General features: G+C 61.7%; 35 protein-coding genes, 1 tRNA gene, 1 rRNA gene and 1 pseudogene (1 of these 38 cut by a window edge). 18 read left to right on the forward strand and 20 right to left on the reverse strand.

The window, feature by feature from the left end; all coding sequences use genetic code 11:
• Both sctV and sctW read right to left on the reverse strand, forming a co-directional pair.
• Positions 1-128, reverse strand: the beginning of a protein-coding gene (sctV, locus tag M2394_RS07645; RefSeq protein ID WP_178919250.1) for a type III secretion system export apparatus subunit SctV. 1,966 nt of this gene lie to the left of the window's left edge; the window shows 128 of its 2,094 coding nt (coding positions 1-128); it begins with the start codon at positions 126-128; its stop codon lies off the left edge, out of view.
• The gene (sctW, locus tag M2394_RS07650; RefSeq protein ID WP_178919251.1) at positions 125-1,192 is read right to left on the reverse strand and encodes a type III secretion system gatekeeper subunit SctW; all 1,068 of its coding nucleotides are present in this window, start codon (positions 1,190-1,192) and stop codon (positions 125-127) included. The genes sctV and sctW overlap by 4 nt, the downstream gene beginning before the upstream one ends.
• A gap of 262 nt (positions 1,193-1,454) precedes the next feature.
• Between sctW and M2394_RS07655 the strand changes: the two genes are divergently transcribed.
• From M2394_RS07655 to ggt, 5 genes are all read left to right on the forward strand, one after another.
• Complete coding sequence (locus M2394_RS07655; protein ID WP_178919303.1) at positions 1,455-2,006, forward strand: RNA polymerase sigma factor; 552 nt, start codon at positions 1,455-1,457, stop codon at positions 2,004-2,006.
• Positions 2,007-2,247: 241 nt separating this feature from the next.
• Positions 2,248-2,324 (forward strand) — tRNA-Met (locus tag M2394_RS07660).
• A 122-nt stretch (positions 2,325-2,446) separates the two neighbouring features.
• Positions 2,447-3,280 (forward strand): EamA family transporter, encoded by an 834-nt coding sequence (locus M2394_RS07665; protein ID WP_178919252.1) that lies wholly within the window; start codon positions 2,447-2,449, stop codon positions 3,278-3,280.
• Between the two features lie 131 nt (positions 3,281-3,411).
• Positions 3,412-4,191, forward strand: coding sequence for a PhzF family phenazine biosynthesis protein (locus tag M2394_RS07670; protein ID WP_259172006.1), 780 nt, complete (start codon positions 3,412-3,414; stop codon positions 4,189-4,191).
• A 36-nt stretch (positions 4,192-4,227) separates the two neighbouring features.
• Entirely contained in the window at positions 4,228-6,057 is a 1,830-nt protein-coding gene (gene ggt / locus M2394_RS07675) for a gamma-glutamyltransferase (protein WP_259172007.1), read from the forward strand.
• 87 nt (positions 6,058-6,144) lie between these two features.
• Here ggt and ddlA read toward each other — a convergent pair whose 3' ends face one another.
• Both ddlA and M2394_RS07685 read right to left on the reverse strand, forming a co-directional pair.
• Positions 6,145-7,239 (reverse strand): D-alanine--D-alanine ligase, encoded by a 1,095-nt coding sequence (ddlA, locus tag M2394_RS07680; RefSeq protein ID WP_178919255.1) that lies wholly within the window; start codon positions 7,237-7,239, stop codon positions 6,145-6,147.
• Between the two features lie 44 nt (positions 7,240-7,283).
• Positions 7,284-7,922, reverse strand: coding sequence for a LysE family translocator (locus M2394_RS07685; protein ID WP_178919257.1), 639 nt, complete (start codon positions 7,920-7,922; stop codon positions 7,284-7,286).
• Between the two features lie 138 nt (positions 7,923-8,060).
• Here M2394_RS07685 and M2394_RS07690 point away from each other — a divergent pair, with 138 nt between their 5' ends.
• Entirely contained in the window at positions 8,061-8,870 is an 810-nt protein-coding gene (locus M2394_RS07690; RefSeq protein ID WP_259172008.1) for an AraC family transcriptional regulator, read from the forward strand.
• A 190-nt stretch (positions 8,871-9,060) separates the two neighbouring features.
• Here the strand turns inward: M2394_RS07690 and M2394_RS07695 are convergent, their stop codons facing one another.
• From M2394_RS07695 to M2394_RS07705, 4 genes and pseudogenes are all read right to left on the reverse strand, one after another.
• Positions 9,061-9,636: a flavin reductase family protein gene (locus M2394_RS07695; RefSeq protein WP_259172009.1), complete on the reverse strand. Its 576-nt coding sequence runs from the start codon at positions 9,634-9,636 to the stop codon at positions 9,061-9,063.
• Positions 9,637-9,689: 53 nt separating this feature from the next.
• On the reverse strand, positions 9,690-10,121 hold the full coding sequence (locus M2394_RS30460; RefSeq protein ID WP_371319329.1) for a methyl-accepting chemotaxis protein: 432 nt from the start codon (positions 10,119-10,121) through the stop codon (positions 9,690-9,692).
• Between the two features lie 108 nt (positions 10,122-10,229).
• Positions 10,230-11,006 (reverse strand): annotated as a pseudogene (locus tag M2394_RS30465) (PAS domain-containing protein); the annotation flags it as partial.
• A gap of 105 nt (positions 11,007-11,111) precedes the next feature.
• Positions 11,112-11,444 (reverse strand): DUF2790 domain-containing protein, encoded by a 333-nt coding sequence (locus tag M2394_RS07705; RefSeq protein WP_259172010.1) that lies wholly within the window; start codon positions 11,442-11,444, stop codon positions 11,112-11,114.
• A gap of 225 nt (positions 11,445-11,669) precedes the next feature.
• Here M2394_RS07705 and M2394_RS07710 point away from each other — a divergent pair, with 225 nt between their 5' ends.
• The 3 genes from M2394_RS07710 to M2394_RS07720 all read left to right on the forward strand — a co-directional run bounded on the left by M2394_RS07710 (position 11,670) and on the right by M2394_RS07720 (position 15,383).
• Positions 11,670-12,989, forward strand: coding sequence for an OprD family porin (locus M2394_RS07710; protein ID WP_259172011.1), 1,320 nt, complete (start codon positions 11,670-11,672; stop codon positions 12,987-12,989).
• 340 nt (positions 12,990-13,329) lie between these two features.
• On the forward strand, positions 13,330-14,004 hold the full coding sequence (locus M2394_RS07715; protein ID WP_178919263.1) for a heavy metal response regulator transcription factor: 675 nt from the start codon (positions 13,330-13,332) through the stop codon (positions 14,002-14,004).
• On the forward strand, positions 14,001-15,383 hold the full coding sequence (locus M2394_RS07720; protein ID WP_259172012.1) for a heavy metal sensor histidine kinase: 1,383 nt from the start codon (positions 14,001-14,003) through the stop codon (positions 15,381-15,383). Before M2394_RS07715 ends, M2394_RS07720 begins: the two co-directional genes overlap by 4 nt.
• Before the next feature lie 128 nt (positions 15,384-15,511).
• Here the strand turns inward: M2394_RS07720 and M2394_RS07725 are convergent, their stop codons facing one another.
• The 4 genes from M2394_RS07725 to M2394_RS07740 form a co-directional block, all read right to left on the reverse strand.
• A complete protein-coding gene (locus M2394_RS07725; RefSeq protein WP_259172013.1) occupies positions 15,512-18,649 on the reverse strand; it encodes a CusA/CzcA family heavy metal efflux RND transporter in 3,138 nt (1,045 codons plus the stop codon).
• A gap of 18 nt (positions 18,650-18,667) precedes the next feature.
• The gene (locus M2394_RS07730) at positions 18,668-19,774 is read right to left on the reverse strand and encodes an efflux RND transporter periplasmic adaptor subunit (protein WP_259172014.1); all 1,107 of its coding nucleotides are present in this window, start codon (positions 19,772-19,774) and stop codon (positions 18,668-18,670) included.
• A 16-nt stretch (positions 19,775-19,790) separates the two neighbouring features.
• Positions 19,791-21,011, reverse strand: coding sequence for a TolC family protein (locus M2394_RS07735; RefSeq protein WP_259172015.1), 1,221 nt, complete (start codon positions 21,009-21,011; stop codon positions 19,791-19,793).
• A gap of 99 nt (positions 21,012-21,110) precedes the next feature.
• On the reverse strand, positions 21,111-22,016 hold the full coding sequence (locus M2394_RS07740) for a cation diffusion facilitator family transporter (RefSeq protein WP_178919270.1): 906 nt from the start codon (positions 22,014-22,016) through the stop codon (positions 21,111-21,113).
• A 293-nt stretch (positions 22,017-22,309) separates the two neighbouring features.
• Here M2394_RS07740 and M2394_RS07745 point away from each other — a divergent pair, with 293 nt between their 5' ends.
• Positions 22,310-23,680: a gluconate:H+ symporter gene (locus M2394_RS07745; RefSeq protein ID WP_176995235.1), complete on the forward strand. Its 1,371-nt coding sequence runs from the start codon at positions 22,310-22,312 to the stop codon at positions 23,678-23,680.
• Positions 23,681-23,683: 3 nt separating this feature from the next.
• Here the strand turns inward: M2394_RS07745 and M2394_RS07750 are convergent, their stop codons facing one another.
• Positions 23,684-24,973: an MFS transporter gene (locus M2394_RS07750; protein ID WP_259172016.1), complete on the reverse strand. Its 1,290-nt coding sequence runs from the start codon at positions 24,971-24,973 to the stop codon at positions 23,684-23,686.
• Between the two features lie 186 nt (positions 24,974-25,159).
• On the opposite strand from M2394_RS07750, the gene M2394_RS07755 reads away from it, so the two are divergent.
• The 4 genes from M2394_RS07755 to M2394_RS07770 all read left to right on the forward strand — a co-directional run bounded on the left by M2394_RS07755 (position 25,160) and on the right by M2394_RS07770 (position 30,424).
• Positions 25,160-26,578 (forward strand): short-chain fatty acid transporter, encoded by a 1,419-nt coding sequence (locus M2394_RS07755; RefSeq protein ID WP_259172017.1) that lies wholly within the window; start codon positions 25,160-25,162, stop codon positions 26,576-26,578.
• 196 nt (positions 26,579-26,774) lie between these two features.
• A complete protein-coding gene (gene acpA / locus M2394_RS07760; protein WP_259172018.1) occupies positions 26,775-28,475 on the forward strand; it encodes an acid phosphatase in 1,701 nt (566 codons plus the stop codon).
• A gap of 122 nt (positions 28,476-28,597) precedes the next feature.
• Positions 28,598-29,767 (forward strand): hypothetical protein, encoded by a 1,170-nt coding sequence (locus M2394_RS07765; protein WP_259172019.1) that lies wholly within the window; start codon positions 28,598-28,600, stop codon positions 29,765-29,767.
• 147 nt (positions 29,768-29,914) lie between these two features.
• Positions 29,915-30,424 (forward strand): SET domain-containing protein-lysine N-methyltransferase, encoded by a 510-nt coding sequence (locus M2394_RS07770; RefSeq protein WP_259172020.1) that lies wholly within the window; start codon positions 29,915-29,917, stop codon positions 30,422-30,424.
• Here M2394_RS07770 and can read toward each other — a convergent pair.
• Positions 30,421-31,065: a carbonate dehydratase gene (gene can, locus M2394_RS07775; protein ID WP_003188288.1), complete on the reverse strand. Its 645-nt coding sequence runs from the start codon at positions 31,063-31,065 to the stop codon at positions 30,421-30,423. The two genes, M2394_RS07770 and can, sit on opposite strands and share 4 nt — an antisense overlap.
• Positions 31,066-31,219: 154 nt before the next feature.
• Here can and M2394_RS07780 point away from each other — a divergent pair, with 154 nt between their 5' ends.
• Complete coding sequence (locus M2394_RS07780) at positions 31,220-31,624, forward strand: serine kinase/phosphatase (RefSeq protein ID WP_259172021.1); 405 nt, start codon at positions 31,220-31,222, stop codon at positions 31,622-31,624.
• Positions 31,625-31,769: 145 nt separating this feature from the next.
• On the opposite strand, the gene rimI is transcribed toward M2394_RS07780, so the two are convergent.
• Positions 31,770-32,222 carry a ribosomal protein S18-alanine N-acetyltransferase gene (gene rimI / locus M2394_RS07785; RefSeq protein WP_005784514.1) on the reverse strand — a complete coding sequence of 151 codons (453 nt, stop codon included), beginning with the start codon at positions 32,220-32,222 and terminating at the stop codon, positions 31,770-31,772.
• Complete coding sequence (locus M2394_RS07790; RefSeq protein WP_178919305.1) at positions 32,215-32,961, reverse strand: energy transducer TonB; 747 nt, start codon at positions 32,959-32,961, stop codon at positions 32,215-32,217. The genes rimI and M2394_RS07790 overlap by 8 nt, the downstream gene beginning before the upstream one ends.
• 186 nt (positions 32,962-33,147) lie before the next feature.
• Between M2394_RS07790 and mksB the strand changes: the two genes are divergently transcribed.
• Genes mksB through mksF form a run of 3 tightly spaced genes read left to right on the forward strand, consistent with a single transcriptional unit; the run spans position 33,148 to position 37,959 of the window.
• Positions 33,148-34,425, forward strand: a complete 1,278-nt coding sequence (gene mksB, locus M2394_RS07795) for an Mks condensin complex protein MksB (protein WP_178919285.1) — start codon at positions 33,148-33,150, stop codon at positions 34,423-34,425.
• Positions 34,415-35,122 carry an Mks condensin complex protein MksE gene (mksE, locus tag M2394_RS07800; protein ID WP_135290752.1) on the forward strand — a complete coding sequence of 236 codons (708 nt, stop codon included), beginning with the start codon at positions 34,415-34,417 and terminating at the stop codon, positions 35,120-35,122. Before mksB ends, mksE begins: the two co-directional genes overlap by 11 nt.
• Positions 35,119-37,959 carry an Mks condensin complex protein MksF gene (gene mksF / locus M2394_RS07805; RefSeq protein WP_178919287.1) on the forward strand — a complete coding sequence of 947 codons (2,841 nt, stop codon included), beginning with the start codon at positions 35,119-35,121 and terminating at the stop codon, positions 37,957-37,959. The genes mksE and mksF overlap by 4 nt, the downstream gene beginning before the upstream one ends.
• 152 nt (positions 37,960-38,111) lie before the next feature.
• Here mksF and M2394_RS07810 read toward each other — a convergent pair whose 3' ends face one another.
• The 4 genes from M2394_RS07810 to rrf form a co-directional block, all read right to left on the reverse strand.
• Positions 38,112-40,415, reverse strand: coding sequence for a PqiB family protein (locus tag M2394_RS07810; protein WP_178919289.1), 2,304 nt, complete (start codon positions 40,413-40,415; stop codon positions 38,112-38,114).
• A complete protein-coding gene (locus M2394_RS07815; protein WP_178919291.1) occupies positions 40,408-41,031 on the reverse strand; it encodes a paraquat-inducible protein A in 624 nt (207 codons plus the stop codon). The genes M2394_RS07810 and M2394_RS07815 overlap by 8 nt, the downstream gene beginning before the upstream one ends.
• Complete coding sequence (locus M2394_RS07820; RefSeq protein ID WP_178919293.1) at positions 41,018-41,677, reverse strand: paraquat-inducible protein A; 660 nt, start codon at positions 41,675-41,677, stop codon at positions 41,018-41,020. Before M2394_RS07820 ends, M2394_RS07815 begins: the two co-directional genes overlap by 14 nt.
• Before the next feature lie 157 nt (positions 41,678-41,834).
• Positions 41,835-41,920: ribosomal RNA gene (gene rrf, locus M2394_RS07825) — 5S ribosomal RNA — on the reverse strand; the annotation flags it as partial.

The raw sequence follows: 41,920 nt of genomic DNA on the forward strand, positions 1-41,920 counted from the left end.
TCCACCAGCCATGTGGGCAGCGGCACAATAAAGATAAAAACGATGGCCAAGACCACCACCGCGCCCAACACTTCGGCGCGCTGCGCCACTTTGAGCAACAGGGTGTTAATGACCGATAACACGGTCACGCCAGTGGCCTCGGCTCACCGGCAAAGCGCGTGGGGCCACGGTGGATGCGATCCAGCTCATCCATCACCACCAGAAAGCCCTGCAGGGTCTCTTGACGGGTTCGGCTGTCGGTCCACAAGGCCAAGGGCAGTTGCTGGAACAACGGATAAAGAGCATTGAGGGACACCAGTTGCCGGTCCAACGGCCCACCCCCCAACTCATCCCCCAACCGCAGGACTTCACCCGCCTCAATGCCGCTACCGGCATAACCCAGCAGGCCTTGCAGCAGGGCTACCGCGTCATGCTCAATGCAAAGTCGCTGAGTCAACGCCTGGCAACCCGCCAGCACCCCGCTCAGTTGCCCGCAGCTTTGTAGCCCCTGCAGCAACGTACGCAACATAGGCGTTGGCATGGACGAAACCATGGCCGCGATATCGTCCGCCAGGGCTTTGCGCATCAACTTGAGCCCAACGCCGAAACGCGCCCCCCCATACATGCCCAACAGTGCCTGCATCATCGTGGCCAACGATTGACGCGTAACGACACTCGCGTAATAGAGCGTACGAAGTGCCTGGCGCTCCTTTGGGTCGACGCCGACAGCCTGCAAGGCCGCCGCAATATTCAAGCCGGCCTGGATCTCGCCCTTGAAGCGGACCTCCAGCTTGGTAATGGCGGCACGCGCCAAGGCGGCTTCAGACTTACGCACCTCAGCGTCCGCCCGGGCTGCCACGTGCTTGAGTACAACGAATGCCCGTGCCGGATCGCCCCCCGTCATTTCGAGCAACCTGTCGACACCGGGTTGCTGCAGCAATTGCAGCCTGATTCGCCGTGAAGTGGCCGCCAGGGTCGCCTGGGCTGGGTGCCCCAATTGTTCGTACAACTGCGCAAGCTTCTCGGCAGGGGGCACACGCACGCCCAACGCGCGCTGGTTCAGCGTTCGGCTATGGGCTTCCACTTCCGGATTGAATAGTTGGGTCGTCTCGTCAACCCCCTTCACAGGCGTACGCGCCGTGGCAGGAGGGCTGACAACAGGTAGATCCAAATGCTGGATCGTTCGGACGTCGTTGCTGGATTCGACTTTCATGGACAGGCCAGTACTGAAAGAGTGTACCCCTTCGTGGCAGCCACCCCCCAAACGGTTCCATCGTCATTCACCATTACGCCCCGGTTGAAAAAACCTGCACGAGCCTCGATCGCTTCGTGCAAGCCGTTGCGCAAAACCATCTAAATTCAAGATATTTACATATAAAAATCAAGTAGTTAGTGATTTCTTCCGCTTGGCACAGGCGATGCAAAAGGGGTTCGGTCGACATCCTTTCGACTGTGTCTACCCTGAGGAAAAAATCATGAATATTCCGATTGAAGCTTTAGCGCACCTCGTCGGTAGCTCGCCTCAATTCATGCTTCAACTGACAGACGACCAGCAAAAAAAGCTTCGGCGCTTCATCCAGAAACGCGTGCTCAACCCTGAGGATGCAGACGACCTTCTGCAGCTGACTTACCTGGAAGCCTGGCGTAACCGCGAGCGTTTCAGCGGTAACGCCACCCTCAGCACCTGGATGTGCGGAATTGCGCAAAATTTGATCCGCAACCACTTCCGGCGCCTGTATGCCAAACCCGTGCATTGTGAGTTCGACGAAGCGCTTTGGCATGGGCAGGAGGAAAATAGAAACCTGGACTGGGAGTTTGAAATCAATCGTCGACTGGAGAAAACCCTGATTGCGATTGATCACCTGCCCCTGGAGATGCGCAAAACGCTGTATGCCTCGCTGGAAACCGACGGCAGCTACCAGGACACCGCTGATGTGTTGGACATTCCTATTGGTACCGTTCGCTCACGTCTGTCACGAGCGCGTGAACAGCTCAAGCGCGTCACCCACAACCCGCTGTCTCCGTAAACCTGGCTGATCAGCCACTATTGGGCGGCAAGGATGCCCGCTCAATGGAAGCCCTCCCCCTCGATCGCTCCCGCATCACCTGGCGTCCAGGCACGCACGAACATCTCGACGGTTGAGACCGTCAGCCCCCGCCGCTCGTCGCTTCAAATGATGATTTCGGTTAAACAGTTGAAAGCGTAGATAAAAATTCAAAATAAACGCTTGACGCATTGTCGTTCTACGCGAATAATGCGCGCCACTTGGCTACATAGCTCAGTTGGTTAGAGCATAGCATTCATAATGCTGGGGTCCGGGGTTCAAGTCCCTGTGTAGCCACCAAGTACTAAAAACGGCTTACCGAAAGGTAGGCCGTTTTTTTATGCCTCGAGAAAAGTACTGGGGCATACTCGCAGCGGTCCATCCCCACGCTGCTGGCTTGAGCCCGACAGGAAACCCGATTCATGAGCCTTGATGTGTTCGCCGTCATCATGCTGGGCGCTGTGCTGCATGCCACCTGGAATGCCGTGGTCAAGGGTGGCGGGGACAAGCTGCTGACCACTTGCATGATCACGTCCGTCGCGTCGCTGATGGCCTTGGCGGTGATTCCCTTTCTCCCTTTACCAGCGCGAGAAAGTTGGCCGTTCATTGGGGCGTCGGTGATCTTGCAGGTGCTCTACTTCGTCCTGGTCGCCTCGACCTATCGCATTGCCGACATGAGCCAGACCTACCCGATCATGCGGGGCACCGCGCCGTTGCTGGTGGCCGCGGTGAGTGTATTGCTGCTGGCGGAGCCCTTGTCGGTGGCGGCATGGGCTGGCATTGCCATCATCTCCAGCGGCATCTTGAGCATGGCCGTCGCGCCTTCGGGCGGCCAGCGCAAAGGGCTGGTGTTAGCGCTGGTCAACGCCGGCGTGATCGCCGGCTACACCCTTGTCGACGGCCTGGGCGTACGCAAGTCGGGGGCGCCTGCGGCGTACACGCTGTGGATTTTCCTGCTCACCGGCATCCCCCTCGCGGCCTGGGCACTGGCTGCAAAGCGCACGGTGTTCGGCCAGTACTGTGTGCGCTACTGGCGCCAGGGCGTGATCGGTGGCCTGGGCACCGTGGCGTCCTACGGCCTGGCACTCTGGGCGATGACGGCCGCCCCCATCGCCACCGTTTCGGCCTTGCGGGAAACGTCGATTCTGTTCGGCGTGGTGATCTCGGCCCTGGTGCTCAAGGAGCACCTGACCCGGGTGCGCGTGATTGCAGCCTGCATCATCGCCGCCGGGGCGATGGTATTGCGGCTGGGCTGAGCCCACGCTGGGCGCGCCTCGACAAGCGGCCCTGAAGCAACCTCATGCGCACAAAAAAACACGCCATCTGTACGGCGACGCTCCAGGCCACCGCTGTTAGTGTCCCACCTCCCCCACACGGAGTGCCCCCGATGCAACTGGACATCTACCAAGTCGACGCCTTCAGCCGCCACGCCTTTGGTGGCAACCCGGCAGCCGTCTGCCCGCTCACCGAGTGGCTGCCTAGCGAACAGCTGCAGAACATCGCCGCCGAAAACAATCTTTCGGAAACCGCCTTCTTTGTGCCCCGTGGCGAGGTCTACGAATTGCGCTGGTTCACCCCCGAAGTCGAAGTGGACCTGTGCGGCCACGCCACGCTTGCCGCCGCCTGGGTACTGATCCACAAACTGGCGGATGCACCCGAGGTGTTGCGCTTTGCCACCCGCAGCGGCGAGCTTCGGGTCACGCGCAATGGCGACGAACTGGCAATGGATTTCCCGGCCAAGCAGCCCCAACCGTGTGAACCACCGGCCGGCCTGTTGAGCGCACTGGGGATTGAGAACGCCGACGTCTTCGCCACCGATGACTACATCGTGCTGCTTGACGATGAAGCGCAGGTCGCCGCGTTGACGCCGGATTTTGCCCGCCTCAAGGGTTTGCCCAAACGCGGGGTCGCCGTGACCGCCAAAAGCGCGCGGTTCGATTTCATTTCCCGCTGGTTCGGTCCGAACGTAGGCGTCAATGAAGACCCGGTGACGGGCTCCGCCCACACCTCCCTCGCCCCTTTCTGGGCCGAACGCCTGGGCAAGCAGCAACTCACGGCAGAACAAGGCGGACTGCGCCGTGGTCAACTGCGTTGCGCGCTCCAGGGTGACCGCGTGATCATCTCGGGCCATGCCGTGCTCTACCTGCAAGGCACGATTTACCTGTAAAAAGCAGTACCCCAAGGACAACAGATCATTCTCAAAATGAACGGAGTTCAGCGCGTGTTATCGATTTCCCGCCGGCAGTTGTCGGTCATTGCAGCAGCCCTCACCCTGGTGGCCTGCCATACCCCAGTCAACGAACAGCCACCGGCACCGGAACTGGGTTCGGGCTATCGCACCGACCTCACCACCCGCCATGCCGAGCGCCACATGGCCGCCGCCGCCAACCCGCTGGCGGCTGAAGCCGGGCGCGAGATGTTGCGCCAGGGCGGCTCGGCGATTGACGCCGCCATCGCGATGCAGGCGGTGTTGACCCTGGTGGAGCCGCAGTCGTCCGGTATCGGCGGTGGCGCGTTCATCATGCTGTGGGACGGGAAAAACGTGCACGCCTACGACGGTCGCGAAACCGCGCCAGCCGGGGCGACAGAGCGCTTGTTCCTGAAGGCCGACGGCACGCCCATGGCGTTCCCCGAGGCACAGATCGGCGGGCGCTCGGTGGGCACTCCTGGCGTACTGCGCGCGCTGGAAATGGCGCACAGGAAAACCGGGCACCTGCAATGGTCCAAACTGTTTGAGCCGGCGATTCGCTTGTCGGAACAGGGCTTTGCGATTTCCCCGCGCCTGCACGCGCTGATCGCCGCTGACCGCTACATTCACCAGTCGCCCGACATGGCGGCGTATTTTCTGAACGCCGATGGCACCCCCAAGGCCACCGGTACGCTGCTGAAAAACCCGGCGCTGGCCGCCGTGTTCAAGCGCATTGCCAAAGAGGGGCCGGACGCGCTGTACCACGGGCCGATTGCCGATGAGATCGCGCGCAAGGTCCAGGGCCATCGCAACGCGGGCAGCCTGTCCCAGGCGGACCTCAAGGGCTACACCGCCAAGGAACGCGCACCACTATGTACGGACTACAAACAGTGGAAGGTGTGCGGCATGCCGCCGCCGTCCTCCGGTGGGATCGCAGTCGCGCAAATCCTGGGCACCTTGCAGGCACTGGAAGCCCGCGACCCGCGCTTGGCCATCGCGCCGATGACGCCAGTCAAGAGCCCATCACCTGCCGGCCTTGAACCGACGCCTGAGGCTGTTCATCTGCTGGCAGAGGCCGGTCGACTGGCGTTCGCCGACCGTGGTTTGTACGTGGCCGATGCTGACTTCGTGCCCGTACCGGTCGCCGGTCTCGTCGCACCGAGCTACCTGGCCCAGCGCGCCAGCCTGATCGGCGAACGCAGCATGGGCATCGCCAAGCCGGGCACACCTGCTGGCGTCCAGGTGGCCTATGCACCGGACCGCTCGCCGCTGCGCATCTCCACCTCGCAAGTGGTGGCCGTGGATGACCAGGGCGGTGCCGTGTCGATGACCACCACGGTGGAAGCGGCGTTCGGCGCCCATGTGATGGTCCAGGGCTTTTTGCTCAACAACCAGATGACCGACTTTTCCTTCATCCCGCAAGAAAACGGGCAACCGGTGGCCAACCGTGTCGAACCCGGCAAGCGCCCGCGTTCGGCCATGGCGCCGACGCTGGTGTTCGACCGCAAGAGTGGTGAGTTGCTGGCAACAGTGGGCTCGCCCGGTGGTTCGCAGATCATCGAGTACGTCAGCAAATCATTGGTGGCAATGCTCGACTGGAAGCTCGACCCGCAAGCCGCCATCAGCCTGCCCAATTTCGGCAGCCGCAATGGGGCGACCGAGCTGGAACAAGGCCTGTTCAGCCCAGCGTTGAAACAAGCGCTCAAGGACAAGGGACACGCGTTGAGCGAAATCGACATGACCAGTGGCATACAGGCCATCGTTCGCACCCGCGATACCCAGGGCAAGGCAATGCTGAGCGGCGGAGCCGACCCTCGGCGCGAAGGCGAAGCGGTCGGCGACTGACGGGTTAATCAACAGGGAACCGTCGATCAAACCGTGTAGCGATGAAGGCGGCCTGGGTTTCACCTGCGCAGATTGTTTTTTATCAGGTCAGCGGCTGATCTTCAGGCCCTTGCGCCCCGCATGTCGCTCCAGCGCCAGCTCGATCAACCGGCTGACCAGTTCGCTGTAGCTCATCCCCGCTGCCTGCCACAGCTTGGGGTACATGCTGATGCGGGTGAAGCCGGGCAGCGAGTTGATTTCGTTGATCAGCACTTCACCGTCTTCGGTGAGGAACACGTCGACCCGCGCCAGGCCGGAGCAACCCAGCACTTCAAAGGCCTCGATGGCCAGGCGGCGGATTCGCTCGCTGGCTTCCTGGCTGATGTCCGCCGGCACCACCACCTGGGCGGCCTGAGCGTCGATGTATTTACTGTCGTAGGAATAGAAACCACTGTTCACCACAATCTCGCCGCAGCCACTGGCGATGGGGTTGTCGTTGCCCAGCACGGCGCATTCGATTTCACGGCCCTGCACGGCCGACTCCACCAGCACTTTTTCATCAAAGCCCAACGCCAGTTCAACGGCAACCAGGTATTCGGTTTCGTTGCCGACTTTGCTCACGCCTACCGATGAACCCTGGTTGGCGGGTTTGACGAACATTGGCAAACCGAGCTTATCCACCGCCCTGTCAAAGGACGTGCGCGCCGCGTTGCCACGGGTCAGGGTGATGAACGGCGTGACGGCAATGCCCGCATCACGCAGCAGGCGCTTGCTGATGTCCTTGTCCATGCACACCGCCGAGCCCAGCACATCAGAGCCGACAAAAGGCAGGTCGGCCATGCGCAGCAGGCCTTGCAGGCAACCGTCTTCGCCCAGGGTGCCGTGGACGATCGGGAAGATCACGTCGATATGTTCGAGCAAGCCGTTACCGGTGGTTTCCACCACCTGCTGGCTGGCCTTGCCGGGCACCACCGCCAATTCACGGTTGGACTGGTTGAGGGCGATCAAGGCCGGGTTTTCCTGATTGATCAGGAAGTTCGAGGTGTCGTTGAGGTGCCAGTGGCCGGCCTTGTCGATACCGATCAGCACCGGCTCGAAACGTGTGCGGTCGAGGGCGTCGACAATGTTGCGCGCCGACTGCAGCGAGACTTCGTGCTCAGCCGAACGGCCACCAAAAATAATACCTACCCGCACCTTGCTCATGACCCAGCCTCACTGTTGAAAGTAAGGCTTCTTACCATGGCAGGTCAGCGGCTCGCTACCAGGTGTGCGCCGAACAACACGTAGCAGCCACCGGCAAAGCGGTCGAGCCACTTGCGCGAACGGCTGTAGAGGTTGGCCATGCGCTCACTGGAAAACACCAACGCCACGGCGCAGTACCAACTGAACGACAAGGTGGCCATGACGGTCACTGCCAGGGTCAACAACATCGGCGACGGTGAGGGCGGCATGGTCGACGCAAAGATCGTCGCGACAAACAACGCCGACTTGGGGTTGGAGACGTTGCCAAGCAGCCCCAGGCGCCAGGCTGAAAACATCGAGCGCCGAGGCTCATTCGGCAACAGGTCCGAGCCGGCGGCCGGCGCCGAACGCTTGAACAGCTTGAGCCCCAAGTAGATCAGGTAGCAGCCGCCGACAATCTTGAAGGCCAGGTACAGCATGGGCGCGGCGGTGAACAGCGACTTGATCCCCAACCCACCTGCCAGCCCCCACAGGATCGTGCCCGAGGCCACGCCGGCCGAAGCCGCCACGCCATGGCGGCGCGAGCCGTTGGCGGCCAGTTGGGCGATATTGAAGAAGTTCGGCCCTGGGGTGACGACGGCAACGATCCAGAGCAAGCCCAATGAAACCAGTGGGGCCAGGTAAGCAAGCTTGAAAAAATCCATGGGGCAGCTCCATCAACGCAACACATGCGCCGCGATCATAGGCCCCGCCCCACCCCTGCACAATCGTACAAGACCCCGGCAGACAAGGAATGCAGACTGGGTTAACGTGTTTCCACCTCTTTTTTGTGACAAGCCACCATGGGCCACCCCACACGCTCCCTCGACTGGCTGCACCGCGCGCCACACGCCAGTGGCCTGGACCGCATCGAGGCATACTTTGCCGGCTTCGCCTTCGACCCGCACCGCCACGACACCTACGCCATCGGGCGGACCTTGTCCGGCGTGCAGAGCTTTCACTATCGCGGCGACATGGTCCACAGCGTGCCCGGCACGACCATGGTGCTCCACCCGGATGAAACCCACGACGGTCACGCCGGCAGCGAGGAAGGCTTCAAGTACCGGATGATTTACGTCGAGCCCTCGCTGATCCAGCAGATCCTCGGCGGCAAGCCGCTGCCGTTCATCCCCAATGGCCTGTCCACCGACCCCAGGCTGTTTCGCGCCAGCGAAGTGCTGCTGCAGAACCTGGACAACCCCATCGACCCGCTGCAGGAACAGGACGCCCTGTTCGACCTGGCTCACGCACTGAGCAATGTCTCGGGGGGGATCGTCAGTCGCAAGAGCTTCGATTACGTGGCCGCCGAGCGCGCCCGGGAATTTATCCACAGCGCCCTGGGCCGCAGCATCACCCTGGAAGAAATGGCCGACCACGCCGGCCGCGACCGTTGGGCGTTGTCGCGGGATTTTCGCCTGCTGTTCGGCACCAGTCCCTACCGCTACCTGACCATGCGCCGCCTGGACCTGGTGCGCAGCCTGCTGGCCCAAGGCCAATCGTTGGTGGATGCGGCGATGACGGCCGGCTTTACCGACCAGAGCCACATGACCCGGCAATTTCGCAGCACCTACGGCATGCCGCCGTCGCGCTGGGTAAAAATGCTCGGACGCTGAGGGCCGCTGTTGAAAACGCGGTCAAAACATGTGGGGCTTGCTGTGGCGAGGGAGCTTGCTCCCGCTCGACAGCGCAGCTGGAGCCGGCGTTTTGGGGGCGCTTCGCACCCCAGCGCAAGCAAGCTTGCTCGCAACAGCAAGCCCGCTCCCACATTTGGTTTTGGCCCGGCTTTACACCGAGGGGTAAGGCCTACAACTGGCGGCCGGTAATCGGCTCACCGATGGTCAGGAAATTTCCGCCCGCAATGTGGTGCAAGGTACGCAACGGGTCCTGCCCTTCGAAATGCCAATGCCCCTCGCTGAACACGCGCTCGTCGGCATAGGCCGCGACCACTTCGCCCAGAAACAGGTCGTAGGACTGCTGGATGTGGGGCTCGGGCAGCAGGCGGCATTCCAGCCAGGCCACGCAGCCTTCCAACAACGGGGCTTCGGTGTGTTCACCCTGGAAGGTCTGCAGGCCGTAGGCGGTGAACTTATCGATATCAGCCCCGCTGGTGTTGCCGACCGTCTGCACCAGGTCGGCCTGGGCCACGCACGGGACTTGCAGCACAAAGGTGCCGGCGCCTTCGAGCAATTGGCGGGTCCAGGTGGACTTATCCAGCACCACCGCGACTTTGGGCGGCTCGAAATCCAGCGGCATGGCCCAGGCAGCGGCCATGATATTGCGCCGGCCCTCGTGCGCAGCGCTCACCAGCACGGTCGGCCCGTGGTTGAGCAAGCGGTAGGCCTTGGACAGCGGAACGGGGCGACGGTGGGTAGGGCTCATGGACGGTCGGCTCATCAAGCAGGAAAGAAGCCTACGATACCTGAGCCCTACGTTCAGCTCGACAGCTGATTGGCGAATTGCCCCACGGCGCTGACCACCTTCTGCGCACCGTCCTGAATCTCCACGATCACGGTGCCCGCCTCGGCCGCCAGGGCCAGGCCTTGCTCGGCCTGCAGGCGGCCGTCGGTCATCAGGGCCACGGCATCGCGGGCCATGTCCTGGTTCTGGCGCACCACGCCGACAATCTCCTCGGTGGCCTTGCTGGTACGCGAGGCCAACTGGCGAACCTCATCGGCCACCACCGCAAAACCGCGCCCCTGCTCGCCGGCGCGGGCCGCTTCGATGGCCGCGTTGAGCGCCAGCAGGTTGGTTTGTTCGGCAATGCCGCTGATGGTCTTGACGATGGTGCCGATCACCTGGGATTGGTCGTTGAGCGCCTCGATCCCTTCGCCCGCCTGTTGCATGTGCTTGGCCAGGTCACGCATCACATCCACCGCCTGGGTCACCACGGTGGTGCCGCGCTGGGCGCTGTTGTCGGTTTGCAGCGACGTGCTGTAGGCGATATTGGCGGCCTCGGCAACCGCTTGTTCCCGGTTGACCTGGTCGGTGATCACGGTGGCGAACTTGACCACTTTGTACAACCGGTCGGTGGCATCCATGACCGGGTTGTAGGTGGCTTCCAACCACACGGTGTTACCACGGCTGTCCACACGCTTGAAGCGCGCCGCCACGAACTCTCCGGCATTCAGGCGCTTCCAGAAGTGCTGGTACTCGGCGCTGTTGTACTCCTCCGGTTCGCAGAACATGCGGTGATGTTTGCCCTGGATCTGCGCCAGGCTGTAACCCATGCCGCCCAGGAAACGGTCGTTGGCGGTGAGCACGTGGCCGCCGAGGTCGAACTCGATGACAGCGGTGGAGCGCACCAGCGCAGTGATCAGGTTTTCATGCTCGCGCGATGCCTCGATGGTGCGGGTGAGGTCACTGGAGTAGATCGAGAAATGCTTGATGCGCCCATCCGAGCTGCGCACCGGCTGCACGATCGAACGCAGCCAGGCTTCCTGGCCATTGCCACGCATCAGGCGCACGGTGCCGGCGAAGTGTTCACCGCGCACCAGGGCATTCTTGAAGCGCTTTTGAAATTCGTCCTGACGCACATGCGCCGGCACGAGGTCTTCGATGGGGCGCCCCACGATGCTGCCGGATTGGTAAGCCAGTTCCTGCAGGAAATTGGCATTGGCCCACTCAACACGGCCGTCAGCATCCAGCGTCAGGCACAGCATTTCGCTTTCCAGGCTCTCCTTGACCTGCTGCAAGCTGGACAATTCTTCGCGAAGAGCCGACAGCTCCTGCTTCAAACGGGTGTTGAACATGGGGCACCGATGGGTCAAATAGGGAGGAGGATCTGACCTGCATCGGCGCTGCCGGCGTTTTCTGAAGCGCTTTTTTTGCAGTACCCCACTGATTTTTTGGATCCATTAACCACCGTTATTTCGGCATACGCCCATCACCTGATATTCAAGGGTATTGAGCTTGCCGCTGGAGTCTTCATAGGTCATGCGCGACGGCACCGGATTGCACGAACGGATCGGCGGCGTGACGTTGACCACCTTGGCAATGTCCAGCTTCATGCCGTAGCGGTACGCCTGCACTTCAGGCACCGGCTTGCCGACCCGGTTGGCATAGTCGGCCATCGCTTTTTCATTGCGCTCCATCATCAAGGCAAAGGTGCGATCACCACCGCCCTCGGCTACTGCACTGAATGACAACACCACAGCCAGTACACCCAGGCCAAGTTTATAAAAGTTCATCACGTGTTCCTCGACTTAAAGTTCAGTACCGAGAATAAACAGCGAACCCTGACGCCATGTTCACCAGAACATTACTTATTTGTTAGATGGAAGTTAGTTTCCAGAATTGTAATGTTCGTGCCACTTCGCCGTTATCTGCGGTTTGCAACTATCAGCCCGGGCCAGATCAATAAGAACGCCCACCTCCATAAGAAGCTGAACACTGCCACTACCGAGGAGCGCAACATGAGCACTGTGTATTACACCCTTCCCTTTTCATTGATTGCCGCATTGCCCCTGGCCGCCGTGGCTGTGGAAGACAAGCCCGAAGGCTTTATCGAAGGCAGCAGCCTGAATGTGCTGGCGCGCAATTTTTACTTCAACCGCGATGACCGCAAGGGCCAGTCCAGCCCTACCGGCAATGGCTATTCCGAAGCCTGGGCACAGGGGTTGATCGGCAAGTTCGAATCGGGCTTTACCCAAGGCACGGTGGGGTTTGGCCTGGACGCATTTGCCCTGTACGGCCTCAAGCTCGATTCGGGCACCGGTCGCAGCGGCGGCAAGGGTTCGTTCGGCGTGTTGCCGGTGGACAGCGAAGACCATCCGGAAACCGGCTACAGCAAAGTCGGCGGCGCCGCAAAACTGCGTGTACTCGACACCGTGATCAAGGCCGGCGACGTGTTCCCAGTCACGCCGGTGGTGGCCTACGGCGACTCGCGCCTATTGCCCGAAAGCTTTCGTGGCGTGACCGCGCAAAACACCAGCGTCGAAGGCCTGAGCCTGCAAGGTGGCCGTTTGAGCGGCATGAGCCAGCCCAATGAAAGTGGCATGAACAACGGCTTTGCAACGTTCTATGCAGGCAAGGTCGACTCGCCCTGGATCGGCTATTTCGGCGGCGATTACACGGTGAACAAGCACCTCAGCCTGAGCCTGTACAGCAGCCGCCTCAAGGACGCCTGGGATCAGTATTACCTGGGGAGCGCCGCCAGCTACCCGCTGAACGAAGACGTCTCGCTGTTCGGCGACGTCAACTATTACAAGGCCGTGGATGAGGGCAAGAAGCGGCTGGGTGAATTCGACAACAGCATCTGGAGTGCCAGGGTCGGGGTGAAGGTCGACGCCCACAGCGTGGCCGTGTCGCACCAGCGCAACAACGGTGACGACGATTTTGATTACCTGCGCCAGTCAGACTCGATCTTCCTCAACAACTCGATCCAGTACAGCGACTTCAACTCACCCAAGGAGCGTTCGTGGATGGTGCGCTACGACCTGGACATGCAGGCGTTCGGCATTCCCGGCCTGTCGTTCATGACCCGCTACGGCAAGGGCACCGGCGCCGACTACAGCAACGCCAACGCGGTGTACATGCGCCGCGACGGGGCGGGCAACCCGCTGACCGATCAACGTCGTTGGGAACGTGATATCGAAGCCAAGTACGTGGTGCAAAGTGGCAACTTGAAAGACTTGTCGCTGCGTTTGCGCCAGGCCACGGTGCGTTCCAGTGTATTCGAGTCAGACTTGGAAGAAGTGCGCGTGATTGCCGAATACCCCATGACCCTTCTCTGACTCATTACATTCGTTCGCGCTTGACTAACATCTGTTCACAAATTGCCAGTTATCAAAACTGTAATATTGGCCTCACCTTCTTGTTAAGTTGAACTTCGTAGACTGGCCTCAACTGGCAACACCGAGCACATTCATCTCTGAAGCTTTTGTGTAGCTCCTTTGGAAAGAGATGGATTTTTAGCGCCCCACTGGGGCGTTTTTTTTGGCTGTTCACTTTAGTTGCGACCGATGGTCGCAGTTGACCCTGAAGTTACTTCACGGTTCAGAGTCTGCGACTCCCCGGCAACACCCTCCATAAGGAAATGGATCCCCCTTCTCATTGCGAAAAAGGTCAATCCCCATGCGTATCCTTGTGGTTGAGGACGAGCAAAAAACCGCCGCTTACCTGCAACAAGGCCTCAGCGAAAGCGGCTATGTGGTCGACTGCGCCACCAATGGCATCGACGGCCTGCACCTGGCCGGGCAGCACGCTTACGAACTGGTGATCCTAGACGTCAACCTGCCCGGCAAGGATGGCTGGCAAGTGCTGGAACAATTGCGCCGCAACGGCACCCAGCGCGTGATGATGCTCACCGCCCGTGGCCGCCTGGACGACAAGATCAAAGGCCTGGACATGGGCGCCGACGACTACCTGGTCAAGCCCTTCGAATTTCCCGAATTGCTCGCGCGGGTGCGCACTTTATTGCGACGCAGCGAACACATCCCGCAGCCCGAAGTGTTCTGCGTGTCGGACCTGGAACTGGACCCGCGCCGCCACCGCGCCTATCGCGGCACACGGCGCATCGACCTGACCACCAAGGAATTCGCCCTGCTCCAGGTGTTGATGCGCCAGGCCGGTGAAGTGCTGACCCGTACACAGATCATCTCGCTGGTGTGGGACATGAATTTCGACTGCGACACCAACGTGGTGGAGGTCTCCATCAGCCGCCTGCGGGCCAAGGTGGACGACCAGAGCGAGGTCAAGCTGATCCACACCATCCGTGGCGTGGGCTACGTGTTGGAGGCGCGCCCATGAGGACCGGCAGCCTGTCGATGCGCCTGGGGCTGACCGTGAGCCTGATGGGCGCAGGCCTGGTGTTGCTGTTGGCGACCCTGGCCTACGTGGCGCTCAGCCACGAGCTGGAAAAACTCGCGCGCAAGGGCCTGGAGAGCAAGATGGAGCAGATCCAGCACAGCCTCGCCCAAGGCCTGGACACCGACGCCATTCGCGGCCGACCGCACTCGCTGATGGACCTGGTAATCGGTCATGACAATTTCTACCTGACCATCGTCGCTACCGCGCCGGATGACCGCGTGTTGCTGAGTGTCGGAGCCAAGCCTCAGCAGCCGTTGCTGACTGACTATGCCCATCGCGACACTCTCGGTTATCTCAATTGGGAAGACAGCTACGGCAACCAAGTCCTGAGTGCCTCAAGCCTGATGCGCCTGGCCAGTGGCGAACGGGTGCGCGTGGTGCTGTCCCTGGACCGCATGGACGACCAGGCCTTGCTCAGTGCCTACCTGCGCGCCACGGTGATCGCCTTGCCGATGCTGCTGATCCTGATCGGCATGGGCGCCTGGTGGTTGGTACAACGTGGGTTGGCGCCGTTGAAGCAATTCAGCCAGGTCGCGGCCAAGGTCACCACCCAGGACCTGACCCATCGCCTGTCCGTCGACAACTTGCCGCAGGAGCTGGGTGAGCTGGCGCAGGGTTTCAACGTGATGCTCAAGCGCCTGGACGCCGGGGTGCAGCAGCTCTCGCAATTCTCCGATGACCTCGCCCACGAACTGCGTGCGCCCCTGACCAACCTGATGGGCAAGGCCCAGGTGACGCTGTCGCGCCAGCGACCGCCTGAGGAATACAAGGCGGTGCTTGAATCCAACACCGAAGAGCTGGAGCGCCTGGCGCGCATCGTCTCCGACATGCTGTTCCTGGCCCAGGTCAGCCACCCCGCCGCACGGGCTTCGTTCACCGCCGTGTCACTGGCCGACGAAGCCCACCGGGTGATGGCGTTGTTCGCCCTGAGCGCCGAGGACAAGCAGTTGACCCTGACCTTGAGCGGCGATGCCCAGGTGCAAGGCGACCGCCTGATGATCCAGCGCGCGCTTTCCAACTTGCTGTCCAATGCCATCCGCCACACGCCACAAGGCTCGAACATTTCGTTGCTGGTGGAGGCCTATGGCAACCACGCTTCAGTGTCCGTGAGCAACCCGGGCCCGGGGATTGAAGCGCAACATTTGCCTCACCTGTTCGAGCGCTTCTACCGTGTCGACAGCAGCCGTGCACGCACCGAAGGCGGCACCGGTCTGGGACTGGCCATCGTGCGTTCGATCATGAGCCTGCACCAGGGCCAGGCTGATGTGCGCAGCCTGCCTGGAGGCTTCACGTTGTTCCGGCTGGTCTTCCCCCTATAAATCAGCATCTTCTGTTGTGCTTCGGGTGGGAGCTGGCTTGCCTGCGATAGCATCACCGCACTGCAACGGAGACACCGAGGTGCCTGCATCGCAGGCAAGCCAGCTCCCACATTTTGTCCACAGTGTTTTCATGACTCCTCTTTGCGATGTGCCCATTGGTAGAGGGCCGGCAGCACCAGCAAGGTCAGCAAGGTGGAAGAGATGATGCCGCCGATCACCACCGTCGCCAGCGGGCGCTGCACTTCGGCGCCGGTGCCAGTGGCCAGCGCCATGGGGATGAACCCGAGGGACGCCACCAGTGCCGTCATCAGCACCGGGCGCAAGCGTGTCAACGCCCCTTCATGGATCGCCGCCGACAATGAACGCCCTTCCTCGCGCAGGTTGCGGATAAACGCAATCATCACCAGCCCGTTGAGCACCGCCACGCCGGACAACGCGATAAACCCCACCCCCGCCGAGATCGACAGCGGAATGTCCCGCAGCCACAGCGCCATGACACCACCGGTTAACGCGAACGGAATGCCGGTGAACACCAGCAACCCATCCTTGAGGTTGTTGAACATCATGAACAGCAACCCGAACACCAGCAGCAAGGCGACCGGCACCACAATGCGCAAACGCTCGGACGCTTCTTTCAACTGTTCGAACTGGCCGCCCCAGCTGGTCCAGTAACCGGCCGGCACGTTAACTTGCGCGGTAATGGCCGCCTCGGCCTCCTCGACAAACGAGCCGATGTCACGCCCACGCACGTTGGCGCTGACGATCACCAGGCGCTTGCCGTTCTCGCGGCTGATCTGATTGGGGCCAAGCACCAGGTCCAGGCTGGCCACCTGGGACAACGCAATAAACCCCAATTGCCCCGAGGCATTGCCGGCCAACGCCGGTACCGGGATCAACAACCGCGACAAACCATCGATGTCGGTGCGCAACGCGTCGGACAAACGCACGACCATGTCGAATCGGCGATCGCCTTCGTACAGCGTGCCGGCCTGGCGCCCGCCGACGGCGACGGCAATGGTGTCCTGCACATCGCCCACATTCAGGCCAAAACGCGCGGCCTTGTCGCGGTCGATATTGATGGTCAGCACCGGCAAGCCGGACGTCTGCTCCACCTTCACTTCCGAGGCGCCATTGAGGGTTTGCAAGGTCTCGGCGATCTCGGCAGCCGTCTTGTTCAGCACCGCCATGTCATCACCAAATACCTTCACCGCCACATCGCTGCGCACCCCGGAAATCAGCTCGTTGAAGCGCAACTGGATCGGCTGCGACAGTTCATACGCACTGCCTGGCACAATCGCACTGGCCCGTTGGATATCGGCGATCAGGGCTTCGCGGGACTTTTTCGGGTCCGGCCATTGGTCCTTCGGCTTGAGCATCACGTAGCTGTCGGAAATGTTCGGCGGCATGGGGTCCGAGGCAATTTCCGCCGTGCCGGTGCGCGCAAACACTCGCTCGATTTCCGGCACCTGGGCCATCAAGGTTTTTTCCAGTTGCTGCTGCATCTGCACCGATTGCGTGAGGCTGGTGCCGGGTACGCGCAGGGCTTGCTGGGCGAAGTCGCCTTCGCTGAGGCTGGGGATAAACTCGCTGCCCATGCGACTGGCGACCCAGCCCGAACCCACGATGGTCAACACCGCCAACCCGAACACCAGCGGACGGCGCGCCATCACCCAGTCGAGCACCGGCGCATAGGTGCGACGTGCGGTGCGCATTACCCCGTTGTCTTCTTCCTTGACCTTGCCGGTGACGAACAGCGCAATGGCCGCCGGCACGAAGGTCACCGACAAGATCATCGCGCCGAACAAGGCGATCACCACGGTGAACGCCATCGGATGAAACATCTTCCCGGCCACGCCGGTGAGGGCGAAGATCGGCAGGTACACCACCATGATGATCAGTTGTCCGAAGATCAGCGCACGCCGCGCTTCCTTGGCGGCCGCGAACACTTCGTGCAGGCGTTCGCTGCGCGTCAGCAAGCGCCCGTGACGTTGTTGCGCATGGGCCAGGCGGCGAATGGCGTTTTCGACAATCACCACCGCGCCGTCGACGATGATGCCGAAGTCCAGCGCGCCCAGGCTCATCAGGTTGGCGCTGACTTTGTTGGTGAACATCCCGGTAAAGGTGAACAGCATCGCCAGCGGAATCACCATCGCGGTGATCAGTGCCGCACGAATGTTGCCCAGGAACAGGAACAACACCGCCACCACCAGCAACGCGCCTTCGAAGAGGTTTTTCTTCACGGTGGCGATAGCTTTTTCCACCAGGTGGGTGCGGTCGTACACGGTGACCGCCACCACGCCTTCAGGCAGCGAACGGTTGACCTCCTCAAGTTTTTTCGCCACCGCCTGGGACACCGTGCGGCTGTTTTCGCCGATCAGCATGAACACCGTGCCCAGCACCACTTCCCGGCCGTTTTCGGTGGCCGCCCCTGTGCGCAACTCACGGCCGATGTCGACCTGTGCCACATTACGCACACGAATCGGCGTGCCGTCCGAGGTGGTGATCACGATATTGGCAATGTCGTCGACAGACGCCACTTGCCCCGGCGCGCGGATCAACAACTGTTCGCCGCTGCGCTCGATATACCCGGCGCCGACGTTGGCGTTGTTACGCTCCAGCGCCGTGACCAGATCGCCCAAGGTCAGGTTGTAGGCCGCCAGGCGCTTGGGGTCGGGGGCGATCTGATACTCCTTGGCGAAACCGCCGATGGTATTGATCTCGGCCACGCCCGGCACGTTGCGCAGTTGCGGCTTGATGATCCAGTCCTGGATCACCCGCAGGTCAGTCGGGGTGTAGGGCGTGCCGTCGTCCTTGAGCGCGCCCTCCTTAGCCTCCACCGTCCACAGGAAAATTTCACCGAGGCCTGTAGAAACCGGCCCCATGGCGGTTTCGATACCGTCGGGCAACTGCTCGTGGGCCACTTGCAGGCGCTCGTTGACCAACTGGCGGGCGAAGAACAGGTCGGTGCCGTCTTTGAAAATCACCGTAACCTGGGACAGCCCGGAGCGCGACAGCGAACGGGTCTGCTGCAAGCCCGGCAGCCCGGCCATGGCGGTTTCGATGGGAAAGGTGATGCGCTGTTCGGTTTCCAGCGGCGAGTAACCGGCCGCTGCGGAGTTGATCTGCACCTGCACGTTGGTGATGTCGGGCACCGCGTCGATGGGCAACTTCTGATAGCAGGCGATGCCGACACCGGCCATCAATAGCACCCCCAGCAGCACGATGATGCGCTGCTCGATGGCAAATTGGATAAGGCGTTCAAACATGGGGAATCACTCGCAGGATCAATGGGCGTGTTCGGCCGAGCCTTTGCCCAGTTCGGACTTGAGGATGAAGCTGCCGACCGTGGCCACCTGTGCCCCGGCGTCGAGGCCCTGGCGCACTTCGACGTAACCGTTTTCGCTGACGCCCAGTTCCAGATGGCGGGTGATAAAACCGTCCGGGGTGCGCACGAACACCGAGGGTTTGTCCTCGACAGTCTGGATCGCGGCCTGCGGCACGGTGACTTTGGCCTGGTAGGTGTCGGTGGCCACTTGTACCGACACAAACAGGCCGGGGCGCCAGGCGTCATCGGGGTTGGGCACGGTCACGCGCACGGTGGCGGTGCGGGTTTGCTCACCGAGCAGGTTGCCGACATAGGCCACGGTGCCTTGCACCTCGGTGCCCATTTCCGTGGAGCTGACGGTCACCGGTTTGCCGACACGCACCTTGTTCAAGTCCTTGGGAAACACGCCGAAGGTGACCCACACCTGAGACAGGTCCGAGAGGGTAAAGGCGTTGCTGGTTTCGCTGACCACCTCGCCCACGCCCAGGTGTTTTTCCACCACGGTGCCGGCGAACGGCGCACGCAATTCATAGCGATTGCCGCCCACCAACACCGCGCTGCCGCTGAGGGCGTTCATCTTCTGGCGCGCATTGTTCAGGGCGATTTCGGCTTCCTGCTGGGCCTGGCGCGCCAGCAGGTAATCCTGCTCGGCGGAGATTTTGTCCTGCCACAACTGACGCTCACGCTGCAAGGTGGTGCGGGCCAGTTCGACCCGACGTTCGCTGGCCGCCAACTCGCTGCGTTGGTCGGAAATCTGCTGGCTGGCGATCACTGCCAGCACCTCGCCCTTCTTTACCGACTGGCCAAGATTGACCTTCACCGACTCCACCACGCCTGCCGCACGGGGCACGATGTGCGAGGTACGGTCTTCGTCGAAACGCACTTCGCCGGGCAGCGTGAGCATCGTGCTGATCGCACGGGGCTGCGCCTGAGCAAGCTGAATGCCGGCCGCCTGGATCTGCTGTTCGGTGAGTTCAAGTGCGCCTTCTTCTTCGTCGGCCGTGGCAAAACCGGACAGCATCAGGCCGAGGGCGACGGCAAGCGCCACGCCATGTTTAGGGTTCATAGAGGACTCCAGAAAATCAAAACCGGGCGAGGTCGCCGTAGATTCGTTCGATGCGCACCCAGGCGTCGGTGGCCTGGGCGGTGGCCGCGAGGTATTGGGTGCGGGCTGCGATCAAGGTGCGCTGGGCGTCGAGCACGTCGAGGAAGTTGAACTTGCCCATCTCGAAGCCACGGGTGGCACTGTCCACCGCACGTTGCGCGGCCGGCAGGATCTGCTGGTTGAACGCACGCACTTCAGTGTTCGCGGTTTGCCACAGGTCCAGGGCCTGGCGGGTTTCGGTGCGCAGGCGAAGCTCGGTGGCGTTGCGCAGGTCGCGGGCCTGGTCGGCACGACGGCTCGCCGCGAGTACGCTGCCCTGGTTGCGGTTGAACAACGGAATGGGCATCGACACGCCGATCAGGTTCACCCGCTCGCGCGCACTGGCGTCGTATTGACTGCCGATGGACAGGTCGAGGTCAGGAATGCGCTGGGCTTTTTCCAGGCCGACGCTGGCTTCGCTTTGCAGGATCTGCAGTTCGGCCAGGCGCAGTTCGGTGGTGTGTTCCAGGCGTGCCAGCAACTGGGCCGAGGCGGGCAACTGCGGTGCCACTTGGGTGGGCGTCGCAACAGCCTGGAAGTCGATGGCGGCGCTGCCGGTGCTGGCGGCCAGGCGACGATAGGCGTCGGAGAGACCGACCTCGGCGCGGTTCAGTTCCAGGCGTATTTCCGACAGTTGCACCTGAGCGCGGGTGGCTTCCACCGGCGACGATTTGCCCGCTGTCACACGCCCATTGGCGACCACCAGGCCGCGCTCGGCCAGGGCCAGCGAGCGCTGCGCCAGATCAAGGCGCTCCTGGGCGCGCAGGGCGCTGTAATAGCTGTCGATCACCTCGGCGCGCAAGCCGTTGCGCCGCTGCTCCAGGGTCAGCGCCGCCGCGTCCTGGGCCCGGGTCGCCACGTCGATACGCGCGCCACGCTTGCCGCCCAGTTCCAGGGTCTGGCTGAGCTTGAGGGTGGTGGTGCGGGTGTCGCGGCGGGTGTCTTCGGCATCCAGCGAAACCACCGGGTTGGGGATCAACCCCGCTTGCTGGCGACCGCCCCTGGCGATGTCGATTTCCCATTGCGCAGCCGCCAGGTCCGGGTTGTTGGCGAAGGCGGTTTGCAGGGCCGAGTCGAGGGTGAGGGTTTGTGCTTGGACGGCACTGGCGGCTGCCCACAAGGCCGCCGCCCCCAACAGTGTTCTAAGCAAAAGTGCCATAACGAGAGTTCCACGCCCATGAAATTGCTGAGGTTTCCCAGCGGGGGCACTGTAGCGTTCGGCACTTATCGCGGCGGTGGAGGAAAGATTACAAATCCGTCAGGCATGCACCTCGTCATGCTCATCGTGCTGGAACCCTTCGCCCTCGACCTGAATGGTGGCGTGGGAAATATCGAATTGTTCGTGCAGCAACTCCGTCACTCGACTGAGGATCTGTTGCTCGGAGCCTTGGGACGCATCGGCGACCAGGTGCGTGCTCAGCACATTCTTGCCGCTGGTCAGGGCCCAGATGTGCAAGTCGTGCACGTCCTTGACCCCCGGCACACTGCGAATGCGCTGCTCGACCTGATCGATATCCACGCCATCGGGCACACCTTGCAGCAGCACGTTCATGCTTTCCTTGAGCAGCGTCCAGGTGCGTGGCAGCACCCAGAAACCAATGGCCGCCGCCACCAGAGAATCGACCCAGCCCCAACCGGTGAGCATGATCACCACCGCCGCGATGATAACTCCGATGGAGCCGAGCATGTCGCTCCACACCTCCAGGTAGGCGCCCTTGACGTTGAGGCTCTCGCCACTGGCAGCGCTGAGCAGGCGCATGGAGATCAGGTTGACGATCAGCCCCAGCACCGCAATCACCAGCATGCCGGTGGACTGGATCTCAGCCGGCGCCTGCAGCCGCTGGTAGGCCTCATACAGGATGTAGAACGCCACGGCGAACAGCAGCAACGCATTGAACGCCGCCGCCAGGATCTCGAAGCGCGCATAGCCGAAGGTGCGCTTGCGGTCGGCCGGGCGCTTGGCGACCTGGATGGCCACCAGGGAAATCGCCAGGGCCAGGGCGTCGGTCATCATGTGCGCCGCGTCGGACAACAGCGCCAGGCTGCCGGTGACGAAGGCACCGATCACTTCAGCGATCATGAAGCTGCCCGTCAGGCACAGGGCCATCCATAACTTGCGCTCGTGGCCGGCGCGTACCTGGGCGTGGTTGTGTCCTGCGCTCATGAAGCGGTACTCCTGATTCGTTATGTAGGCGCCGGCTTGCCGGCGATAACGGTTTTGGGGATTGCGTCGACCTTGCGGGCGGCATCGCCGGCAAGCCGGCTCCTACAAAGATAGAGTCCTGACGCCAAAAAGTGGCATGCCTTGCGGATTTGTCATCCGGCCGCCAGTCCGGCGTTATTTTTGCCGCACCAAAATCGCACACGGGCGCTCTGCCACGGTTCTATCAGGTATGCTTTTCGTGCAGGAAACAAAAAGAAACAAATTAGCCAACCTGTTCGATAAGGAGTTCCGTTTTGGAGTTATCGACTGCCGCGTGGATGGTTCACGACACCCGCCTCATGTTTTGTGTACTGCTGGCCATCGCCAGCATCATCGTACTGATCAGCGCGACCAAGTTGCCGCCGTTCCTGTCGATCCTGATTGGCACCTTCATCGCCGGTGTCGGCGCCGGGCTGCCACCGGAAGAAGTCGCCAAGGCGTTCAGCAAGGGTGCCGGCGCGATCCTGGGTGAAGCCGGCATCATCATTGCCCTGGGCTCGATGCTCGGCGCCCTGATGGCAGAGTCCGGCGCCGCCGACCGCATCGCCACCACCCTGCTCGGCCTGGGCAAGGGCAAGTCGTTGCCCTGGGTCATGGCGCTGGTGGCCATGGTGATCGGGCTGCCGCTGTTCTTCGAAGTGGGCCTGGTGATGATGGTGCCGATCATCTTCGTGATGGCCAAACGTTCGAACCTGCCACTGCTGAAAATCGCCATCCCGGCGCTGGCCGGCATGACCACCCTGCACGCCCTGATGCCGCCGCACCCAGGCCCGCTGATTGCGGTGGGTGCGCTGCATGCCGATTTGGGCCTGACCATGTTGCTGGGCTTCTGCCTGGCGGTGCCGGCGGTGATCCTGGCCGGCCCGATCTACGGCAACTGGTTGTCCAAGCGCCTGCACGTGGATGAACCCGCCGACATCGGCGCACTGTTCAGCGCACCGCCTAAAGCGCCGCGCCAGCCGAGCTTCGGCGTGTCGTTGCTGATTATTTTGTTGCCGGTGATCCTGATGCTCGGCAGCACCCTGGCCAAGGTCGCCATGTCACCGGAAAGCCCGGTGGCGCTGACCTTGAAGTTCCTCGGTGAACCGCTGATCGCCCTCGGCCTGGCCGTAATCGCCGCCGTGATCTGCCTGGGCTGGGCTGCCGGCATGCCGCGTGCCGAAGTCGGCAACACCCTGCGCAAGGCCCTCGCGCCAATCGCCGTGCTGCTGCTGACCATCGGCGCCGGTGGCGGCCTCAAGCAAACCTTGCTGGACGCGGGCGTCAGCCAGACCATCAGTAAAGTCGCCGAAGGTGCGCACATGCCGTACCTGCTGCTGGCCTGGTTGATCGCCGTGGCCTTGCGCCAGGCCACCGGCTCGGCCACCGTCGCCACCACCACCACGGCGGGCATCCTCGCGCCGATGATGGCGGGGCTGGCGGCGACGCAAAGCTCACTGGTGGCGCTGGCGATTGGCGCCGGCTCGGTGTTCTTCTGCCACGTCAACGACGCCGGGTTCTGGATGGTGCGCGAGTATTTCGGCCTGCAGTTAAAGCAGACGATCTGGGTGTGGTCGGTGTTGCAGACCATCGTTTCAGTCGTCGGCTTGATCGGTACGTTGTTGCTCTGGCATTTCCTGACCTGAGTCCTAGGCGGCCAAGGTGTGGCGCTTGCCAAACAGCGCCACACTCACCACGCCCACCGCCCCCATCACCACGCAATAGCCCACGCAGATCCACGGGCTGGTCGGCATCAGCGCGATCAGCAGCAGCGGCGTGGTGCTCGCCCACAGTGCGTAGGCAATGTTGTAGGTGAAGGAAATGCCCGACACCCGCACCTGCGCCGGGAACAGGCCGACCATCACCGACGGCACCGCGCCGACCACCCCGCAACTCAAGCCCGCCACGGCATACGCCGCGCCCAGCCAGACGCCACCGGCGATGAGGCTGGCGTACAACACGGCAATCCCCACCGGTAGCAGCAGGCTGTAGACCAGCACCGCGCGCCAGGCGCCGATGCGGTCCACCAGCAGGCCGGCGAGCACGCAGCCGATGTTCAGGAACACGATGCCCAAGGCGCTCAAGGCGAAGGTGTGGCTGGGGCTCATGCCGAAGGTTTTCTGCATCATGGTCGGGGTGATGACCACCAGCACGACCACGGCGGAGGTGAGCACACAGGTGAGGATCATTGCCGGCAGCAGTACGGCGCGGTGGTCGCGCAGCACCGTGCGCAACGGCAGTTCGGCGGCGGCCTGGCGGCGGGCCTGCATGTCGAGGAACACCGGGGTTTCGCTGAGCCAGCGGCGCAGCCACACGCCGATCACACCAAACACGCCGCCGAGCAGGAAGGGGAAGCGCCAGGCGTAGTCGAGGATTTCGGCCGGGGTGAAAACTTGCGCCAGCAGCGTGGCGGTCAGTGCGCCGAGCAGGTAGCCAAAGGTCAGGCCGGCTTGCAGGAAGCCCAGGGCGTAGCCGCGATGGTTTCTCGGCGCGTGTTCGGCGACGAAGGTCCAGGCGCTCGGCACTTCACCACCCACGGCGGCCCCTTGCAGCACGCGCAACGCCAGCAGGATCAATGGGGCGAAATAGCCGATTTGCGCGTAGGTTGGCATGACGCCAATCAGCAGGCAGGGCAGCGCCATCATCAGGATACTCAGGCTGAACACCCGTTTGCGCCCCAGGTGATCTGCGAAATGCGCCATCAGGATGCCGCCCAGTGGCCGCGCCAGGTAGCCGGTGACGAAGATGCCGAAGCTTTGCAGCAGGCGTAGCCACTCGGGCATTTCCGGCGGGAAGAACAGTTGGCTGAGGGTCAGCGCGAAGAACACGAAGATGATGAAGTCGTAGATTTCCAGGGCCCCGCCCAGGGCGGCCAGGCCCAGGGTTTTGTAGTCGGAGCGGGAAAAACGCTGCGCCCGTGGGAAAGAGGTGGCAGTCATGACAAGGCTCGGCAGACAAACAAAATGGCGTGCAGGTTATGAGCTGGGCCGAGTGATGGCAATCACGACAGATATATTTGTTTTCCTCATTGATCGATGAAGATAACTGCATTCCCATATCAATGGCCGTAGCGGAACATGCCGTAAAACTGCCAACCCCCATAATAAATACAAGAGGAATGACTCGTGGCCGATGCTATCGAAGAAAGCCGCTATGCCCGATTTGCCCTGCGTTGCTCCAACTTTGCCGAGCGCTGGTTTCCAGATTCCTGGGTGTTCGCCGCCCTCGCCGTGATTATTGTCGCCGTGGCGACCCTGGGCATGGGCGCTGCGCCGGCCGAAGCCGCCAAGGCCTTTGGCGACGGGTTCTGGAGCCTGATCCCGTTCACCATGCAGATGGCCTTTGTGGTGATCGGCGGTTACGTGGTCGCCAGCTCCCCGCCTGCGGTGAAGCTGATCGACCGCCTGGCGCGCATCCCCAAGAACGGCCGCTCGGCCGTGGCGTGGGTGGCGTTGATCTCCATGGTTGCGTCCCTGCTGAACTGGGGCCTGTCCCTGGTGTTTGGTGGTTTGCTGGTGCGTGCGCTGGCCCGTCGCACCGATTTGCGCATGGATTACCGCGCTGCCGGCGCTGCGGCCTACTTGGGTCTTGGGGCCGTGTGGGCCTTGGGACTGTCGTCGTCAGCCGCGCAATTGCAGGCCAACCCGGCAAGCCTGCCGCCGTCGATTTTGTCGATTACCGGGGTGATCCCGTTCACCGACACCATCTTCCTGTGGCAATCGGGCGTGCTGCTGTTGGCACTCATCGTGGTCTCGCTGATCATCGCCTACGCCACCGCACCGGGGCCGAACAGCGCCCGTGATGCCAAGGCTTGCGGCGTCGACCCGGCGTTCAATCTGCCCAAGGTACAAGCGCCTACCCGCCCTGGCGAATGGCTGGAACACAGCCCGTTGCTGACCATCCTGCTGGCGTTGCTGGCGGCAGGTTGGTTGTTTCACGAGTTTTCGACCAAGCCGGCGATCAGCGCCATCTCGGGGCTCAACACCTACAACTTCCTGTTCATCATGGTCGGTGCGCTGCTGCACTGGCGCCCGCGCAGCTTCCTTGATGCCGTGGCGCGTGCGGTGCCGACCACCACGGGCGTGCTGATCCAGTTCCCGCTGTATGGCTCGATTGCGGCGCTGATGACCGTGGTCAAGGGCGGCGACGGCCAGACCCTGGCGCACCATATCTCGCTGTTCTTCACCTCCATCGCCTCCCACGACACCTATGCCTTGTTGATGGGCGTGTACTCGGCAGTGCTGGGCTTCTTTATCCCGTCGGGTGGCGGCAAGTGGATCATCGAAGCGCCTTACGTGATGCAGGTGGCCAATGACCTGCAATACCACCTGGGCTGGGCGGTGCAGATCTACAACGCTGCCGAGGCGCTGCCGAACCTGATCAACCCGTTCTATATGTTGCCGCTGCTGGGCGTACTGGGGTTGAAGGCGCGAGACCTGATCGGGTTCTCGTTTGTGCAGTTGCTGGTGCACACACCGTTGGTGCTGTTCCTGTTGTGGGCGTTGGGGACGACGTTGAAGTACTTGCCGCCCGTCATGCCCTAACCCGACTGTAGTGAGCGGGCTTGCCCCGCGCGGCGGCGTGTCAGGCGCATTGTGCTTATCTGATACACCGCCGCGCGGGGCGAGCCCGCTCACTACAAAGGGCGGGCGTTCGAATCGTTGTCTTCTTTCCGTCACATTGCGTTGTTACCGTCCTGCGAAATATCTTGCAACATCTCGCCAGCAAGGACTCCCAGCAATGAGTGATGAGCACGAAGACCGCCCTTCCCCCGATTCCGCAGACCAGGCGCCGGTTGACACCAGCCGCCGGCGTTTCCTGGGAGGCGCGGCAGTGCTGGGGGTCGGCGCCACCTTGAGTGCGTGCGGCAACACCAGCGAAGCACCGGGCAAGCCGGTGGCGCGACCGCTCACCCCGCAAGAGCTGGACAAGGCCCTGCACGACCAGGTGAAAACCGTGGTGGTGATCTATGCCGAGAACCGCAGTTTCAACAACCTGTTTGCTGACTTCCCCGGTGTCGAGAAGCCTCTGTCCGCCCTTTCTGCGGCCGACGTGCAACAACGCGACCGCGACGGCAGCCTGCTGACCACCCTGCCTCCAGCCTGGGGCGGCGTGTTGCAAGTCGGCCCGCAAAGCGTGGACGGGGTGACCTACCCCAGCGAAGTGCAATTCCAGGAAAACCTGCCCAACGCGCCCTTCGCCCTCAAGGGCCCGAACGCCGAAGACCTGCCTTTGAGCCTGGTGACCCGCGACCTGTGGCACGTGTTCTATCAGAACCAGATGCAGATCAACGGCGGCAAGAACGACAACTTTGTCGCCTGGGCCGACTCCGGTGGCCTGGTGATGGGGTATTACGCCCAGAGTCGTTATTCCCTGCGCCTGTGGGATGTGGCCAAGGAGTTTGTGCTCTGCGATAACTTCTTCCAGGGCGCGTTTGGTGGCTCGTTCCTCAACCACCAGTACCTGATCAGCGCCACGGCACCGTTTTACCCGAATGCCGCGCAATCGGTGGCCAAGGCCCAGATCGCCACGCTGCAAAGTGATGACCCCACCGATCCGCGTCTCAAGCCTCTGGACAAATCCCCGGCCAGCGCCATGACCGGCCCGCCGCAGTTCGGCCCCAGCGCGCTGACCCCGGACGGCTACGGCGTGAACACCCTGGCCCCGCCCTACTGGCCGACCTGGATCCGCGACCCGGAAAACCCGGATTATTCCAAACCCGATCTGCCCAACGTGCTGGTGCCGCAAATCCACGAGCACATCGGCGACAAACTGTCGAAAAAGAACGTCGACTGGGCGTGGTATGCAGGAGCCTGGCAGGCCACGCTGGACCAGTTCAAGGACTCGGGCGGTATCCCCAAGATCCCGAACTTCCAGTACCACCACCAGCCGTTCAACTACTTCAAGAAACAAGGGCCGGAAAACCGCGCCGAGCGAGACAAACGCCTGCGCGACGGTGGTTTGGGCGATGAGTCGAGCACCAACACGTTCTTCGCCGATGCCCAGGCCGGCAAGCTGCCCGCCGTCACGTTCTACAAGCCCCAAGGCAACCTGAACATGCACGCAGGCTATGCCGACGTAGCCTCGGGCGACCGCCATATCGCCCGTGCCTTGAAGGTGCTGCAGGAAAGCCCGCAGTGGAAAAACATGGTGGTGGTAGTGACCGTCGATGAAAACGGCGGCTGGTGGGACCATGTGGCACCGCCAAAAGGCGACCGATGGGGCCCGGGTACGCGGATTCCGGCACTGGTGGTGTCGCCATTTGCACGCAAGGGTACGGTGGACCACACGGTTTACGACACGGCGTCGATCCTGCGCCTGATCACCCGTGTGTTCCAACTGGAGACGTTGGACGGCCTCAAGCAGCGTGACGACGCCATGACCGCCCGTGGCCAGAAACCGATGGGCGATCTGACCAACGCGTTGCAGTTCACCCTGTAGGTTTTCTTATCCAATAGCGACACACCTGGCGATTTAGCACGCGATTTTCCTGGTCAACCGCTACTGTGTGCACGTGGGCTTTCACCCCGCGCAGACGGGCTTTCGCTGACAAGGAACCGACAATGTTTAAACCGACCAGGTTGTCCTTCACCCTGGCCGCACTGATGGCCAGTGCGGTCGTACAGGCCGACATCGAAGTGCCGCTGGGCAGCACGCAACGTGTGACCCAGCTGTTCGCTTTTCCCAACAACTGCAACGTGATCTGCTACCGCCCGTGGACGCTGGAGCAAACCGCCGAGCATTATTTGAACCAGAGCCTCCAGCGGGACGGCTACAGCCGGGCCAAAGTCAGTGTGAAGACCCATGACGGGCAGGTGTCGGCCACCTTCAGCGGCGTGCCCGACAACTACGGCCAACCGCTGACCACGCTGCTCAACACGGCCGACCTGGCCTACCAGGGCGCCAGCAAGCTCAACACAGACGGCAAATGGGCCTATAACTGGTACCTGTTCCTGCCGCTGGGCATGGCCCTGGAAAACCGCAAAAGCATCGAACTGCTGCACTTCCCGCCGGATTATTCGCTGACCCAGGCCCAGGATTACCTGGAATCGGCGACCACCGACCGCTGGGCCACCCTGCTCACCGACAACGGCATCCCGGCCACCGAAACGCCGGCGTACCAGACCATCATCGACATTGCCCCGATCGCCGCGCCGTCCAACGCCGGCAAGGACTTGGAAACCGTCTACAGCTACTTCACCGACTACCAGACGCGCATGGTCAAAGAGTTGAGCCTGCAACCCGGCGGCTCATTGCCGATGGTGGCGTTCGGCGCGCCGGTGCGCAGCTGGATCAAGCAGCAATATGGCCAGACCGTGGGCGTGCTCGGCCTGGCGCAGATCAGCCCGGCAGCGGGTAAAACCGTGTCGGTGCTGGGCGCCAACCACCCCAGTTACATCTGGTACGCGGCCGACCCGGACACCTATGACGGTAACGAGCAAAAGGCCGATGAGGCCGGCTTGAAGGTGATGGGCCAGGACCTGAGCGCTGCTTGCTGGCAAGCCGGGATGGGACAGAAACCGGCGAGCGATCCGAACGTGTTGCTCAAGGCCTGCATGAACACCTGGCAGGTCACCCGCAAAGAGCAGACCTGCGAACTGTTCTACACCTCGGTACGCAACCTGTCGCCGGAGCGAGCCAATGCCCAATGCGCCACGCCCACCGTCAAGGCACAGCTCAAACAGTTGAAAAGCGCCGCGCCAGCCCCTTCCGTCACGGCCCCGGCGCTGTAAGACACACAGAAAAAAACCAATTTCTACTGCCAGATTTGACAGTAGAAATTGGTTGTAACTTGAGCAAGTCTTGAAGTGCCCACATTCGCTGCAAGACTGGCAGTCAGACACTCTCCGCAGGTCGATGCAGCCTATACAAGGAGAGTCATGAACACTAAAGCCAAGGACAAGGCTAAAAAAGCCACAAGCACTTACCTTTATCCCTTCAAGTTGCTACTGGCGGAGGGCTACCCCTCGACTGAGCACTTTGAAGTGATGCAAATGGCCAATGGCATGCAAACCGGCATCCGGACACGTGTCGCCGTTGACAGTCGCGTGTGCATCGCCAAGATCTCAGGTTATGCACTGAGCGAGCGACGCGTGCACACGTTGCGGTTATCCCCTCGCATCCACCTGTACGACTGTTGGTTCACTGGCCTGGTCATGCATTCCTGCAATCCGAACGTGTTCCTCGACTTGCATTACCTGGAAGCCTGGACCGTGCGTAACATCGAGGCCGGCGAACAATTGACCATGGATTACGCCACCACCGAGGACGTGCTGTTCCGGCAATTCGCCTGCCAGTGCGGCGAGCAGAACTGCCGGGGCTGGATCACCGGAAGCGAGGAAGCCCCTAACGCCGAAGGCAGGCAGTGGTACGAACGTAACCGGCCTTAAGCTTCGCCCAGCGGACGCAGGCGATATTGCGGCGGCAACTGCTCGAAACCACTGATGGTAGTGTTCAGGCTCTTCCAGCGACCGTCCTTGATGCCATAGATGCAGCCATGGATCGACAGGCTCTGCCCACGGTGCCAGGCGTTTTGCACAATGCTGGTGTGGCCGACGTTGGCCACTTGCTGAATCACATTCAGCTCGCACATGCGGTCGACGCGTTCTTCTTCGGTCGGCAACTGGGCCAACACATCGCGGTTTTCGTAGTAGAGGTCTCGAATGGTGCGCAGCCAACCGTCGATCAGGCCGAACTGGCGGTCCTGCATCGAGGCGCGTACGCCGCCGCAGCCGTAGTGGCCGGTGACGAGAATGTGTTTGACCTTGAGCACGTCCACCGCGTACTGGATCACCGACAGGCAGTTAAGGTCGGTGTGCAGCACCACGTTGGCCACGTTGCGGTGCACGAACAGATCACCCGGCAGCATGCCGACGATCTCGTTGGCCGGTACACGGGCGTCGGAGCAGCCGATCCACAGGTATTCCGGGGTTTGCTGGCGGGCGAGCTTGGCGAAGAATTCGGGATCTTCCTGTTTGATCGCGTCCGCCCAGCGTTCGTTGTTATCAAGCAGGTCTTGTAGTTCGTTCATCAGGGAAAGCCTCAGGAATGATGCGCAGTTTTGTGACTGACAACCCCACGTCCAGGTCACGCCCTGCCGGTGAATAACAAGCGTGAATCCGCTTGAATCTTTGGGCCGTGCAGCCTGTCCACACACTATAAGCCCCACAGTATGAGGATTGGCCATGACTGAATCACGACGTCCCTACGGTGCCACACAGCCGGAACCCATCGATGACAATGAAGACCGCATGGGTTCGATGCGCGAGCTGGATTTTGACGAAGAAGAACCCACAGCAGAAATCGGCGATGAGATCCCTCGGCGTGAACGTGAACACCGGCTGCCCGACGAACGGGTGCGTGAGGCCGGGCTTACCGGCGCATCCACCGATGATCACGAGCCGACGGACGATGATTTGAGCCCGGAAACGCTGATCCATGAAGACGGTGCACGGGATGCCCGCGAGCCTGGCGAGGGTAACCAGGCAGACTGGGATTTGAGCATCGTCGGTGAAGATGAGATTGGCGGCGGGAATGGGTTGGATGAGGCGGAATTGGCAGATGTCGACCCGATAGACGGTAAACCTTGATACATAGATTTATCGTCGAGCGAACCCTGTGGGAGCTGGCTTGTCGGATCGCCGCATCGCTGCGAAGGCGGCGGTGAATGAAACACCGTCATCGCGGGCAAGCCCGGCTCCCACAGAGGCCGGTGTCCACATTGGAAATGTGTGGTTAATCGACCAGGGTGCAGGCCATGACAACCGCGTCTTCACGGCCGCCCACGGCGGGGTAGTAATCCCGGCGGCGGCCGATTTCGTTGAAACCGTAGCGCTCGTACAGGCGGAAAGCGCCAGTATTGCTGTCGCGCACTTCCAGGAAGCACTCCCGGGCACTGGCGGCATAGGCACGCGACATCAGGTGTTCCAGCAACGCCAGGCCAAGGCCACGGCCCTGGTTTTCCGGTTTGACGGTGATGTTCAGCAGATGCGCTTCATCGAGGATGATCTGCACCACGCCGTGGCCCACCTGCTGCTCGCCTTCGAACATCAGCCAGATCTGGTATTTGCCCAACCCATCGAGAAAGATCCCACGGGTCCAGGGGTGGCTGAAGGCCGCGTATTCGATTTTCAGCACCGCGTCGAGGTCAGCCTCGGTCATCGGGCGAAAGGATAAAGCCTCACTCATCGGTTGTTTTCCAGCGCGCCATCAGCCGGCGCATGGCTTGCCAGACATCAGCCTTACGCTGTGGCTCTTCCATTAATAGTTCCAGGCCCGGCAGGGCCCATACCGAGCCCAGGCCTTCGACCTGCAGCTCGCGATACCAGGACTCGGCGTTGGCCTCGCCGGCAAAGCGCACGGCAGGCAGGCCGATCAGCCACAGGCACACGCAGGGTTCGTCCTCCAGGCGTGCCGACACAAAACCTTGCACAAAATCCCGTGCTGCCTCGGGGCCCTGGTCCATGTTGCCGCGTACCAGAAGCGGCCAGCGCACCGGATCGCCGACGATTTGCGGGCTGTCGGGCAGGCCGGCGGCGCGCAGCATGTCCTTGAGCAGCATGTAGGCCGGGTCGCGGGTCTGGAAGCGTTCACCGGTGGGCAGTTCCACCAGCAGCAGGCAGCGCCCGGCGCGCAGCAATTGCAGGGCAAAACGCGGCGGCGGCACGACAGGGGCCTTGACCACCGGGGCCGCCTCCTCGGCCACCACGGTCGCCTTGGCCGCCGTCGAAGGGCGTGGCACTTCGATCTTGGCGCGTTCCGCCACCGGACGTACGGGCGCAGGCGGCTTGGCCACCGCGACCGGCGCCGCCGCCTCCTCGCCCGACGCCTCGAGCGCCTCATAGGGCTCAAGCGCTTCCAGCAGCTCGGGCCGCGACGGCGCGGCAAACGGCAATTCGGTGCGGGGCAGCCAGTTGACCACCTGCATGGCGGTCAAGTAAGCGCGACGTCGGGACTCGATAAGCACAGCTCGGCCACTTGTGGATAACTAAAGAGCGGGGATTCTACCGCTGTTCGGCAACAATCGCCCACTGCGCACTGACCGGCTGTGGATAAATCCCCCGCCCGATGCAGTACAATCGCGACTTTTCATCGCCAACCAGCGGCCTTTCCCATGATCGAACCCAAGCGCGTCCTGCGCGCCCTCGCCGAACACTGGGCCTTACTTGAGCCACTGTGCGAACACTTCGACCAAGGCACCTTGAGCCTGGGCGAACTGCGCGCACAATTGGCCGCCCAACAACTGGACAGCACGCCACAGGACATAACCAGCCTGCTGGACGTGTGGATTCGCCTGGATATCCTGGTGCCTGTCGCCAAGAGCCCGAACCGTTTCGAGCTCAATGCGCAGATCCACGACTTCCTGGCCTATCTTCGCAAGGAGCACCGGCTTGGCCTGTGCCTGGAAATCGAAGCCTACCTGCGCCACCTTGAGCGCCTGGCCGGTTATATCCAGGACGCCTTCGACATCCGTGATGGCCACGACCTGGCCCGCCAGCTGCGCTTGCTCGACATGCGCGTGCGGGACGTGCTGAAAAAACTCGCCAACGACGAACAGGCCCTCGCCGCCGTGGCCGACCGGGCCAAGACCAGCGACCGGCAGATCCCGTTGCGCCAGCGTTACGCCGAGGTCCTGGCGACCTGGGACGAATACGTCGAACCGATGATCCAGCTGGTGAACGCCGACGGTGCCTTCGAGCAGGGCGTGCGCAAGGTGGAGAACGTGTTGCTGCGCCTTCTGACTGAGCAACAGCGCCTAGGCCATCTGGTGGACGACGACATGCTGCTGCGCACCCACGCGCGCATTCTCGAAATGCAGACCAGCGCCCAGCTGACCTTGCGCCATGCGCGGGAACTGCTGCTGCCCCTGCGTGAAGAGGCACGCCGCCACAACGCCGTGACCCGTGGCGCGGCGCTGGCCCTGTCGGCCATCCGCCGCAAAGGCCTGGACGCGGTGCCTCAGGCGGCCATGCCGATGTTCACCCGCCCGCAAAGCACCTTTCTGGGCAGCGCGAGCCAGGTGGAGGCTTATGTGTACGCGCTGGCGAACTTCGAACCGAAACCGGCAAAGTTTCCAAAAGCGCACAAGTCCTACAAAGGCGACGCCCAGCGCGCACCGCGCACGGTCAAGGAAATGCTCGAGCGCTGCGAAGAGGCACTGCCGATGCCGGACCTGATGACCTGGCTGCTGGAGCAGGAACCGAACGGCGCCACTGACGAATTGCTGTACTGGTTCTCGCGCCTGTCCCGCGAAAAACGCTTCAAGCGCGAACGCCTGGAACGCCGCGATTACCACACACACGAGCACCAGGTCAGCCTGCGCTCCTTCGCCCTGCTCCCGGCCGCTGTTGAAGCGACCGAGAATTCCGCGAGCACACCTCATGCATCTTGATCTTTCCGAACTGTCCCAGCTGGCGCCGATCTTTCGCGAGCTGTTCAAGGGTTACCACGTCAGCCGCCGCGACCCGGAGCTGTACGCGCAACTGTCGAACTTCCAAGACCAGTACCGCACGCTGTTCAAGGCCCTGGGCTTTGAGCTGGTGTGCGACACGCGCGGCTTCTACTATTTCGTGCCGGACACTGCCGTGGCCGCCGCACAGGTGAACAAGACCGCGCAACGCCTGGCGCTGTTCACCTTCATCATCGTCGAGCACCTGGCCGACCAGGGCCGCGACCCGATTGCCGTGCTCGACGGTGGCAGTCTGGGCCGCGATGAGTTGCCCTCATTGCTGGAGAAGTACCGCGACCTGTTTATCCAGGCCGAAGTGCAGACCCAGGAAGAACTCGAAGAAAAGATCATGCGCCGGATGACCCAATTGGGCTTTGCCAGCGAAGACAACGGCGTGTACCGCTTCCTGCCGCCGATGCACCGCTTCCTCGACGTGTGCCTGTCGGTGCAGCAGGACCGCGACCTCGCGGCCAGCGTCCACAGCGTGTTGCCGTTGCCGGCACCGGTGATCATCGATGAAGACAGCGATGAAAAACTGCTGAAAACCGATGACCCGCTGGACCTGAGCGACTTTGCAGACGAGAGCGAAGAAGACGCCCTGGCCCGTGCCATTGCTGAAGAACAGGAGACCGACGCATGAGTAAGGAACGCTACGGCATCCGCCGCTTCGCCCTATTGAACACCGCCGGCTACAGCCTGGGCCTGTTCCCACTGGAAGAACCGTTGTCGGTGTATGGCGCGAACAACCTAGGTAAATCCGCGTCGATCAACGCCTTGCAGTTCCCGATTTTGGCACGCATGTCGGACATGAGTTTCGGCAAGTACACCCTGGAACAATCGCGCCGGTTCTACTTTGCCAGCGACACCAGCTACATCCTTGTGGAAGTGTCCCTGCCCCACGGCCCGCACGTGATCGGTGTGGTCGGTCGCGGTCCGGGCGGCGGTTTCGGTCACCAGTTCTTTGCCTATGCCGGCAAGTTGGATCTGGCGCACTACCAGAAGAACGACACCTGCCTGCGCCAGAAGGAGCTGTTCACCAACCTTGAGCGCGAAGGTCTGAAAGCCTACGAACTCAAGCCCGATGAACTGCGCCGGTTGCTGGTGGGTGGCCACACGTCGATCCCACTGGACCTGACGTTGATTCCGCTGCGCTCCACCAGCGAGCAGAGCCTGAAGACCTTCCGCGCACTGTTTATCAACCTGCTGCACATGCGCGAAATCACCGCGGCCAAGCTCAAGCAGTTGTTCCTCGATGCGTTCGAACACAGCCTGCGTTCCGGCAGCGTGGACTACATCGCCGCGTGCGAAGAAGCCTTCCGTGATGTGCGACGCATGGAGCAGGACTACAACTCGCTGGTGGCCGCCGGGCCGCTGGTGGAAGCGCTGTCCAATGGGGTGAAACAGCGCGATGTCCTGCGCGGCAAACTGCATCGCCTGTCGCCGTTGCTGGATTCGTTGCTGGGCACTTGGTCGGACTACGCCAGTGCGCGCAAGGAAGAGCTGACCATCCAGGCCGAGCACTACCGTAACGAGCAGGACGCGCTGCAGAATGACCAGCGCGGCGGCACCCAGGAGCTGATGCGCCTGGAGCGGGAGATCAGTGGCATCCAGCGTTGGCTGGGCGAGCTGTCGGTGCTCAAGCATCGCTTTGCACTGGTCGATGACGTGAAGGTGCTGGAGCAGCAGTTGCTGGCGGCCAAGGATGCTCACGATGAACTGGCGGGCGCGTTGGCGCAGTCGCGGCAGTTCAGCGCCGAGGACTTGGACGAACGCTTGCGCGATCTGGAGAAGCGCCTGAAGTCGGTCAAGCAGCAGCTCGATCACGCGGACAACAACAGCTACGCCAAGCTGCGCGAAGAATTCTCACAGCAGGATGTCGAGCGTCTGATGCGCCTGTTCAACAGTTCGTTGTTCAGCCTGCCGTTGGGCGAGCATGGCATCACGCTGGACGAGGACGGCCTTTGGGTTAAATCCTTGGAGCAGATCCTCGATGGCTTCAAGGGTGAACGTTTTGAAGTGCCGGGGCTGTCCATCGACATCTCGCACATCGAGCCACCGGCATTGCAGGCCCTGGCGGACCGCGCAGCGTTGCGTGACCAGAAGGAGCGCCTGGAAAAAGAACTCAAGCAGCTCAAGACCCAGCAGGCGGTAGCCGCTGACCGCGCAGCGAGCAAGACCCAGACCGAAGCGCTGTACCAGCAGGTGCTGGATGCGCAGAAAGCGTTGGAAGACTTCCGCCGCGCACAAACCCTGAGCGCAGAGGAAGGCGAGAAACTCGAAAACCTGGCGCAGATGGAAGCGGCCCAGGATGAGTTGAAACGCTCCAGTGATGCGTTTACCGAGCGCGTCCAGCAACTGTCGGCCAAGCTGCAACTGGTGGGCCGCCAGATTGGCGATATGGAAGCCAAGCAGCGCACCCTGGATGACGCCTTGCGTCGTCGTCAGCTGCTACCGGCTGACTTGCCGTTTGGTACACCGTTCATGGACCCGGTCGACGACTCCATGGACAACCTGCTGCCGCTGCTCAATGACTATCAGGACAGCTGGCAAGGCTTGCTGCGCGCTGATGGCCAGATCGAAGCGCTGTATGCGCAAGTGCGCCTCAAGGGCGTGGCCAAGTTCGACAGTGAGGACGACGTTGAGCGTCGCCTGCAACTGCTGATCAACGCCTATGCGCACCGTACCGACGAAGCCCTGACCCTGGGCAAGGCACGCCGGGCGGCGGTCACCGATATCGCGCGGACCCTGCGCAATATCCGCAGCGACTACGACAGCCTTGAGCACCAACTGGCGTTGTTCAACCGCGAGATCAACAAGCGTCAGGTGTCCAACCTGCAGAGCTTCCGCATCGTGCTGGCGCCGAACAAGGAAGCCCTCAAGCACATCGACCAGATCATCCACAGTGCCGGCCAGTATGAGGAAGGCGAAACGCTGTCGGTGTTCGACCTCAGCCAGAGCGCCGAGCAGGACAACAAGAACGAAGAGGCCAAGGAATACCTGGCTCGCCTGGTGGCCGCCAACCATAACCAGTTGGGCCTCAAGGACTTGTTCGAACTGGCGTTCGAGATCACCAAGGTGCACGGCCAGCCGGTGATTCATACCGACATCGACGGTGCGGCGTCCAACGGCACCACCATGACCATCAAGGCGCTGACCAACATGTACTTGTTGCTGCACTTGATGGACCGCGACCAGGCGGGGCGCGTGCGCCTGCCGTACTACCTCGATGAAGCGGCGGACATCGACGAGAAGAACCAGGCGGCGTTGCTGGAAACCAGCCTGCAGTTGGGCTTTGTGCCGATCCTGGCGAGTGTGAAGCCGCAGGTGTCGGCGCAGGTGGCGATCGACTTGGAGGGCGGTAGCGGGCCGAACGGGATCTATATCGATGAGGCGGATTGGAAGTACATCCGTCGTCATGATGTGGTGAAGGCGACGGTGAATGTGCAGGCGGATGAGCCGGAGTTGGATGAGGTCTGATTTTTTCAGCTGAAATGCGAAAGGCCCCTGGATGAGAATCCAGGGGCCTTTTTTATTGCCTGTTCTGGCCTCTTCACGGGCAAGCCCGCTCCCACAGAGGTACGCATTCCAACTGTGGGAGCCGGGCTTGCCCGCGATGAAGGCGACGCGGTTTATTTGCCGAGTGGGATCTTGGGCGCCCAGGTCAGCCACTCATCCTCGAACTTATCGAACAGCGGGAAAGTTTGCTGCGGCCGTGCAGCGTTGCCCATGCGCTCGCCGTCTGGTGTCGCAAAGGCAATGCCACCGGCCACCAGGGTTTCGAGGGACTCGGTGCGCACCGTTGCGCCTTTGAACAGGCCGAAGTCGAGGCCGAAACCGCTGGTGTTCCAGAAACGGCTGCCACTGCGTACCAGCGGTGCGTATTTGGGTTCGATCAGGATGTGGATCAGCACGCGGTCGGCCGTCTGGCCCAACTCGTAACCGGTGACTTTGCCGACGGTCACTTCACGGTAGGTGACGGGAACGCCTTCCTTCAACGAACCACGACGTGCAGCGCTGAGCGTCAGGCTCAGGCCTTCTTCCTGGTGCACGGCTTCCGGTGGTTGGGCCAGCGCCACGAAGCTTTTTTGCGGCCCGGCGTTTTTGACGGCGGGCTGCACTTCGATGTATTGGCCGGTGACCAACGTTTCCAGGTTCGAGGTTTTCATCAGGCCCAACTCAGGCTTGACCACCCAGAACTGGCTGCCCGTGCGTGCAATGCGATCAGCCACTTGGGTAATGCGCGCGCTGAGCAGGACCGATTGCATGTCGGCACTCAGGTCGACATTCTCGATCTTGCCCACATCCAGCCCTTTGAAGCGGATCGGTGTGCCTGGGCGCAGGCCGTCGGCGCGATCGACCTTGATGGTGACCAGGGTGCCATGTTGATTGGCCGCTTCGCGGTCGGCAAACAGACGGAAACGCGGAATGCGCTTTTTCAACGGCACGTTCGGCTCTGGGGTTTCAAAGGCGATACCACCAGCCATCAGGCTGGCCAGGGATTCACTTTTCACCTGAATGCCGCCGGTGAGGCCACCGGTCAGGGTGACGCCGCTGGCGTTCCAGAAACGCGTCGAGCCGTTGACCAGGTTTTCGTATTCCTTCTCGATGTGGACGCCGATCACCAGTTGCTTGTTCTTGCGCGAGAACTGGTAGCTCTGCACCGAACCGACCTTGACCTGTTTGTAGAGGATCGGGCTGCCCACATCCAGGGAACCGAGGTTGTCGGTGAACAGCACCATGTGCAGGCCTGGGGAGCGCAGGTCCAACGGTGGCGCTTTGGCGCGGGCGACGAATTCGCGCTGGGGCGCGCTGCCTTTGTCGCCGGGGCGGATAGCGATGTAGTTACCTTTGACCAAGGCTTCCAGGCCGGTGATGCCGGCCAGGGAGATCGACGGTTTGACCACCCAGAACTGGGTGTCTTGTACCAGGTAGTCTTCTGCCAATGGGTCGAGCGTCAGCTCGGCGTTGGCGCTGGACAGGTCCGGGTCGATCTTCAGGGTTTTCAGGCTACCGACCTGGATGCCTTTGTACATGACCGGTGTGCGCCCGGCTTGCAGGCCTTCGAAGTCGGTGAGCTTGACCTTGACCTTGATGCCCGCTGCGGCGGCGTCGAAGTCTTCATACAGGCGGAACGGCAGGCTTGGGTCGGTGGGCGGGCTGTCCTTGCGGTTTTCCGGTGTGGCGAAGGCGATGCCGCCGGCGACAATGCTGGACAGGGATTCGCTGCGCACTTTTACGCCGGAGAGGTTGGCGTCGATGCTGATGCCGCTGGCGTTCCAGAAACGGGTGTGTTTGCGCACCAGGCTGGCGTAGGTCGGCTCGATGTAGACCTTGATCTCGACGGTGCTCTGGTCTTCGGACAGCAGGTAGCTTTTGACCTGGCCAACCTGGATCTGCTTGTAGAACACCGGGCTGCCGCGGTTCAGGGAGCCGAGGCGGTCGGCCTTGATCGTCAGGTGCAGGCCGGGCTTGGCATCGGACAACGGCGGCTCTTCGGAGAGCGCCTTGAATTTGCGTGTGGGCTCACCATCGCCAGGGCTGGCGGCGATGTAGTTACCTGAGACCAGGGTTTCCAAGCCGGTGATACCGGCGAGGCTGACGCTCGGTTTGACCAGCCAGAAGCGAGTGTTGGTCTTGAGGTATTGTTCGACGTCCTTGTTCATCTCGATGGTGGCAATCACCCCGCGATTGTTGCCCTCGTCGTCCAGGGCCAAGGCCTTGACCTTGCCCACCGGCATGCCTTTGTAGACCACTTCGGTCTTGTTGACCTGGATGCCTTCGCCGCTTTCAAAGCGAACCTGGATTTCGATGCCCTGCTGGGTATAGGCACGCCATCCCAGCCAGCCGCCGATAATCAACGCAATCAGGGGCAGGACCCAAATGGCCGACCAGTTGGAGGCCGGGCGGGTTTTAGCTTTTGGCAAATCACTCATGGTCGTCGTCCGACTCCGTGTTATCCCAAATCAGTCGGGGATCAAAAGTTACTGCGGCAAGCATCGTCAAGATCACCACACTGGCGAACGCGGCAGCGCCGAGGTTGGCCTCGACACTGGCAAGTCGCCCAAAGTTTACAACCGCCACCAGGATGGCGATCACGAAGATATCCAGCATGGACCAGCGGCCTATGAACTCGATAAAACGGTACATCACAATACGTTGTTGCGCAGACAGCGGTTGATGGCGCTGCACCGAGAACAGTAGCAGACCGATGCCCACCAGCTTGAAGGTCGGCACCAGGATGCTGGCGATGAACACCACGGCAGCGATGGGGAACATGCCATGCTGCATCAACTGGATCACCCCGGCCATGATCGTACTGGGGTCACCCTGACCGAGCGAGTTGATGGTCATGATCGGTAACAGGTTGGCAGGAATGTACAAGATGGCCGCGGTAATCAGCAGCGCCCAGGTACGAGTGAGACTGTTGGGACGACGGGCATGGATCAACGCACCGCAGCGGGTGCAGATCTGCTCATCGCTGTCGGGGTCCTGTTTGTTCAACTCGTGGCATTCGGTACAAATCAGAATGCCTGCATCAATCGCCCGCATGTTCGTCCTCTCCTGACAGGGCTTCCCAGATCTGGTGGGGCGACATCACCACCTCAAGCAACACCTGAACCATCAATAGGCTGACAAAGCAGGCCAGCCCGAGGCCAATCGTGATGGCGGCCATGTCGGCGAGTTTTACGATCGCCACCAGCACGCCCATCAAGTAGACCTCCAACATCCCCCAATCCTTCATGTGGTGGTAGATGCGGTACAGCAGCAGCCCATAGCTGCGGCCGATGTTCCAGCGAATGCTGAGCAACACGGCTAATTGGCACAATAGCTTGAGCAAGGGGATCCCCATGCTGCACAGGAATACCACGACGGAGACACCTTGCATGCCTGTGTCGAACAGACCGACGACGCCGCTCCATACCGTGTCCTCGGACGTCTGCCCAAGTAAGTTGAGCTGCATGATGGGTAAAAAGTTCGCAGGAATGAACAATAGCAACGCGGCGATCACCAGCGCGAGGCTGCGTTCAACGACGTTGTGACGGTGGGCGTAGAGCTCGTAACCGCATCGCGGGCATTGGGCCTTTTCGCCGAGGGCGAGCGCTGGTTTGCGCATCAGCAGATCGCACTCATGGCATGCCACCAGGTCGTCCAGTGGTAAATCCGACACCTCGAGGGCATCAACCGGATCGGGCATAAGTAGGGCTCAGACTCTAAAAAAGGTTAGGTGGCTATTCTAGTGGTCTGGTTCAGAAATAACTGTGCAAATTTGTCGGGGGATGTGGAGTGATCCGGTTTTCGACCGCCCAAAACAAAACCCCATCTGCTTTCGCAAATGGGGTTTCGGAATTTAATCTTGACGATGACCTACTCTCACATGGGGAAACCCCACACTACCATCGGCGATGCATCGTTTCACTACTGAGTTCGGGATGGGATC

The organism is Pseudomonas sp. BIGb0164, from assembly GCF_024810135.1.
Classification (GTDB): Bacteria; Pseudomonadota; Gammaproteobacteria; order Pseudomonadales; family Pseudomonadaceae; genus Aquipseudomonas.

Excerpts from the sequence above, each read along its gene's own strand:
- sctW (WP_178919251.1), bottom strand. The coding sequence starts at position 1,192 with ATGAAAGTCGAATCCAGCAACGACGTCCGAACGATCCAGCATTTGGAT.
- M2394_RS07655 (WP_178919303.1), top strand. The coding sequence starts at position 1,455 with ATGAATATTCCGATTGAAGCTTTAGCGCACCTCGTCGGTAGCTCGCCT.
- M2394_RS07665 (WP_178919252.1), top strand. The coding sequence starts at position 2,447 with ATGAGCCTTGATGTGTTCGCCGTCATCATGCTGGGCGCTGTGCTGCAT.
- M2394_RS07670 (WP_259172006.1), top strand. The coding sequence starts at position 3,412 with ATGCAACTGGACATCTACCAAGTCGACGCCTTCAGCCGCCACGCCTTT.
- ggt (WP_259172007.1), top strand. The coding sequence starts at position 4,228 with ATGAACGGAGTTCAGCGCGTGTTATCGATTTCCCGCCGGCAGTTGTCG.
- ddlA (WP_178919255.1), bottom strand. The coding sequence starts at position 7,239 with ATGAGCAAGGTGCGGGTAGGTATTATTTTTGGTGGCCGTTCGGCTGAG.
- M2394_RS07685 (WP_178919257.1), bottom strand. The coding sequence starts at position 7,922 with ATGGATTTTTTCAAGCTTGCTTACCTGGCCCCACTGGTTTCATTGGGC.
- M2394_RS07690 (WP_259172008.1), top strand. The coding sequence starts at position 8,061 with ATGGGCCACCCCACACGCTCCCTCGACTGGCTGCACCGCGCGCCACAC.
- M2394_RS07695 (WP_259172009.1), bottom strand. The coding sequence starts at position 9,636 with ATGAGCCCTACCCACCGTCGCCCCGTTCCGCTGTCCAAGGCCTACCGC.
- M2394_RS30460 (WP_371319329.1), bottom strand. The coding sequence starts at position 10,121 with ATGCGTGACCTGGCCAAGCACATGCAACAGGCGGGCGAAGGGATCGAG.
- M2394_RS07705 (WP_259172010.1), bottom strand. The coding sequence starts at position 11,444 with ATGAACTTTTATAAACTTGGCCTGGGTGTACTGGCTGTGGTGTTGTCA.
- M2394_RS07710 (WP_259172011.1), top strand. The coding sequence starts at position 11,670 with ATGAGCACTGTGTATTACACCCTTCCCTTTTCATTGATTGCCGCATTG.
- M2394_RS07715 (WP_178919263.1), top strand. The coding sequence starts at position 13,330 with ATGCGTATCCTTGTGGTTGAGGACGAGCAAAAAACCGCCGCTTACCTG.
- M2394_RS07720 (WP_259172012.1), top strand. The coding sequence starts at position 14,001 with ATGAGGACCGGCAGCCTGTCGATGCGCCTGGGGCTGACCGTGAGCCTG.
- M2394_RS07725 (WP_259172013.1), bottom strand. The coding sequence starts at position 18,649 with ATGTTTGAACGCCTTATCCAATTTGCCATCGAGCAGCGCATCATCGTG.
- M2394_RS07730 (WP_259172014.1), bottom strand. The coding sequence starts at position 19,774 with ATGAACCCTAAACATGGCGTGGCGCTTGCCGTCGCCCTCGGCCTGATG.
- M2394_RS07735 (WP_259172015.1), bottom strand. The coding sequence starts at position 21,011 with ATGGCACTTTTGCTTAGAACACTGTTGGGGGCGGCGGCCTTGTGGGCA.
- M2394_RS07740 (WP_178919270.1), bottom strand. The coding sequence starts at position 22,016 with ATGAGCGCAGGACACAACCACGCCCAGGTACGCGCCGGCCACGAGCGC.
- M2394_RS07750 (WP_259172016.1), bottom strand. The coding sequence starts at position 24,973 with ATGACTGCCACCTCTTTCCCACGGGCGCAGCGTTTTTCCCGCTCCGAC.
- acpA (WP_259172018.1), top strand. The coding sequence starts at position 26,775 with ATGAGTGATGAGCACGAAGACCGCCCTTCCCCCGATTCCGCAGACCAG.
- M2394_RS07765 (WP_259172019.1), top strand. The coding sequence starts at position 28,598 with ATGTTTAAACCGACCAGGTTGTCCTTCACCCTGGCCGCACTGATGGCC.
- M2394_RS07770 (WP_259172020.1), top strand. The coding sequence starts at position 29,915 with ATGAACACTAAAGCCAAGGACAAGGCTAAAAAAGCCACAAGCACTTAC.
- can (WP_003188288.1), bottom strand. The coding sequence starts at position 31,065 with ATGAACGAACTACAAGACCTGCTTGATAACAACGAACGCTGGGCGGAC.
- M2394_RS07780 (WP_259172021.1), top strand. The coding sequence starts at position 31,220 with ATGACTGAATCACGACGTCCCTACGGTGCCACACAGCCGGAACCCATC.
- rimI (WP_005784514.1), bottom strand. The coding sequence starts at position 32,222 with ATGAGTGAGGCTTTATCCTTTCGCCCGATGACCGAGGCTGACCTCGAC.
- M2394_RS07790 (WP_178919305.1), bottom strand. The coding sequence starts at position 32,961 with ATGCAGGTGGTCAACTGGCTGCCCCGCACCGAATTGCCGTTTGCCGCG.
- mksB (WP_178919285.1), top strand. The coding sequence starts at position 33,148 with ATGATCGAACCCAAGCGCGTCCTGCGCGCCCTCGCCGAACACTGGGCC.
- mksE (WP_135290752.1), top strand. The coding sequence starts at position 34,415 with ATGCATCTTGATCTTTCCGAACTGTCCCAGCTGGCGCCGATCTTTCGC.
- mksF (WP_178919287.1), top strand. The coding sequence starts at position 35,119 with ATGAGTAAGGAACGCTACGGCATCCGCCGCTTCGCCCTATTGAACACC.
- M2394_RS07810 (WP_178919289.1), bottom strand. The coding sequence starts at position 40,415 with ATGAGTGATTTGCCAAAAGCTAAAACCCGCCCGGCCTCCAACTGGTCG.
- M2394_RS07815 (WP_178919291.1), bottom strand. The coding sequence starts at position 41,031 with ATGCGGGCGATTGATGCAGGCATTCTGATTTGTACCGAATGCCACGAG.
- M2394_RS07820 (WP_178919293.1), bottom strand. The coding sequence starts at position 41,677 with ATGCCCGATCCGGTTGATGCCCTCGAGGTGTCGGATTTACCACTGGAC.